This is a genomic window from Nocardia jinanensis, from assembly GCF_014645735.1.
GTDB lineage: Bacteria > Actinomycetota > Actinomycetes > Mycobacteriales > Mycobacteriaceae > Nocardia > Nocardia jinanensis.
Map to the genome: position 1 here is coordinate 57,672 of NZ_BMMH01000018.1, position 43,228 is coordinate 100,899.

The window sequence follows — 43,228 nt, forward strand, 5'->3', positions numbered from 1 at the left end:
GGCAACCATGATGGCCGGTCTGAGCCATCAGATGCGCGGTATCGCCGAGGTGCAGAAGAAGCGCTCCTTGCTCACGGCCACCGCCCTGGTCTGCGATAAGCGGATCCAGGTGACCGTCAATGCCGATGGTCTGCTGATCGAGACCAAGTTCGCCGAGGACATCCTGGACCTCACCATGGACGAGATCGCGGAGAACATCACCCTGGCCGTTCAGGAGGCCGCGCGGGAAGTGAACGCCAAGGCGCGTGAACTGATGAATCCTCTTCTGGAGCATCGGGATTCGCTGCCCAAGCTCTCCGAGATGATCAACGGCGCGCCGGATCTCGGCGGCCTGATCCCGCAGCCGACGCCCGCGCCGACGGTGGCGCCGAGTTCCCCCGAATGGCCCGGCCACGCACCGGACGATCCGGACGACGTGGGGCCGCGGTCGGTGGTCGCGGACCGAGACTGACAGACAACGCCGGCCACGGGCTGATTCTCGATCCGACACGGGAACCGATTCGTCACGACCGCGCGTGATACGCGATACGGAAGGTAAATTTCCATGGCACTGCAACCGACGGCTCTGTTCGACCTGACCACACAGGCGAACGAGGGCCATCTGCAGTTCTCGCCGAAGGATGCGATCACCGCGGCACAGGCCGCCGCCGACCTGGTCGACGATATCCGCGGGATGGCGCAGTCCATCGTGGACCTGAAGATCGACATGCTGGATCCGGCGATCTTCGGCGCGCTCGGCTCCAGTAATCAGCTGGCGGGTGTCTATTCGGGGAAGGGCAGTCGCCTCTACGAGATCCTGAACGACCACGCCAAGATCCTGGAGGGCTTCAAAGAGCTCTTCGTGGCGGCCGGTAAGGCCTACACCGATGTCGACCAGTCGTCGGCGGATACGTTGAGCAATATCAAGATTCCCGAGGGCGCGGCGGAATACAAGCCGAGTACCTCCGGCGGGGAGGTCCCGACCGATTCGCTGCCCCCGATCCCGACCGGGATGAAGTACTACGCGGGTAACAAGGATCCGGGCGATATCGTCAGTATCGAGAACAAGGATGCTGTCGGCTGGCGAGAGATGTACGACCACGGCCAGTCCATCAATCCGCAGGCCGTGATGAACCACTCGGCGACCTGGGGATCGTATGCCGGCGATCTGAAGGCGAAGCTGAATTCGCTGGTGGACAAGATCATGCCACTGAGCAATTCGTGGAAAGGCGAGGGTTCCGCGGCGGCTCTGGATGCCATTCGTACCTACCGCAAGGATATTCAGCCGCTGGTCGACGCGCTCGAGCAGGTGCGCGACAGTCTCGCCTACACGGCGACTTGGCTGGCCTTCACCAAGGCGTTCATGCCCAATGATCCCAATCCGCCCAGCGGGTGCTGCGCCGGCAAGATCACCGGATGGTTCCGTGACTTCCTGCAGAAGTACTACCTCGATCCGCTGAAGGAGACGGTGTCGGTCATGCCCGTTCTGGACGGGCCTCTCGTCGCCCCGCCTGCCCCCGGTTCGGGGAGTGGTTCGGGTTCGGGGAGTGGCTCCGGTTCGGGCAGCGGCTCCGGTTCGGGGAGTGGTTCGGGTTCGGGCAGTGGTTCCGGCTCCGGCAGCGGCAGTGGTTCGGGTTCGGGGAGTGGTTCGGGTTCCGGCTCCGGGTCCGGTTCGGGTTCCGGCAGTGGTTCGGGTTCGGGGAGCGGGACCTATCAGGACGGCTACGAGGACGGCTACGCGCAGGGCTTCGCCGACGGGCAGGGCAGTGGTGGCTCCGGCGGTTCCGGTTCCGGTTCCGGCGGTGGATACGGCGGTAGTTCCGGCGGTGGTTCGGGCGGTAGTTCCGGCGGTGGATACGGCGGTAGTTCCGGCGGTGGTTCGGGCGGCAGTGAATCCGGTAACGGTTCCGGTTCCGGCTCGGGGACCGGTGGCGGCGGTCCGGACTTCGGTGGTACTGCCGGTTCCGGCGGTGGGCCGGGCTCGGAGCAGGGCAGTGGTTCCGGCTCGGGGTCGGGCGGCGGCTCGGGCAGCGGCGAAGGCCAGCAGCAGTACGATCAGGGCTACCAGACCGGCTACGAAGAGGGCCTCACCGCGGGCAAGGAACAGCTCGAGAGCATGGCGGGCAATTTGCCCGAAGGTCAGAGCTCCGGTTCCGGGGGTAGTGAGGGCGGCTCCGGCGGCGGGATTCCCAGCAACCAGAGCGGCGGCCAGAGCGGTGGCCAGAGCGGCGGTAAGGGCAGTAGCCAGAGCGGCGGTAAGGGCGGCGGTAAGGGCGGCAGCCAGTCCTCGCCGAGCAATACCCCCGAGACTCCCGATGTCCCCTCGCTGGAAGACTTGCTCAACGGCAACGACAGCGGCTCCACTCAGGGCACTCCCGAAACACCGTCCCTGGAAGATCTGCTGGCCGGCAACAACCCCGAGTCCTCGCTGGAGGACCTGCTCAACGGCAACGAGTCCGGATCGTCGCTGGAGGACCTGCTCAACGGCAACACCGACGGTTCCGGGTCGGGACTCGATTCGTTGCTGGAGGGTCTGTTCGGGGGCAAGATGCCCACGGTCGGCGAACTACTGGAGAACATCCCCGGTGTGGACGCCTCCAACGTTCCGGAGTCGTTCAAGGATCTGCCCCTGTCGAGCATGCTCAGCGATATGTTGGGCGGTGAGGGCGATTCGGCGCAGTCCGGCGACGACAGTCAGAACATCCCACTCGCCGGTGACCCGGACAGGCCGGCCGACGATACGTCGGGCGGAACCGGAGGTTCCTCGTCCCCACTGCAGGGCATCCTCGACAAGCTGGTGGGTTCACTCACCCAGGGCCTGCAGGCATTCACCCAGCTCGGCGGCATGTTCCCGGGGCTCGAGGAACTGCAGCGCATCACCGACCCGGCCCAGCTGGAACAGGGATTGCGGCAGATGCTCGAACCCGCCCTCGGCGGTGGCGCGGGTGGTGGCGTCGGGGCAGGTGGCGGTGGGGGCGTGGGCGGCCCCGAGATTCCGCCCCCCAATCAGCCGGTCGAGGCCCGCTCCCCCCAGTTGTTCCCGCGCGCCTCGCTGCCCGCGGTGGAGTCACAGCAGTTCTCGGCCCTCGGCCAGCAGCAGGGATCGTCGGGATACGGCAGCCCCGGCAGTTCTCCGATGATGGGCGGTGGTGCTCCGGGTTCGGCCGCGCAGGGTGGACAGAACAACGAGTACAAACCGTCGAAGTTCCTGACCTCACGGGCGAATCTGGATGAAGTGTTCGAGGACGGCCCCGACAAGGTCAAGCCGGTGATCGAACCATGAGTGAGAGCTGGGCACTGACCGATCTGGAGTTCAAGGTTCTCTGCGACGAGTACCGGCAGGGGGAGGTGCCGGACCCGTTCACCTTCACCAGCCGCACCCGGATGGCCGACGACTACGCCTTCGAGGTGTCGGAGACGCGCCGGGCGATGCGTACCCGGTTCGGTGGCGAACTGGGCGGGTTCGGCGGCGCGCTGGCCAAACCGGATATCGTCGTCACCCTCCAGGCCTGGGACGATCAGGATTTCGACAACCCGAAGGCGCGCACCCGGGCCTACGCCATCCGGCAACGGGCGCGCGGGTTCGTGGTCACCCAGCGTCCGGGCGAGACCATGGACCACAGCGGCGGGTTCGATATCGTCGGCTGCGATCCACGGGCGCTCGCCGATACGGTGCTCGGCCTGGTCCCCTTCGCGCGGGCCGGACGCCTGCCCGATATGCCGATTCCGGACCCGGCGGTCGTCACCGATCGCGGACACGGGCCGGGGTTGTCGTTCATCTCCGACAATGACGACGACTACAGTTCCGCCTACACCGCGACCTTCCTGAACACACCCGCCACCGGCACCGGCTATGTCCAGGTGACTCAGGGCCGTTCGAAGTTCGGTCCACGCGGCATCGTCGAAATGGGCCTGCTGTGGCGGGATCTGCCGGACGACGGCCGGTACGTGATCCCACTCGGGCAGCCGGAACCGTCGGCGACGGCGATGGGTACCAAGCGGATGATCGAATGGGTCGATGAGCAGGTCGCCGTGGTGGTGGCTCGGCTGGACCGCAATATGGAGACCGAGGAATGACCGCCGGTGACTGATCCGAGTGCCGGAATTCGCTGGGAGCTGACCGATCTGGAGTTCGTGCTGCTGGGCGGGGACAATCGGATCGGCGGGCTGCCCGCACCGTTCACCTTCACCAGCCGGACCCGTTATGCCGACGACTACGAGGCGGAGAAGGCCGCGGTTCGCGCCGAGCTGGCGCTGCGGGCCGGGCCGGAGCTCGACGCGTTCACCGCCACGCTGTCCCGCCCCGATCTCATGGTCGTCGCGCACGCGTGGGACACCCGGGCCCCGGCCGACCCGGGCCGCCGGACCCGTGTGCACGCCGTGCGGCGGGGTGCGCGCGGCTATGTGATCACGCAGCGGCCGGGGGAGACCCTGGCCCACGCGGGTGGTTTCGATATCGCCGACTGCGAGCCGGCCGAACTCGGGCGGACCGTGATCGGGCTGCTGCCCGACGCGGTCGCGGGACGCGACGCCGCGGCGGTGCGCGACGAGCTGGCGGACGCGGGCAACGAGCCCTACGCGGGTGATCACGTCGCGGTGGCCGTGGCGCCCGCCGCCGCGCTGACCGACTGCGGTTTCGTGAAGGTGATCCAGGGCCATCTCGGGTTCCGGGTTCGCGGAATCGTCGAGGTGGGGCTGGCCTGGCGCGATGTTCCCGGCGACGGCCGGTACGCGGTCACGGTGGGAGAACCGGTGGACACCGCGGTCGGGATGGACAGCGCGGCCCAGGCCGATTGGGTGGACGCGCAGATGACGCACATCATGACCAGGTTGTCGGCCTAGCGCGCCGGAAGGGCGCAACCGGGCAAAACCACCTCGCCGACGACCGCGACCCGCGCGGTATCGTCACCGATATTCATAACCGTTTCGACCAGAGGATGTGCTGTGACCGACTTCGAGACGATTCTGCTGGAGCGTAAGGACAGGGTCGGCCTCATCACGCTGAACCGGCCCAAGGCGCTCAACGCGCTCAATGCGCAGGTCCTCGATGATGTGATCGGCGCTCTCGACGCGCTCGAACGCGACGATGAGATCGGCGCGGTGGTGATCACCGGTTCGGACCGGGCCTTCGCTGCCGGGGCGGATATCAAGGAGATGCAGCCGAAGTCCTACATGGACATGTTCATGGACGATTATTTCGCCCGCTGGGAGCGGCTGGCCCAGTTCCGCAAGCCCACCATCGCCGCGGTCGCCGGATACGCACTGGGTGGCGGCTGTGAACTGGCCATGATCTGCGACATCCTGATCGCCGCGGATACCGCCAAGTTCGGTCAGCCGGAGATCAAGCTGGGTGTTATCCCCGGTATCGGCGGCTCGCAGCGGCTGACCCGGGCGGTCGGTAAGGCCAAGGCTATGGATCTGGTGCTCACCGGCCGCAATATGGATGCCGAGGAGGCCGAGCGCGCCGGTCTGGTCGCCCGGATCGTGCCCGCCGCCGAACTGCTGGACACCGCGCTCGAGGTCGGTGCCACCATCGCGTCGATGTCGCTGCCGGTGGCCATGATCGCCAAGGAAGCGGTGAACCGGTCCTTCGAGACCACCCTGGGCGAGGGGCTGCGCTTCGAGCGCCGGGTGTTCCACTCGTTGTTCGCGACCGCGGACCAGTCCGAGGGCATGGCGGCCTTCGTGGACAAGCGGCCCGCGGAGTTCACCAACCGCTGATTTCCTCCGCCCACTGCCCGGGCCGGGATCAAGGCTCGGGCGGGGCGTTCAGGATATCGGTGGGTACGTAGTTGTTCCGGACGGGCTGCGCGGATCCGTTCTGTGCCGTGAGCAGCCCGGCCACTGTCGCGCCGAGCCCGATCGTCACGGCCGCGGCCGCGTACACCTTGCGCCGCCCGACCGTCGGCGGGGCCAGTGGCACCACTTGGCCGCCCGCACGGATATGTGCGGTGCGGATACCGGCGGCGGGACGTTCGGCCGCGAACAGCAGCGCACCGCGTGCCGAGACGTACTCCGGTTCGGAATCACATACCAGCGGCAGGCCGAGCAGGTCGGTCAAGCGGGTGCGCAGGGCCGGATTGCGGGCGCAGCCGCCCAGCAGGGCCACCGCGGCCGGTGCCGCCTCCGTCTGCTCCGCGACCCGGTGCACCAGAGTGGCGGCCGAATGTACCGCGTCCGCGCAGAGCTCGGCCAGATCGCTGCGGGTGATGACCGCGCGTTCGGCGGTATCGGGATCGGCCGCCGTCACCACGCGGGCACTGCTGAGTGCTTCCCGGTACCGCCGGGCCGCCGCCTCGTCGGTGAAGACGCCGGCTCCGTCGAGCCAGTCGCACAGTAGTTCGTTGTAGCCGTCGCCGCCCAGACCCGGGCAGTGGGTTCCGGCCAGCACCGTATCGGTCCGGCAGTCGATCTGGGTGAGGGTCAGCCCGGAGGAGCCCAGGTCGAACAGGGATACGACCCCGGTTGCCGGCAGTTTCTCGGTGAATCTGAGGTATCGCAACTGGGCGAGCGGTTCGTCCACCAGAGTCACCCGGCCGGTACCGAGAGCATCGCCCACGACGTCGGCCTGCTCTCTGTTCTGGCAGGTCACCGCGGTTCCGGTGATGTACTCGTCGCGCCGGTGCGCGGCGTTGTGCATACGGCGGATCGCGATGAGGACCGGATCGGCCACCGAGGTGCGCGCCGGGCGCGGAATATGGCAGCGATCGATCGGCGGCAGGTGTGGTTGATCCGAATGGGTGAGTACCGCACGCGCACCTGAGGCGCCTACTGATACCCCGAGAACCAGCACCATAAACATATGGTGCGCCGCGGGTCGGTCGTTGCCAAGCTGAACCACCGATAAATTTGCTGAACGGGTGCCTGCGCGTGATGTGTTCGCCCACTGCCGCGGCCCTGTACGCCCGGTATGCCCCGATCCGGATGGCCCGGCCGGCTTCCGGTCAGGGTTCGGCCCAGCGGGCCGGTTCCTCGCCGGTATCGAAGTCTCCCGCGGTGTGCCGGAACTCGGCCAGCAACTGCAAGAGCGTCCGCAGCCGCTCGGGTGGCAGCTCCGGCCGGGCGAATACGCGTTCGTTCAGGTAGCCGGTCGCCTCGGCGACGAGAGTTCTTCCGGCATCGGTGATCTCGATGAGCGTGGCACGTCGGTCGTTGGGGTGCGGTACACGGTTCACCAGCCCCGCCGCCTCCAGCCGGTCCACCGAATTGGTGACACTGGTCGGATGCACCTGGAGCCGGGCGCTGGCCACCGCCATCGGCAGCGCGCCCGTGGCGCTGAAGTTCAGCAATTGCAGCAGTTCGTAGCGCGAGAAGGTCAGCCCGGTCGGCCGCAGGGCTTCGTCGACGCGCGCCATGACGATCTGCTGGGCGCGGACCAGCGAGGTCACCGCGGCCATCCCGTCGGCGACCGCGCCCCATCCGTGGCCGACCCATTGGCGGTGGGCCTCCTGGATCGGATCGACAGGCAGCGGGGGGCGAGACATGTATTCGATCATTGCACGACGCCCCACCCGCGAGCCGTGTCGCGGCCGCCCGCCGGTGGTGGGTGTCACCCGGTACACACCACCACGCCGCCGCCCGGCCGCTCGCTGTCACCGGTTGTGATCCCACTGAGCCCAACTATGGGCTGTGGGGCGACGGCGGGACATGATCATCGAGTCACGCGGGCGTGGCTGAGTGGTTCAGGCAACGGTCTGCAAAGCCGTTTACGCGGGTTCAATTCCCGCCGCTCGCTCTGTGGGCCCGCCGGGCCGGAGTCCTCGCGACTCCGGCCCGGCGGCGTCATTTCTGTCGCCGTGTATCAGGTCAGCCCCGAGAAGTCGCGCAGCGCGACATGATTGCGGTCGGCGAAAGTCCCCAGTGTGTATTCAGGAAGCAGGCCGAAGTATTCACCACGGGTCAGCGTGCTCCAGCGCCGCGATTCCGGCGTGCGAGTCTTGTAGAAATTGACCGCGTAGCCGCCCTCGTAGATCCGCAGCAGGCTGTATCCGCCGGGATATTCCTTGATCGCACCGACTTCCAGGAATTCGACCGCGCACGCGGTATCGGGCCGGGTCCGGCGGGTGCGGTGGGTGTGGCCGCTGTGCTGCAGGAAGACGCCCGGCGCACCCTCGTACAGCCGCTGCAGCCGCAGCGCGGCGTCGCGGTCCAGGACGAACCCCGGACCGGCGGTATTGGTCAGCCCGGCTTCCACTGTCACCGGATGGTGTCCGAAAACCACGGTGGGACGGTCCGGTTCGGACCGCAGCATTTCGGTGACCCGGTCGAATTGCGCGGCGTCGAGCACGCCACCGGCTCCGTCGAGCGCGCTGGTGTCCAGGCCGAGTACCCGCAGACCGCCGAGTTCGTGTTCGATAACCTGTTGCCGCGGCCCGAAAACCTCACTCCAGCAATCGCGGTGATCCGGCGCACCGGGTACGGCGGGGCAGTCCGCGTATTCCGCACCGGTGTGCGGTCGGTCGTGGTTACCGCGGACGGCGAGATAGTCCTGCCCCTCGGCGCCCCACCGATCCAGCCGGGCGCGGACAGCGCGCAGATCCGCGGGTTGCGCTTCCGCCGTCAGATCACCGGCGAGTAGCAGTAGTTCCGCACCACGATCGGGGCGGCGCAGATCGCCGAGCACGGCGTCGAACATGACCTCCGGATAGGGCGGCTGACCCGGTTCCTGACGAAACCCGGGCGGTAGGTCGCCGGCCACCAGGCCACTGACGGTTTCCCCGTAATGGACATCGTTGGCGAGCGCCAGGGTCCGCAGCAGCCGTCCCGGCGGCGGGACCAGGGTGGTGAACGATGCGGTGGTTTCCGGTGTGCCCGGCAGCCCAGTGGCGACAGAAGCCGCCGGTATCGCGCGCACCCCGGACGACCTGGCTTCGAACCGGTAGGGCCGGCCCGGTTCGAGGCCGTCGATCTGGGCGTAGTGGAAGGGGGTGGCGCCGCTGGAGGCCCACACCGGGCGTAGCGGGCTCCTGCTGTCGGCCGGGCCGAGCAGGACCTCACCGTGGGTGTCCACCGGGACCGCGCTGCCGGGGTCCCGGCTGGTCCAGGTGAGCACTGCGGAGGTATCGGTGACCGTGACGACTTCCAGGTCGGTCGCCCGCACCGGGCCGGGCGACGCCGTCGCCCGGCCCGCACCGGAGAATCCGGCGGCGGGTAGCAGTGCCGCGAGGCCGAGCGCGCCGAGTACGGTGCGCCGCGTCGGCCCGCAGCAGCTCATCGTCGCTCGCCTTCGCTCACTTCGCTTCGCCACCCGACGAGCAGACCCGCCATTCGCCGTCCTCTTTCACCAGGTTCTCTTCGGAGCTGTCGTCCATCTGCTCGTCTTCGCCGCCGCCGGGTGCCGACAGGCTGAATTTGCCCTTGATCTCCGCCTCGGCGCGGTCGCCGGTTACGACGATATTGTCGACCGAATCGATCTCGACCTTGAATCCGAGCTTCTCGGCCTCGGATTTCTCCGCATCCGACATCGCGTCGAATTCGTCGCGATCGGCTTTACAGGCGAGATGGGTGGCGGCCGCGAAACCGTCGTCGCTGAGCGTGCCGTAGAACTCGCGCAGCGAGGCCTCGATCTGCTGCTCGTCGGAGGACAGCGGTGTGCGTCCCTGCAGGGTCAGCACCACCACGGCGGCGATGGCGGCGACGACCACGAGTACGGCTACTACCGCGCCCACGATGAGGCCGGTCCGCCGCTTGCCGGGCGGGCGGCCTGTCGGCTGGGGGTGGCCGGGCGGGGTGCCGTCGGGCGGCTGCGGGCCGGTCGGGGGCGGGCCTGCCGGTGGCTGAGTCAAAACGTTCTCCGTTCCCGGGGGATTTTCCCGAACACTACGACACGCCCCGCGTGGAGGTCCGATTCGGCGGGGCGCCTGTCCCATTGCCGGTAGTGGCCGAGTGCTCCGCGCGCGCAACAGCGTCGGCGCTCATACACTCCTTCCGGCGGGACCCGGAGAATACGTGGAGGTATGTGTCATGGTCGGTCGTGGTGTCCACCTGTGCGGCAGTGTGCCGCTCTCCGACGCCGCGGCGGTCTTCGCGCAGGTAGCCACCCGTTTGGGTGGGCACATCACCCGGATCCCCGATGGTGAGACCGGAGATCGCGACAACGGGGTGGTGTGGCAGCTGCCCAGATTGCGGGCACATCCCAGCCTGGTCACCGTGCCGCCACCGAGCCCGGAATACGGGCCGAGCCAACGAGTGCGGCCGGCTCCCGGGATCGAGCCGGGGGCCATCGATTTCGGTTCGCTGGGTTACGCGCAGGCGGCGCGACAATCGTGGCGGGTGTTCGAACAACTCCGCGAGCAGGGCCTGATCCGGCCGGGGGTTCGGTTCCAGGTCGGTCTGCCGACTCCGATCGCGGTGGTCGGCGCGTTCGTCGCCGGCCCGCAGGCGGAACTGGAAACCCGCTACGAGGCCGCGATCCTGGCCGAACTGGATCAGATCACCTCGGCGATTCCGCACGAGGATCTGGCGATCCAATGGGACGCCGCCGTCGAATTCGCTCTGTTCGAGGGTGTTTTCCCGTGCTGGTTCGGCGACGACTATCCCGCCCGGCTGGGTGGTGTGATCGAGCGGTTGTCCCGCCTCGGTGATTCGGTTCCCGCTGGGGTGGAGCTGGGTTACCACCTCTGCTACGGCGATTTCGGTCATCAGCATTTCGTCGAACCGGCCGATACCTCGAAACTGGTCGATGTGGCCTCCGGTGTGGCCGTCGCGCTGACCCGCCCGCTGAACTGGGTCCATCTGCCCGTCCCCAAGGGGCGCACGGACGCCGCGTATTTCGCCCCGCTCACCGGCCTCGCGACTGTCCCGGAGACCGATCTCTACCTGGGTCTCGTGCACGTCTCCGACGGGTTCGAAGGCGCCCGTCGGAGAATCAAGGCCGCGGCCGCGTTCGTGCCCGAGTTCGGTATCGCCACCGAATGCGGTTTCGGCCGCCGTCCGGCCGCCCAGATCCCGGACCTGCTGGACTTGCACGCGCGTTTGGCGAATTCATTGGATTGACGGTCGGCTCGTAGCCGGCCGTGGCCGCCCGGACAACCAGAAAGTTCGATCACTATGCCGGTACCACCGCCCGGCGCCGATACCGAGAAGTTCGCTGTCACCATCGCGCCGCCGCTCTCGTATCAGCATCGGGAAGCCTTCCGCGAGGTTGCCGAGACAGTGCATTACGCGCTGTGCCGCGCCGGCTTCGACAGCGTGCTCTCCGACGATATCGGGATACCGGGCCGCAGACATATCGTCTTCGGAAGCAATACGCTCCACTGGTGGGGCATACAGGTCCCCGACGACGCGGTTCTTTTCAATCTGGAGCAGGTCGCACCGGGATCGGAGTGGATCACCGACGAATTGCTGGCGCTCTTCCGCCGCCACACCGTATGGGACTACAGCCTTCGTAATATCGCCGCTCTTCGCGAGCTGGGTATCGAGGGCGTCCATCATGTGCCGATCGGCCATGTTCCCGAACTGGAGCGGATCCCACCCGCGCCGGAACGGGATATCGATGTCCTCGTGGTCGGATCGCTCAACGAGCACAGACTGGCGCCGATCGAGCGCCTGCGCCGGCTCGGGATCAATGCCCAGGCTCATGTCGGACTGTACGGTCCCGCGCGGGACGCGATGTACGCCCGCGCCGAGATCGTGCTGAATACGCACTACTACCCCGCCGGGGTCTTCGAAATCGTGCGTGTCTCCTATCTCCTGGCCAACGGTATTTTCGTCATCTCCGAAAACTGTGCCGATATCGACGAGTCGTCCGAGTTCGCCGCGGCAGTCGTCTTCGACGACTACGAGAATCTGGTCTCCACCTGCCTGCGCTACCTGTCCACCCCCACACAGCGTGCGGCACGGATCGAAGTGGGCCGTGAGATCATGCGGAGCCGATCGGCGACCGAGTACACAGCCGCCGCGGTGGCAGCGCTGCCTCCGTCCGGAGAACTCGGCATACCGATCCGCCCGGCCTCGTCACCCGGTTCTTCCGGGGTGGGACACAGCTTGTGACACGACAGCCCAGGGGCGCACACCCGTGGCAGGGAGTATCCCGCCGGTGACACGGTGTCGGGATCGATCAGGAATCGAGAAGCCCAGGTAGGGAAGCCGGGCTAGCGTCTAACCGGTCACGTGGCCGAGGGCTGCGCACCGATGAGGATCGCTATCCGGACGACCGACTGGAGGTAGACAGATGGCACGGAGTGAGGAGCAGGGAGATTCCGGCACACACGAGGGCGGGCCGCTGCGGCGGCTGTCCCTGTGGTTCCAGCGGAAGATGAACACCCGCACCACCGCCCGGATCCGCCGTAAGGGCGGCAGATACCTGGGTATGGACATGTTGATCCTGCACACCACCGGCCGCCGCAGCGGGCAGCCGCGCGAAACTCCGATCACCTGGTTCGCCGACGGCGCGGACACCTGGCTGGTGGTCGCGTCCGGCGGCGGCGACCGCGACCCGGACTGGTACACCAATCTGGTCGCGAACCCGGACGGCGCCGCGGTGGAACTGCACGGACACGCCGCCGTACCGGTGACGCCCCAGCTCCTGGACGGGGACGCTCGCGTCCAGGCTTGGCAGCGCATCACGGCCGCTCAGCCCCGCTACGACAAGTACCAGCGCAGATCCGATCGCGAATACCCGGTGGTCCGGCTGTCCCCGCGCTGACGAGTCGGCTCGGGATGTAAGGGTCTAGGCCCTTGCGAAGGCTCCCGATCGTTGGTGGCCGGGAGCACTTCGCGTTTCCACTACGGGATTGTGGCTGCAGCTCCCGGCGGTGCCCGAAAGGAGCCGACCAGTGCTTTTCTACCGCGCCCGGAACCCCTCGAACGATGGGCGGGAATTTTCCGTCTCGGGAAGGGGCCGGGTGGCGGTGGTGGTGTCATATCGGCTCTGGGCCCCACACATCAGGTGAGCCGAACGCGGACGGTCCGCATTCGCAGCAGACCGAGGCCGGTCCGGTGGTTTCACAGTTGTCTCGGCTGACCGAATGCGCCCCGATCGATCAGGACATCGGCGGTGACCAGGTCTGCGAGGACGGTGACCGCGTGCCAGTGCGTACCCGCCCGTGCATCCGCCACGAGATGCGGGACCACGACCACCTCGGCGTCGTGCTCCAGGAGATGCTGGACCCGCGATGATCACCGCGAGCTTCGACGTCGTATCGACGACCACCGTGCACACCACGTCGAGGTGGTACCGCCGCACCAGCCGCTCGATATCCCCGGGATCGGCATCGAACCGTCGCAGCACGAGCGCGCGCCGGCTACCACCGGGCACGGTCGAGCTCCTTGTAGCCCGCCGCCCGCAACCGCGCGACCACACAATCGAATTCGGCGCGCAGCCGGGCGAAATCGTCCCCGGACGGTTCCCGGGGCGGGCCCGGCAGGGCCCGGATCCCCGCCGCGACCCGCCGCAGGGTCTCGATATCGGTGCGGTATTCGTCGTGCAGAAGTCGCATGGTCCCGGCCATGGCCAGATTTGTCGGTGGGCGGCCGGAAGTGCGTCGCTCGTGCATGTTTCTCCCCGGTGAGTTGTGGTGGCAGGCACCCGGCGCCGGGGAGGGCGAGGAACGAGAATTCTCGACGGTGGTGGAAAGCCGTTCGACCCGGCGCCGGGGCCGGGACAGAGCCTCTCAACTCGAATGCGCTGTGTCTGTGTCCATTCCGGCCCGGACCGGTCCGAAGGAGCACAAGCGAATGCTCGGGATCGTCAGTACTCCAGGCGGACCGCATCGGCGAGCTCGCGCATTTCGGGCGTGAGTGTCCGGCGGTGCCGCACAATCGAGCCGAGGATGTCGCGGGCGTAGCGTTGCTGCGGCAGCCACTCCGGGGCGAGACCGCGTACATCTTGGAGGGTGGCCACCGCTTCGCCGTAATCGCGGAGCGCGACATGAGCATTCGCCACGTCCAGCCGGTGCCGCAGCCGTGGCGCGGCGGTCTGCGACGGTACGGCTGCCGCCGGTATGGCGTCCGCGATGGCGAGTACCCGGTCGGGCCGGCCGGTGATGACGGCGCATTCACCTGCTATCTGGGCGACGGTGACCGGTCCGTACGGCCGGTGTGGCGCCGGGTCGTAGGACATCTCCCGGCCGATCCGATCTGCTGCGGATTTCGCCAGCGAGAGAGCGTCCTCGGTGACTCCTGGACTGTTGTCGCGCACCCCGACATTCGCGACGTACAACCACAAACGGCCCCACAGCGCGAGCTGTATCGGTGTCGCCCGGGAGAACCGGGGCTCGATATCGTCGGCCCACCGCTGCGCGAGATCGGCCGCCGTCTGGAGCTGTCCCTGGCGGAGATGACTCCACACGAGGGCGTTCACGGGCGCGGCGGCGGTCCAGCGGTCGGGGGCTTCGTCGATGGCCCGGGCCAATGCGTCGGCGGCACTGTCGAACTGGCGATTCTGGACGAGCAGCCATCCGGTCACCACCGACTCTGTCGGCCCGGTCGCTACCGACAGGGCGACGGCGCTCGCGTGGCCACCGCAGCGAAGAGCATGGAGTACGAGCAATCCGGCATCGGCCGATACCCGAGGTTCCATTCGTCAACCTTAGGTTGACGATTCCGGTATCGTCAACTATTAGTTGACGATATTCGAACAGCGGCCGACACCCAGGAGCAGTAGTGGTCGATTACGAGAACGCGGCGCGACACCCCGGCGGGCCAGAGGCGAAACGGGCGGTGATCGTGGGCGCGGGTATAGCCGGGCTGGCGGCGGCGTTGCGGATGCACCGGGAAGGCTGGGATGTCGTCGTGCTCGAGCGGGCCCCCGCGCGGCGCAGCAGCGGCTACCTGCTGAACCTGCACGGGCCCGGATACGACGCCGCCGAGCGGCTCGGCCTGCTGCCCGCGCTCGTTCCACGGGATATCGGATTCTTCACGTCGGTTCTCGTGCACGCCGACGGCCGGGAGAAGTTCACCGTGCCCGCCGCCGTCGCGCAGGCGGCGGTGGGAAACCGGGCGCTGAGCCTCTTCCGTGGCGATCTGGAGTCCGCGCTGTACGACGTGGTGGCCGCTCACGCCGATATCCGGTTCGCCACCACAGTGCAGGCGGTGACCCAGCAAACCGATGCGGTCGAGGTCGCGCTGAGTGACGGCACGCACCTGCGGGCCGACCTGCTCATCGGCGCCGACGGCGTGCACTCCCGGATCCGCGAACTCGTTTTCGGCCCCGAAGCCGACTATCTGGTGGAACTGGATCACATGGTGGGCGCTTTCCCGCTCGATACCGTTCCCGCGCATGTTCCCGAAGGCGTCGGCACTACGTTCCTCGGACCCCGGCGCACAGCCGCGGTCATGAACCTGGGCCCGGGCCGATCCTCGGCGTTCTTCACCTACCGCAGCCCCGACTCGTCGGCCGAATCGGCACGCGGCGCCGCGCCCGCGCTCACCGCGGCGTTCGGTGACCTCGGCGGCGGTATCGCCGAGGCACTCCAGCAGCTCGCCGCCGATCCGGCCGACGCCTACTTCGATTCGGTCGGTCAGATCGTCATCGACCGGTGGAGTCACGGCCGGGTAGTACTCCTCGGCGACGCCGCGTGGTGTGTGACCGTATTCGCTGGCTACGGCGCGGCCCTCGCCCTCGACGGCGCGGACCGTCTCGGCGCCGCTGTAGCGGCCCACGGCGACGACCTCGCCGCCGCACTCGATACCTGGGAGCAATCGTTGCGCCCGGAGGTCCGTAAACGACAAGCCCTGGCCCGCAAGGGGATCAGCCGGTTCGCTCCGCCCACCCGTGCGCACGTCTGGGCCGGGGATCTCATGCTGCGCGCCATCCAGCTGCCCGGGTATCCGAGGTCTCGTCCAGCGATCGATCCAGCGCGCGAACAACTGATCGCCACCCGACAAGGAGAAAGGCCCCCGACCAGAACCCAGCTGGTCGGGGGCCTTCCTCGTACGTGCCCTCGGCAGGAATCGAACCTGCGGCCTTCTGCTCCGGAGGCAGACGCTCTATCCCCTGAGCTACGAGGGCGGGGATCCACCCGGCTCGACCGTCAGCCGGTCGATCGGGCGGTCCACAGCGTATCGCATCACCGCCGGTGCGGCCAAAACGAGTGGTGGCGGATCAGTTCAGCGGAAGCGGCCGGCCCCCGCGGGCGGTGAGCATATCGGTGATGAGCCGGGCTTCACCCTGTTGCGCGGCCAGCATCTGCCCGGCCAGGATGCTGATCTCACCGGTTCCGGCGTGTTCGGCGCCGTATTCGAGCATCGGCACCCCGCCCTCGTGGTGGCGGAGCATGAGCTGGAGGAACAGCACATCGAGAGCGGTGCCGCGCGCGTCGCGCAATCGCTGGATATCCTCGGTGCTCGCCATTCCGGGCATGGCGGCCATCGCGCCGGTCTCGTGCATACCGGAGTCGTGGTCGTGGCCGTCGCCGCCGTGCTGATCCGCACTCTGCGCATCGTGCATCCAGCCCATGTAGCCGTCCGTGCCGCGGGCGGGGGCGCCCCACATCTGCAACCAGCCCTGCATCCGGCCGATCTGGCTCTGCTGGGTGGTCAGGATGTCGTAGGCCAGGCGCTGGACCGCCGGATCGGTGGAACCGAGCAGCGCGATCCCGGACATCTCCACGGCCTGGGTGTGATGCGCCGACATATCCTGCGCGAATCCGATATCGACCGGGCCGGGGGCGCTGTCGCCGGAATCGTCCGGCGACAGCAGCACACCCGCTCCGAACCCGATCACGAGCAGCGCGATCGCGGCGATGATCAGCAGCGGAGTGCGCTGACCGCGTAATTGGGCGCGCAGACCGGATTCGGGGCGGGGTTCGGCCTCGGAGGTGTCCGCGTCCGGCATTACTGTCCGGCTCCGGGCGCCTGCTGGTCGGGCAGCGTGCCGGGCATCCCCGGAATCGCCGGGATACCACCCGGCAACCCTCCGGGCAGACCGCCGGGCGCGCCCGTACCGCCGAGCTCGCCCTGATCGGGCTGCAGGCCGGCGCCGTCCATCGGCACGGCGTCGGGACCCGGTTCACTCGGGTCGTAGGGCGGCGGGTTCTGGGTATCGAAGGCGACGGTCGCGCAGTCGGCGCCGACCTCGGGGTAGGCGAAGTTGTTCAGGCGCAACGCCGTGATGAACTGGCCGACCCGCTCGTCGTCGGCGCTGTTCACCGTGAGCTGATGGCCCCAGGACTGCAGCGAGACCGGCGCTTCCTGGTCGGGATGCGGCGACATGAGCATGTACTGCTCACCCTCGACCTTCTTCTTCAGCGTGTCGACACCGGACTGGTCGACCTTGTCCGGGTTGTAGGTGATCCACACGGCACCGTGCTCCAGCGAGTGCACCGCGTTCTCGTCGCGCAGCGCCTTGTCGTAGACGGTGCCCATGCAGTTGGCCCACGAGGCGTCGTGCGGGCCGCCGAACGGCGGGGTCTGGTCGTAGGCCACCCGCTGGGTCCCGTCGATATGCAGACCGGCCGGGTACTCCTTTTTGACCACGCCCTGGATCTGGTCGGAGGGATCCTGTTTCTGCTCCGACGGGGTGAATTTCTCCAGGGCTGCCTTCTCCTGATACTTGGGCACCAGGTTCACCGCCAGCGCCGCGACCAGTCCGACCAGCAGCACCACCGCGCCGATGGTGAGCCAGGGGATTCGCTGTGTGATCGGGGGTTTGCCCTTGTTCTTACCGCCGCTCGCGCGGGCACCCGCGACTTTGCCCGCCGCCTGCACGGCCTTCGCCGATTTGGCGCTCGTCCTGTTCGGCATACCGGTCCCAGCTTCTTTCCACGTTGTTGAACAGTGTCCAGTGGGTGCAGTCGGACGAGGCCCGTCCACAGTCCGCGCGCGGCCGAAGCATAGGCGGAGGTGCGCCTGGCTGCGGTGCCCACTCGCGGCGTGCACCCACTCGGACCATAGGATAGAGACTCGTGACTCCAGCCGACCTTGCAGATCTCCTTCACGCCACCGCGGCGAAGGTCCTCGCCGAACGTGGACTGGATGCCTCGGTGCTGCCCGGCACGGTCGATGTGGAGCGTCCGCGGAACCCGGAGCACGGTGACTACAGCACCAATGTAGCGATGAAGGTCGCGAAGAAGGCCGGCACCAATCCGCGGGATCTGGCGGGCTGGCTCGCCACGGCGTTGAGCGATACCGAGGCCGTCGCTTCCGCGGAGGTCGCCGGGCCGGGGTTCCTGAACATCCGGGTGGCCGCGTCCGCGCAGGGTGCGGTGCTCGATCAGGTACACGCGGCCGGAGCGGACTACGGTACCGGGGCCGCCCTCAGCGGGACCAAGATCAACCTGGAGTTCGTCTCCGCCAACCCGACCGGCCCGGTACATCTGGGCGGGACCCGCTGGGCGGCGGTCGGCGACGCCCTGGGCCGGATCCTCGCCGCGCAGGGCGCCGAGGTCACCCGCGAGTACTACTTCAACGATCACGGCGGGCAGATCACCCGGTTCGCCGAATCGCTGGTCGCGGCCGCCACCGGCGCGCCCACCCCGGAGAACGGGTACGCGGGCGCCTATATCGGTGAGATCGCCGACCGGATCGTCGCCGCCCATCCCGGTGCGGCCGAACTCGACCCCGAAAAGCGGCTGGAACTGTTCCGCGCCGAGGGCGTGGAACAGATGTTCGCGCACATCAAGAAGACGCTGCACGAATTCGGCACCGATTTCGATGTGTATTTCAACGAGAGTTCGCTGTTCGCCTCGGGCGCGGTGGAACGCGCGGTGGAAACCCTGAAGAATTCCGGTGACCTGTACTCCAAGGACGGCGCCTGGTGGATCGCCAGCTCCGAATACGGTGACGATCAGGATCGGGTCGTCATCAAGAGCGATGGAAATGCCGCCTATATCGCCGGGGATATCGCCTATCTGCAGGACAAGAGGGCGCGCGGTTTCGATCTGTGCATCTATATGCTCGGCGCCGACCATCACGGCTACATCGGCCGGTTGAAGGCCGCGGCCGCCGCGTTCGGTGACGATCCCGACAGCGTCGAGGTACTCATCGGTCAGATGGTGAACCTGCTGCGCGACGGGGTGGCGGTGCGGATGAGCAAACGCGCCGGCACCGTGGTCACACTCGACGATCTGGTCGAGGCCATCGGTGTCGATGCCGCCCGGTACTCGCTGGTGCGCAGTTCGGTGAACTCGAGCATCGATATCGATCTGGACCTGTGGGCCAAACAGGACAGCGTGAACCCGGTGTACTACGTGCAGTACGCCCACGCCCGCGCCGCGTCCATCGCGCGCAATGCCGCCGAATTCGAATACGACACGGTGACACCGGATTTCGCCCTCCTCGATTCGGAGTTCGAGGGTGCGCTCATCCGCACGGTCGGTGAGTTCCCCCGGGTGGTGGCGAGTGCGGCGACGCTGCGCGAACCGCACCGCATCGCCCGGTACCTGGAGGAACTCGCCGGTGCCTACCACCCGTTCCAGACCAACAAGGCCCTGCGCGTACTGCCGTTGGGTGACGAACCCGTCTCACCGGTCAACGCCGCCCGCCTGGTGCTGGTGAACGCCACCCGTCAGGTGCTGGCCAACGGCCTGGCTCTGCTCGGCGTCACCGCCCCGGAGCGCATGTGACCGCGTCCCGAAATCGCATCGACCGACTGTTCCGGCAGTGGACGAGGAAGGAAGAACGATGAGTGTCCATCCCGCCGGGCCCCGGCACGCCGAGATGCCGCATGCCCCGAGCCTGCCGGAACGCCCGGCCGACCCGCGGCAGTTGATCGACCTGCCCGCGCAGGTGTGGCCGCGCAACGCCACCCGCGGCGCCGACGATGTGGTCCGATTGGCGGGGGTGCCGGTCACCGAACTCGCCGCACAGTTCGGCACACCGCTGTTCGTGGTGGACGAGGACGATTTCCGGTCCCGCTGCCGCGATATGGTGCGCGCGTTCGGATCGGATTCGCGAGTCCACTACGCCTCCAAGGCTTTCCTGTGCGGGGAGATCGCGCGCTGGATCCGTGACGAAGGGCTCTCGCTGGACGTGTGCTCCGGCGGTGAACTGGCCGTGGCACTGCACGCGGGCTTCCCCGCCGGACGTATCGCCCTGCACGGCAACAACAAATCGGTGGCCGAGCTGGAAGCCGCGGTCGCGGCCGGAGTGGGCCATGTGGTGGTCGATTCGCTGATCGAGATCGAGCGGCTCGAAGCCGTCGCCGGAGCGGCCGGGGTGGTGCAGGACGTCCTGGTCCGCGTCACCGTCGGCGTGGAGGCGCACACCCACGAATACATCTCCACCGCGCACGAGGATCAGAAATTCGGTTTCTCCATTTCCGGCGGCGACGCCATGGAAGCGCTGGCCCGGGTATTCGAGGCCGATAATCTGCGGCTGGTGGGATTGCACAGCCATATCGGATCGCAGATTTTCGAAATCGACGGTTTCGAAATCGCCGCGCACCGGATGCTGGGGCTGCTGCGCGAGGCCGTCGACAAATTCGGTGTCGAACGCACCGCGCAGATATCGCTGCTCGATCTCGGCGGCGGTCTCGGTATCTCCTACCTACCCTCCGACGATCCGCCGCCGCTGGACCTGTTCGCCGAGAAACTCCGTGTACTGGTCGCGCGCGAGGCCGAACTCGCCGGGTTGCCCGTCCCACGGATCGCGGTCGAACCGGGCCGTGCCATCGCCGGCCCCGGCACCGTGACCTTGTACGAGGTCGGCACGGTCAAGGATGTCTCGCTCGACGGCGGCCTGCGCCGGCGCTACGTGAGTGTGGACGGCGGGATGAGCGACAATATCCGGCCCGCGCTCTACCAGGCCGATTACCACTGCCAGCTGGTCTCGCGGGGATCGGAGGCCGCGCCGGTGGTCGCTCGCGTGGTCGGAAAGCACTGTGAGAGCGGCGATATCATCATCCGCGACACGTGGATTCCGGCCGATGCCGGCCCCGGCGATCTGATCGCGGTGGCCGGAACCGGTGCCTACTGCTATTCCATGTCGAGCCGGTACAACATGCTGACCCGCCCCGCTGTCGTCGCTGTGAGCGACGGCGCGGCCCGGCTGATCCTGCGCCGGGAAACGGTCGAGGACCTGCTCGGCCTGGAGGTCTGATGGACGCGACGAAAGGGGAGAGCATGTCAGAGGGGGCCGAGGTGGTACCGGGTCGATGGGGTCCGGACCGTCCGATCGGTATCGCGGTACTGGGGATGGGCAATGTCGGCCGCGAGGTCGTCCGGATCCTGCGGGATCACGCCGACGACCTACAGTCGCGGGTAGGCGCGCCGCTGACCCTGCGCGGGGTCGCGGTGCGCAGCCTCGATCGCGACCGCGGTGTACCCGCCGAACTGCTCACCACCGACGCCGAAGCCCTGGTGGCCCGGCCCGATGTCGACCTGGTGGTCGAGGTGATCGGCGGTATCGATCCGGCGCGGAAACTGATCCTGGCCGCGCTGAACGCCGGGAAATCGGTGGTCACCGCCAATAAGGCGCTGCTGGCCGATTACACCGGTGAACTGGCTGCCGCCGCGGAACGCAGCCGCGCCGATCTGTATTTCGAGGCCGCTGTCGCCGGTGCCATCCCCGTGGTGCGGCCGCTGATCCAATCCCTGTCCGGTGACCGGGTCAACCGGGTGGTCGGCATCGTCAACGGCACCACCAACTTCATCCTCTCGGCGATGGACGAGACGGGCGCCGATTACGGCGACACCCTCGCCGAAGCCACCCGCCTCGGATACGCCGAAGCCGATCCGACCGCCGATGTCGAGGGCTACGACGCCGCCGCGAAGGCCGCCATCCTGGCCTCGCTGGCCTTCCACACCCGGGTGACCGCCGCGAACGTGTACCGCCAGGGGATCGCCGCGATCACCTCCGAGGATCTGGAAACGGCGTCCGCGCTGGACTGCACCGTCAAACTGCTGGCCATCTGCGAGCGGGTACCCGCGGGGCCGGGGGGCCCGACCCCGGAAGAAGGCGGTAAGGAACGGGTATCGGTGCGCGTCTATCCGGCGCTGATCCCGCGCAAGCATCCGCTGGCGGCGGTGACCGGAGCGTTCAACGCGGTGGTCGTGGAGGCCGAGAACGCCGGCCGGCTCATGTTCTACGGGCAAGGCGCCGGTGGTGCGCCGACCGCGTCGGCCGTCCTCGGTGACCTGGTCATGGCCGCGCGCAACAAATTCTTCGGTGGCCGCGCGCCCGGGGAATCGGTCTATGCTGAGCTTCCGATCGCGCCGATCGGCGATACACCCACCCGCTATCACGTGAACCTCAAGGTCGAGGACCGTCCCGGTGTGCTGGCGAAGGTGGCGGGCGAATTCTCCCACCACGGGGTGAGCATTTCGACGGTCCGGCAGGAAGGTCACGACGATAAGGCGCGACTGGTGGTCGTGACCCACCTCGCGGCCGAGGCGGCCCTCGCGGAGACCGTCGCCGCACTGTCGGATATGGAATCCGTCACATCTGTCACCAGCGTCCTGAGATTGGAAGGCACCGAGGAATGACGACAGCATCGCGCAGCGATTCCGTGCGGGGCGGCGGCCGGACGACGGGCGGAGCCACCACCGGCATCGCCCCGCAGGCCGGAGTGCACTCCCGCTGGCCCGGGCTCATCGCGGCCTACCGCGATCGGCTCGCGGGTGCCGCCGATTGGGAACCGGTCACCCTGTTCGAAGGCGGGACTCCGCTGGTCCCCGCGCCGTACCTGTCGCGGCTCACCGGCTGTGAGGTGTATCTCAAGGTCGAGGGCGCCAACCCGACGGGTTCGTTCAAGGACCGCGGTATGACCATGGCCATGACCGATGCCAAGTACCGGGGTCAGCAGGCGGTGCTGTGCGCCTCCACCGGTAATACCTCGGCTTCGGCCGCCGCCTACGCGACCCGCGCGGGTATGACCTGCGCGGTGCTGATCCCGCAGGGCAAGATCGCCATGGGCAAACTCGCTCAGGCCGTCATGCTCGGCGCCAAGGTCATCCAGGTCGAGGGCAATTTCGACGACTGTCTGGAACTGGCCCGCAAGGTCACCTCGGACTTCCCGTCCATCGGACTGGTGAACTCGGTGAACCCGGCCCGGATCGAGGGACAGAAGACCGCGTCCTTCGAGATCTGCGATGTGCTCGGCCGGGCGCCCGATGTGCACGCGCTGCCGGTGGGTAACGCCGGCAACATCACCGCCTACTGGCGCGGTTACCGCGAATACCGGGCCGACGGTGTGACCGACTCGCTGCCACGGATGCTGGGTGTACAGGCCGCCGGCGCGGCACCGCTGGTCAACGGCGCCCCGGTCAGCCATCCGGAGACCATCGCGACCGCCATCCGGATCGGTGCGCCCGCCTCCTGGAACGGCGCTGTGGCGGCCAAGGAGGAGTCCGGCGGCGCGTTCCGCGCGGCGACCGACGAGGAGATCCTGCACGCGTACCGTCTGGTCGCGGCGGAAGAGGGCGTTTTCGTGGAGCCCGCGTCCGCGGCGAGTGTCGCCGGTGTTCTGGCCGCCCACACGGAGGGCTGGCTCGAAGCCGGGCAGACGGTGGTCTGCACGGTCACCGGAAACGGTCTCAAGGACCCCGACACCGCCCTCCTCGGCATGCCCGAGGTGCAGGCCATCCAGGTCGACCCGGTGGCCGTGGCCGCCCGACTCGAGCTGGCCTGACGGTGGAAACCCGCGAGAGCCGGCTCATGTCCCCGACCCTGCCCGCCGGTCTCACCGTTTCGGTCCGGGTACCCGCGTCCACCGCGAATCTGGGTCCCGGTTTCGATTCCCTGGGAATGGCGCTGGGTATCTACGACGAGATCGAGGTGCGCAGCACCGAATCCGGGCTGAACATCGAGGTGGAGGGTGAAGGCGCCGACGAGGTGCCCTGGGGGCCACAGCATCTGGTGGTCCGCGCGATCGAACGCGGGCTGGAAGCGGCCGGGATCTGGGCCGACGGCCTGGACGTGGTGTGCCGGAACGCGATTCCGCACTCCCGCGGGCTGGGGTCCTCCGCCTCGGCCGCGGTCGGCGGTCTCGCCGCCGGCTGCGCGCTGGCCGCGCAATTCGACCCGGCCTCGACCGTCGACTCCGACCGACTGGTGCAACTCGCGGCCGAATTCGAAGGGCATCCGGACAACGCGGCCGCCAGCGTGCTCGGCGGAATCGTCGTGTCCTGGACCGAAACCGGTCCCGGCCCGGATACCGATATCGCCGCGCCGCAGCGCCTCTACCGGGCTGTCCGGCTCGACCCGCATCCCACGCTGCGTCCGGTGGTTCTCATCCCGGAGGAGAGATCCTCCACGGCACAGACCCGCGGCCTGCTGCCCGATCTGGTTCCGCACCGCGACGCCGCGTTCAATGTGAGCCGGGCCGCGCTGTCGGTGGTCGCGCTGACCCAGCGCCCCGACCTGTTGCTCCCGGCCACCGCGGACCGACTGCACCAGACGCAGCGCGCCCCCGCGCTGCCGCTCACCACCGCCTGGATCGAGCGTTTGCGGGCCCACGGGATCGCGGCCACGGTCTCCGGCGCCGGGCCCACTGTGCTAGCGCTCGTGACCAGCGTTTTTCCGGAAGAACTCCGGAAGTTGGCCGCCGCGGACGGCCTCCGGGTCGTCGAACCGGGGCTCTCCGAGGGCGTCCAGATCAGCTGACGGGCGCGTCCGCCTTGCCGTCCTTCGTACTTGCCCGCTATCCTGGGCAAGTCCGTACATCGCGCGCATCAGACGCCGGTGCTTCATCAGGGCAATCGCTCCAGCAGGCTCCAGGCTCGAGCCCTCATGCCATGGGGGTGCCGCGCAGCCTCGCAACTGGAATGATCTCTTCCACCTTTTTCAGCGGTGGCGAAGCACCCGGTCCCGGAGGGGCAGGCGATACGGCTACAAATCCGAGTCCGGCAGCGAGATCGGACTTCGGAACGAAACCCTCGACACAGCACACGGCCATCGAGGGAAGGAAAGGATCTCCGTGACAGATACGGACCTGCTCGCGACACCCGGGGTGGAATCCGACTCCGAACCCTCGGGCAACCGCGAAAGTGACTCCGGACAGATTTCTTCGAAGATGAGCGAAAATACCGACATCGGATCGGGGCTGACTGGAATGTTGTTGCCGCAGTTGCGCGCACTGGCAGGGGAACTCGGAATTCGGGGCACCTCCGGTATGCGTAAGGGTGATCTCATCGCTGCCATCAAGGAAAACCAGGCCGGCAGACCCGCCGCCGCGGAGCGCAGCACCCGCGCGAAGGCTGTCAAAGAACGTAAAACCGCAGACCAGCCTACCGAGGCCGGGACCGCGGCGCCTGCCGTCGAGGCCGCGCCCGCCGCCGCGTCGGCTCCGGCGGTCGACGTGCCCGCCGCTGATACCGCCGCGAAAAAGGATTCGGCGGCCGCGGACAAGGGCAAGGCCAACCAGGCCGCTACCAATGGCACGGCCACTGCCAACGGCACCGCAGGCAGCGCCGCGGACACCGAATCCGGCGCCAGGACCGAGGGCAGAGCCGATAACAAGTCGTCCGAGGGGTCCGAGGATTCGGGCCGGGATTCCGGCCAGCGTGGCCGGGGCCGCCAGCGCCGTGGCCGGGATCAGCAGCCCAAGAACGGCGAGCCCGCCGGTGAGGACGCCAAGCAGGACGGTGCCAAGCAGGACGGTGCCAAGCAGGACGGTGCCAAGCAGGACGGCGCCAAGCAGGACGGCGAACAGGGCGAACGTCGCCGCGATCGCAACCAGTCCGGCCAGCAGGGCCAGGGTGGCGATCAGCGCGGCTCCGGTGGCAACCGGGACCGCGGTGGCGACCGGGGTGGCGACGACGAAGAAGGCGGCCGTGGCCGCCGCGGCCGTCGGTTCCGCGAACGCCGCCGGGGTCGCGAACGCGAGGGTGGCGGTGCCGAGGCGCGTGAGCCCGAGATCCGCGAAGACGATGTGCTCCAGCCGGTCGCGGGCATCCTCGACGTGCTGGACAACTACGCGTTCGTGCGCACCTCCGGCTACCTGGCCGGCCCGAACGACGTCTACGTCTCGATGAACCTCGTGCGCAAGAACGGCCTGCGCCGCGGTGACGCGATCACCGGTGCGGTCCGCGCTCCGCGCGATGGGGAGCAGAGCAATCAGCGGCAGAAATTCGATCCGCTGGTGCGGCTGGACACCGTCAACGGGGCCGAAATCGATTCGGCCAAGCGCCGCCCCGATTTCAACAAGCTGACCCCGCTGTACCCCAACCAGCGGCTGCGCCTGGAAACCCAGCAGAACAAGCTGACCACCCGGGTGATCGATCTGATCATGCCGATCGGTAAGGGGCAGCGCGCGCTGATCGTGTCCCCGCCGAAAGCCGGTAAGACCACGATCATGCAGGACATCGCCAACGCGATCGCGATCAACAACCCCGAGTGCTACCTCATGGTCGTACTGGTCGACGAGCGTCCCGAAGAGGTCACCGATATGCAGCGTTCGGTGAAGGGCGAGGTCATCGCCTCGACCTTCGACCGGCCGCCGTCCGATCACACCTCGGTCGCCGAACTGGCCATCGAACGGGCCAAGCGCCTGGTCGAAATGGGCAAGGACGTCGTGGTGCTGCTCGATTCGATCACCCGGCTCGGCCGCGCGTACAACAACTCCTCGCCGGCGTCCGGGCGCATCTTGTCCGGTGGTGTCGACTCCACCGCGCTGTACCCGCCCAAGCGGTTCCTCGGCGCGGCGCGCAATATCGAGAACGGTGGTTCGCTCACCATCATCGCCACCGCCATGGTGGAAACCGGTTCGACCGGTGACACGGTGATCTTCGAGGAGTTCAAGGGCACCGGTAACGCCGAGCTCAAACTCGACCGCAAGATCGCCGAACGGCGTGTGTTCCCCGCGGTGGACGTCAATCCGTCCGGTACCCGTAAGGACGAGCTGCTGCTCAACGCGGACGAGGCCGCGGTCCTGCACAAACTGCGCCGTGTCCTGTCCGGTCTGGACTCGCACCAGGCGATCGACCTGCTGATCGACCGCCTGCGCAAGAGTAAGAACAACCTCGAGTTCCTGATGCAGGTCTCCAAGACCGCACCGGGTGCGCTGGACGAATGAGTGAACGGGGTTCGCCGCCACGGCGAACCCCGGCTCCGCTCCGAGGGCCCGGTTACGGACTGTCTGCACAGCCCGTGACCGGGCCCTGTTCCGTTCGGCTGGTCCGGGCGTGTTCCCTTTCTCGCCCGCACCGGAGGCGCCGAAATAAACACAGCAGGAGGCGCGTTACAGCTGGCGCAGGTGGTTCTGGCATACTGGGCCGCCGTGCGTCTGCGATTCGCGCAGACAATCCCGCCTGAAGTCGGTTCCGGTTCACGTTCGACGTAAATGCCTCGAGCGACCCGGCGACCAATATCGAGAGGACACCCATGAAGGCAGGAATTCACCCGACCTACGTCGACACCACGGTGGTCTGCGGTTGCGGTAATACCTTCCAGACCCGCTCCACCAAGGAATCGGGACACATCACCGTCGAGGTCTGCTCGCAGTGCCACCCGTTCTACACCGGCAAGCAGAAGATCCTGGACACCGGTGGTCGTGTGGCGCGCTTCGAGGCCCGCTACGGCAAGCGTGCCAAGAAAGCCGACGCCAACTAGCTCTCCGCACAGCGCCCGGCCCTGCCTTTTCGCAGGTCGGGCGCTGTGTTTATTTGTGGCGCCTCCGGCGCCACGGGGTCGGGCCCTGTTAACCCCGGTTCTTCACTCCTTCGCTCAGTCGCTGCGCTCCTTCGCTACGTCGCTCCAGAACCGGGGCGGGCCCGACCACTGAGGTGGGCGATCCGGAGGAGGGGAAGGGTCCGGGAATCAGGGGTGCCCAGCTCGGAAGTCATGCTCAGGTGCTTCGGCCTTCGGGGGCCGATCGAGTACATATGCTCAGCACCTTCGGAATCAGTTGCTTGTAGGAGCTTCGTATGGCCGAGAAAACCGCACCGTCAGCGATCGACGATGTGCTGGCCGAATACGCCGGACTGGAAACGCAGCTATCGGACCCGTCCCTGCACAACGACCCGGATGCCGCACGACGGGTCGGGAAGCGGTTCGCCGAACTGGCTCCGGTGATGACCACCTACAAGAAACTCTCCGCCACCCGCGACGATCTCGAGGCTGCCCGGGAACTGGCTGCCGACGATGCGGCGTTCGCGGCCGAGGTCCCCGGACTCGAGGAACAACTCGAAGAACTCGAGAAGCAGCTCGCCGATCTGCTCGCCCCCCGCGACCCGCACGACGGCGACGATGTGGTGCTGGAAGTGAAATCCGGTGAAGGCGGCGAAGAATCGGCACTGTTCGCCGCCGACCTGGCCCGCATGTACGTCCGGTACGCGGAACGTCGTGGCTGGAAGGTCGAGATCCTCGACGCGGCCGTCTCCGACCTCGGCGGCTACAAAGAAGCGACGTTGTCCATCAAGAGCCGCGACGCCGCCCGCGACGGTGTGTGGTCGCGCTTCAAATTCGAAGGCGGAGTCCACCGGGTGCAGCGGGTGCCGGTCACCGAATCCCAGGGCCGGGTCCACACCTCGGCCGCCGGTGTCCTCATCTATCCCGAACCCGACGAGGTCGAGGCGGTGCAGATCGATGAAACCGATCTGCGCATCGACGTCTACCGCTCCTCGGGCAAAGGCGGCCAGGGCGTCAACACCACCGACTCCGCGGTCCGGATCACCCACCTCCCCTCGGGAATCGTCGTCACCTGCCAGAACGAACGCTCCCAACTCCAGAACAAGGCCCGCGCCATGCAGGTCCTGGCGGCGCGCCTGCAGGCCCTCGCCGAAGAACAGGCGGAACAGGAAGCAGCGGAAGGCCGGGCCGGTCAGATCCGGACGGTGGATCGCTCCGAACGCATCCGCACCTACAACTTCCCGGAGAACCGCATCGCCGACCACCGCATCGGCTACAAGGCGCACAACCTGGACGCAGTCCTGAACGGCGAAATGGACGCCCTGCTGGATGCCCTCGCCACCGCCGACCGCGCCGCCCGCATGGCCGAGTAATCCGCGGCGCCTTCGGCGCCGCGGGGCGGGGCCCTATCAACCCCGGTTCTTCACTCCTTCGCTCAGTCGCTGTGCTCCTTCGCTACGTCGCTCCAGAACCGGGGCGGGCCCGACCTTGAATGCGGACTATCGGGGGTAGATGGAAGGTGGGGTGGACGTGCGTTTCGATCGCCTGGGCGGGTTACCGATTCTGTAAGCGCCGACGGCCGCCGGGCTATCGGCGGTCGGCTGTACGCGCACGCGATCGGTCGCTGCGTTCCTTGGCCTTGTTGCTCGAGAACCCCGGCGATCTCCACGCACTCCGCTCGCCCCCCGGAGCGGTTCGGTATGCACAATGTGCGAGTGACCCGTGTTCAGCTCCGCCCCGTGCTCGCCGAGGCGATCGAAAACCTCCACGCGGCCGGTGTGCCCAGCCCCAGGGCGGACGCGGAGCATCTCGCCGCGTACGTAATGGGCGTGGAGCGTTCGCGTCTGCTACTCAGTCCACTGATCGGGCCGGAGCAATTGCAGGAGTATCGAGCCCTGGTGGCACGCCGTGCCCAGCGGATCCCTCTGCAGCATCTGACCGGGCGTTCTTTCATGGGCGAGATCGATCTCGAAGTCGGTCCCGGGGTTTTCGTTCCGCGCCCGGAGACCGAGCTCCTCTTCGCATGGGCGCTCGCGCACCTCGAGGCGGTACGGCACGACCACACACCGGTGGTGGTGGATCTGTGCACCGGTTCGGGTGCGCTGGCGCTCGCACTGGCGCACGCGCGTCCCGACGCCGATGTGCACGCGGTGGAACTGGACCCCGATGCGCTGGGCTGGACGCGCCGCAATGCTGAACAGCGCGCCGCGGCCGGTGACACCCCCATCGTCCTGCACCACGATGATGTCACCGACCCGTATCTGCTCACCGAACTCGACGGTTTCGTCGATCTCGTCGTCGCGAACCCGCCCTACATTCCGGACGGCGCCGAACTGTCCCCGGAGGTCGCCGACCACGATCCCCATCGCGCTCTCTTCGGCGGCCCCGACGGGCTGGAGGTGATCCGCCCACTTGTTCCACTCATCGGCCGGCTGCTGCGGCCGGGCGGGGGAGCGGCGATCGAGCACGATGACAGTAACGGCGGCGAACTCGCGGGTCTGCTCGCGGCCGACGGGCGGTTCACCCGAACAGTCGAACACTCCGACCTGGCCGGCAAACCGCGATTCGTCACGGCACTGCGCACGGACTGACGGCGCGATACGCCACACTGCGAGCTCCCTTTCGTCCGCCCCGCCGGAGGCGGGGCCATATCACAGCCCATACCATGGTCGGCGTGAGTACCGTCTACGACTGCGCCGATCCCGACTCGCGCGCCGCCGGCCTGGCCGCGGCGACCAGTGCTCTGAGATCGGGGCGGTTGGTCGTTGTGCCCACCGACACCGTCTACGGTCTGGCTGCCGACGCGTTCGATTCGGCCGCTGTGTCGTCGTTGCTGGCGGCGAAGGGGCGGGGGCGGGATATGCCCGTTCCGGTGCTGGTCGGTTCGTGGAACACGATCGATGGGCTGGTGTTCTCGGTGCGGCCGCAGGCCCGGGAACTGATCCGGGCTTTCTGGCCCGGTGGGTTGAGTATCGTTGTGCAGCAGGCGCCTTCGCTGTCCTGGGATCTCGGTGACGCGCGTGGCACGGTGATGTTGCGGATGCCGCTGCATCCGGTGGCGCTGGAACTGTTGCAGGAAATCGGGCCACTGGCGGTGTCCAGCGCGAATATTTCCGGCCGGCCCGCTGCCGAGAATGTGACCCAGGCGCGGGAACAGCTCGCGTCCCAGGTGGGTGTGTATCTGGACGGCGGCCCCGCCCAGCACGCCACTGCCTCCACCATTGTCGATCTCACCGCTGATCAGCCGCGGATTCTGCGGGTGGGTGCGGTGCCGATTGAGGCGGTCGCCGAAGTGCTGGGAGTCGTCCCCGAGGATCTGATCGGGTCCGTCGCGCGGTGAATGTACCGATTTCGATGAAGGTACGGGCAGTCTCCCCGATCGCGGAACGGTGGTCGGCGCGATGACCGGTTACGGTGCGGTTGTCCCGCTACGCGAGCTCCTCTTGGTGCTGTTGATCTCAGCGGTGGTGACCTTCTTGTCCACCGGCGGGATCCGCACGCTGGCGATCGGGTTCGGCGCGGTGGCCATTCCGCGTGATCGTGATGTGCATGTGAAACCGATTCCCCGGATGGGCGGGGTGGGGATGTATATCGGCGTGGTGGCGGCCGTATTGTTCGCCCATCAGTTGCCGGCGCTGCGTCGTGGGTTCGACTACCGGCCCGATATCGCCGCGGTGCTGGTCGCGGCGACCATCCTCGTCGGGGTGGGCATCGTGGACGATCGGTGGGGGCTGGACGCGCTCACCAAATTCGCAGGTCAAGTCACCGCCGCTGGAGTGATGGCGGTGATGGGGCTGGGCTGGTATCTGATCTACAACCCGTTCAACAACAGCACCGTCGTGCTCGACGGGTTGCAGGGCGGTCTGGTCACGGTCGCGGTCGCGGTCACGCTGATCAACGCCATGAACTTCGTGGACGGCCTGGACGGGCTGGCCGCCGGGCTGGGTCTGATCGCCTCGTTCGCGGTGTTCGCTTTCGCGGTGGGCCTGCTCACCGAGCAGGGCGGTTCGGTGGACAGCTATCCGCCGGCCCTGCTGGCCGCGGCCATGGCCGGGGCCTGTCTCGGGTTCCTGCCGCACAATTTCTCGCCGGCGCGGATCTTCATGGGCGATTCGGGGTCCATGCTGATCGGGCTGGTACTGGCGGCCGTATCGACCAGTGCCTCCGGCCGGATCCCCCTGCAGGGCTACGGTCCGCGCGATATCGTCGGCCTGCTCTCGCCGTTGCTGCTGGTCGGCGCGGTGATGTTCATCCCGGTACTGGATCTGCTGCTGGCGATCGTGCGCCGGGTGCGGGCGGGAGTCAGTTTCTCCACTCCCGACAAGATGCATCTGCACCACCGGCTGTTGCAGATCGGGCATTCGCAGCGCCGGGTCGTGCTGGTGATCTATCTGTGGGTCGGCATCCTCGCCTTCGGCGCGGTCGGGACCTCGGTGATGGATCGCCGGGTGGTGGTGCTGATGATGGCGGCCGGTTTGCTGTTCGCCCTGGTCGTGACCGCTGTTCCGGGTCTGTGGCGGCGGCAGGCACGGCGGGACGCGGCGGGCTCGGGTTCCGAGTCCGGGTAGAGTGCGGCCCGTGTCCACGAGTCCTGCCGGCCCAAGTTCCTCCGACAGTGCCGATGCCCCGCTGCGCGCGGCATTGCGGTACGGACTGATCGGCCTGGTCGTCCTGACGGTGCTGTCGGTGGTGCTCGCCACCGCCCTGGCCGGTGTGGCCGGTCTGTGGGGTGCGCTGCTGGGGGCCGCGATCGGCGGCGGGTTCATCCTGACCACGGCTGTCGTGGTGCTGCTCGGCGCGAAACTGCCACCCACCACAGCGGGCATGGTCATGCTGGCGAGCTGGGTCGGGAAGCTGCTGGTCGCGCTGATAGTCGTCGCGATTCTGCAGCAATTCGATTTCTACGACCGGATGGCACTGTTCCTGACTGTCGTCGGCGCCCTGGTCATCGTGCTGGGGGCGGAAACTTACGGTGTATTGAGACAGAAAGTGCCCTATGTGACCGTCCCTGAGCAGGGCCGGCAAGCGGATCCCGACCAGGACTGACCAGGGACTACGACAATTTGTCGTAGATAACATCGCCCCCGCTACACGTTGTCGTAGTTCTCTTGGTAAAGTGTTGGTAAGCAAGCGACTAAGCCAGGGGCGCCGACCAGGCCCGACCAGCTATCGCTATGCTACTGCGGTGCCGCGCTCGTAACAGGGTTCGGTTCTGCATGTCGACGATGTCGCCGACACACGTACAGACGCCAGCGCGGATCGCCGCTACAGCTGCTGACGACCTCGAGCCGACCTCAGTCGACCCACATTGATCGTCAATGTCCGATCGAACCGCGGGACCGAAAACATCCCGCGGCCCGAACACGGGAGAGAACGCTGAGCGTCACCACCTTGGCCGCGGAGTTCCACGCGCCGTCGCTAACCGACTTCTTCCCTCCAGCGGTGCTGTTCGAGGGGACCCCCTTCGAACTCGATCGGCTGATGCTGGTCCGGCTCGTGATGACCGCTGTCCTGGTCGCTTTCCTGTTCCTGGCGTTCCGGACTCCGCGCATCGTGCCGAAACGGCTACAGAACATCGGCGAAATGGGTCTGGTCTTCGTCAAGGAGCAGATCTGTGACGAGATCCTGGGCAAGGAAAGCGGTCGCAAGTTCTTTCCGCTGATCGCGACGATCTTCTTCACCGTCCTGTTCCTGAACTTCTCGGGTGTGATCCCCGGTCTGAACATCTCGTCGAACGCGCGTATCGGCATGCCGCTGGTACTGGCAGTGATCGCGTATATCGCGTTCAACTATGTGGGCATCAAGAAGTACGGCTTCTTCACCTATATGCGCAGCAGCATCGTCGTTCCGAATGTTCCGCCGGCCATGCACGTCCTGCTCATTCCGATCGAGTTCATCTCGACCTTCGTGCTGCGCCCCTTCACGCTGACCGTCCGTCTCATGGCCAATATGCTCGCCGGTCACATCATGTTGGTGCTGTTCTTCAGCGCGACCCAGTTCTTCCTCTTCGACGCGGACAACTGGATGAAGGTGTTCTCGCCCTTCTCGCTGCTGGGCGGACTTGCATTCACCCTCTTCGAACTGCTGGTCATTTTCCTGCAGGCCTATGTGTTCGCGTTGCTGACCGCCGTGTACATCAGCCTTGCCCAGCACGCCGACGAACACTGACCGACCGGAACAACCGATAAGGACCTGCTGCACCACGCCGTCCGGCGGGTGAGCAACAGAAAGGGAATGGAAGACTCATGAGCCTCTCGTACCTGGCCCAGGAAGCTGCCACCAACGAATCCACGCTGAAGGGCCTCGGCGCTGTCGGCTACGGCCTGGCCGCGATCGGCCCCGGCATCGGCGTCGGTATCGTCGTCGGTAAGGCGATCGAGGGCATTGCCCGCCAGCCCGAGCTCTCCGGCACCATCCGGACCAACATGTTCCTGGGCATCGCGTTCACCGAAGCCCTGGCGCTGATCGGTCTCGTCGCCGGCTTCATCTTCTGATTCCGATGAACGAGTTCATTCTGCTCGCAGCGGAAGAGGGAGAGGATGTGAATCCTCTCATCCCCGCGACGTACGACATCGTCTGGTCGGCGGTCTGCGTGGCGATTATCGCCTTCGTGGTCTACAAATACGCCGTTCCGCGCCTGATGAAGGTGCTGGACGAGCGCGCCGGCAAGATCGAGGGTGGCATCGAACGGGCCGAGGCCGCACAGGCCGAAGCCCAGGAGACGTTGCAGCAGTACCAGAAGCAGCTGGCCGACGCCCGTCTGGAATCCGCGAAGATCCGCGAAGACGCCCGCAACCAGGGCCAAGCGATCCTCGCCCAGATGAAGGCCGACGCGCAGGCCGAGAGCGACCGTATCGTCGCGGCCGGGCACACCCAGCTGGAAGCCCAGCGCCAGCAGATCCTCACCGAGCTGCGTGCCGATGTCGGCCGCACCGCCGTGGACCTGGCCGAGAAGATCATCGGGCAGTCGGTATCGGACGAGGCCAAACAGGCCGCGACGATCGAGCGATTCCTCGACGAGATCGACCGTTCGGACGCCGGTATCGGGGTCGGAAGGTAACGACGGAGGAGTGAGAACCATGTACGCAGCGAGCCGTGAGGCCAGCTCCCGGTCCAAGGAGGCGCTTCGGGCCGCGCTGACCGGCAGCAACGGTGTTGCGGCCACGACGGGGTCCGAACTGTTCGCCGTTGTCGACGTACTGGACGACCAGCGTCCGCTGCGGGTGGCGCTCGCGGACGTGTCGGTGCCCGGTTCGGCCCGTGCCGAACTGAGCGAGCGGGTCTTCGGGAGCCGGGTCAGCGCTGCCACTCAGGCGGTGCTGACCACTGCGGTGGCCCAGGATTGGTCGCGTCCCCGGGATCTGGTCGACACCCTGGTGCTGCTGGGTCAGCTGGCATACCTGGAATCGGCCTCCGAACAGGACCGGCTGACCGCGGTCGAGGACGAGCTGTTCCGCTTCGGCCGGATCATCGCCGACAACCCGGCGCTGGATCAGGCACTGGCCGACCGCGCCACGTCGGCTACGGCCAAACGGGAGCTGCTCGACCGGCTGCTGTCCGGCAAGTCCGAGACCATCACCCAGGCTCTCGCCGAACAGGTGGTGACCAGGCAGCGTTCCGGGATCGGTGTGGCCTTCGACGAACTGTCCGATCTGGCCGCGGCCCGGCGCCAGCAGATCGTCGCGCATGTGCGGTCGGCGATCGCGTTGACCGACTCCCAGCGTGAGCGGCTGGCCGGCGCCCTGGGCCGTATCTACAACAAGGCTGTCACGGTGCATGTCGAGGTCGATCCCGAACTGTTGAGCGGGCTCGTCGTGCGCATCGGCGACGATGTGATCGACGGCAGCGCGATCGGCCGGCTGGACCGGCTGCGCCGCTCGCTGACCTAGCGGTCCGGCGCCGGGTATGCCCGGCGCGAGCCGCTCCACACCCCCGACATTCCACGACCAGAGACCGAGAGCAGGAAGAACATGGCGGAGCTGACGATCTCCTCCGACGAGATCCGTAGCGCGATCGAAAGCTACACCCAGAGCTACACCCCGGAAACCTCCATCGAGGAAGTCGGTGTCGTCACCGACACCAGTGACGGCATCGCGCACGTCAGCGGCCTGCCTTCGGCCATGGCCAACGAGCTGCTCGAATTCCCGGGCGGTGTGCTCGGCGTCGCGCTGAACCTCGAGGACCGTGAAATCGGCGCCGTCGTGCTCGGTGAGTACGCCGACCTCGAAGAGGGCCAGCAGGTGCGTCGCACCGGCGATGTGCTCTCGGTCCCGGTCGGCGACAAGTTCCTGGGCCGCGTGGTGAACCCGCTCGGCCAGCCGATCGACGGTCTGGGCGATATCGAGGCCGACGACCGTCGCGTCCTCGAGCTGCAGGCCGCCACTGTGCTGGAGCGCCAGCCGGTCGAGGAGCCGCTGGCCACCGGTATCACGGCCATCGACGCCCTGACCGCCATCGGCCGCGGTCAGCGTCAGCTGATCATCGGCGACCGCAAGACGGGTAAGACCGCGGTCTGCATCGACGCCATCCTGAACCAGAAGGCCAACTGGGAGTCCGGCGACCCGGCCAAGCAGGTGCGCTGCATCTACGTGGCGATCGGTCAGAAGGGTTCCACCATCGCGGGCGTCAAATCGGCCCTCGAGGAGCACGGCGCGCTGGAGTACACCACGATCGTCGCCGCCCCGGCCTCCGATTCCGCCGGCTTCAAGTGGCTGGCCCCCTACACCGGTTCGGCCATCGGTCAGCACTGGATGTACCAGGGCAAGCATGTCCTGATCGTGTTCGACGATCTGACCAAGCAGGCCGAGGCCTACCGCGCCATCTCGCTGCTGCTGCGCCGCCCGCCGGGCCGCGAGGCCTACCCGGGTGACGTCTTCTACCTGCACTCGCGTCTGCTGGAACGTTGCGCCAAGCTCTCCGATGCGATGGGCGGCGGTTCGATGACCGGCCTGCCGATCATCGAGACCAAGGCCAACGACATCTCGGCCTTCATCCCGACCAACGTCATCTCCATCACCGACGGTCAGGTCTTCCTGGAGTCCGATCTGTTCAACAAGGGTGTCCGCCCGGCGATCAACGTCGGTACCTCGGTCTCCCGTGTCGGTGGCGCCGCCCAGACCAAGGGTATGAAGAAGGTCGCAGGTTCCCTGCGTCTGGAAATGGCGCAGTACCGCGAGCTGGAAGCCTTCTCCGCCTTCGCCTCCGACCTGGACTCCGCATCGCTGGCCCAGCTCGAGCGTGGTGCCCGCTGGGTGGAACTGCTCAAGCAGGACCAGTACTCGCCGATCGCGGTCGAGGACCAGATCGTCTCGATCTACCTGGTCGACGGCGGCTACTACGACTCGGTGCCGGTGGGTGATATCCGCAAGTTCAACGTCGAACTGCTCGAGGATCTGCACAGCAATGCCGCCGATGCCTTCAAGAGCATCGAGGGTGGCAAGGTGCTCACCGGCGACGCCGCCGAGCAGATCAAGACCGCGACCGACAACTTCAAGCAGGGCTTCCTGGCCTCCGACGGCAGCCGCGTGGTCAACGAGCCCGGCGCCGACGAGCTCGGGCACGAAGAGGTCGAGTCGCTGTCGGTCACCCGCAAGCACGTCGAGAAGTAGACCGGGCGAACCATGCGCTGTTTTCCTGTAACGCCGCGAACGAAGGGAGTGTGAACCGCCGATGGCTACCTTGCGCGAGCTGCGCTCCCGTATTCGTGGTATCAACTCGATCAAGAAGATCACCAAGGCCCAGGAGCTGATCGCGACCTCGCGTATCTCCAAGGCCCAGGCCCGGGTGGCGGCTGCCAAGCCGTACTCCGAGGAGATCACCAAGGTGGTCGCGGAGTTGGCGAGTGCGTCGAAGAGTCTGTCGCACCCGCTGCTCACCGAACGTCCGAACCCGAAGCGTTCCGCTGTTCTGGTGATCACCAGTGACAGCGGCCAGTGCGGTGGTTACAACTCCAATGTGCTCAAACGGGCCGAGGAGCTGATGACCACCTTGCGCGAAGAGGGCAAGGAACCGGTGCTCTACGTCATGGGCAACAAGGGCCTGACGTACTACACCTTCCGTGACCGCCGGCCGGTCGCCTCGTGGACCGGGTTCTCCCAGCAGCCGACCTACCCGGATGCCTCGGCGGCCTGCAACCACCTGGTCGACAGCTTCATGGCCGGGTCCGCGAGCGAGGTTCCGGCACCGGACGGTACCGGTTCGATCGCGGGCGTGGATGAACTCCATATCGTCTACACCCGGTTCGTGAGCATGCTGTCGCAGACGCCGGAGGTGCGCCGGATGGCGCCGATCCAGATCTCCTTCGTCGACGAGAACTTCGACCTGGGTGAGGATATGCTCACCGATTCGCCCACGGCCGAAGTGAGCGCGCAGTACGAATTCGAGCCCGACGCCGATGTACTCCTGGCGGCTCTGCTGCCCAAGTACATCAATACGCGGATCTACGCGTCGTTGCTCGACGCAGCGGCATCCGAGCATGCGGCTCGGCGCACCGCAATGAAGGCGGCCACCGACAACGCCAACGAACTGGCGAGTTCCCTGTCCCGGCAGGCCAACTCGTTGCGGCAGGCCAACATCACGCAGGAAATCAGCGAAATCGTCGGCGGCGTGAACGCCCTGGCGGCCAGCTCGGAACGCGACTGAGACGCAGGAAGAGAAACCAGAAATGACCGCAGCTGTTACTCGAGAAGACTCGAGCCGGACCGGCGCCGCCACAGGCCGCGTGGTCCGCGTCATCGGCCCCGTCGTGGATATCGAATTCCCCCGGGGCTCCATTCCGGCGCTGTTCAACGCGCTGAGCGCCGATATCGCCCTGAAATCGGTGGCCAAAACCCTCACCCTCGAGGTCGCCCAGCATCTCGGTGACAACATCGTGCGCACCATCTCGATGCAGCCCACCGACGGCCTGGTCCGCGGCGCCGAGGTCCGTGACTCCGGTAAGCCGATCTCGGTGCCGGTCGGCGATGTCGTCAAGGGTCACGTGTTCAACGCCCTCGGTGACTGCCTCGACACTCCCGGCCTCGGCCGGGACGGCGAGCAGTGGGGCATCCACCGCAAGCCGCCGAGCTTCGATCAGCTCGAGGGCAAGACCGAACTGCTGGAAACCGGCATCAAGGTCATCGACCTGCTGACCCCGTACGTAAAGGGCGGCAAGATCGGTCTGTTCGGTGGTGCCGGTGTCGGCAAGACCGTGCTGATCCAGGAGATGATCACCCGTATCGCGCGGGAGTTCTCCGGTACCTCGGTGTTCGCCGGTGTCGGTGAGCGCACCCGTGAGGGCACCGACCTGCACCTGGAAATGGAAGAGATGGGCGTCCTGCAGGACACCGCCCTCGTCTTCGGCCAGATGGACGAGCCGCCGGGCACTCGTATGCGCGTGGCCCTGTCCGCGCTGACCATGGCGGAGTACTTCCGCGATGTGCAGCATCAGGACGTGCTGCTGTTCATCGACAACATCTTCCGGTTCACCCAGGCCGGTTCCGAGGTCTCGACCCTGCTGGGTCGGATGCCCTCGGCCGTCGGTTACCAGCCGACCCTGGCCGACGAGATGGGTGAACTGCAGGAGCGCATCACCTCCACCCGCGGCCGGTCGATCACGTCGCTGCAGGCGATCTACGTGCCCGCCGACGACTACACCGACCCGGCTCCGGCGACCACCTTCGCCCACCTGGACGCGACCACCGAGCTCTCCCGCCCGATTTCGCAGAAGGGCATCTACCCCGCCGTCGACCCGCTGACCTCGACCTCTCGTATCCTCGAGGCCTCGATCGTCGGCGACCGGCACTTCGCGGTGGCCAACGAGGTGAAGCGGATCCTGCAGAAGTACAAGGAACTGCAGGACATCATCGCCATCCTCGGTATGGACGAGCTCTCCGAAGAGGACAAGGTCCTCGTCGGTCGCGCCCGTCGGCTGGAGAAGTTCCTCGGCCAGAACTTCATCGTGGCCGAGAAGTTCACCGGCCAGGTGGGTTCGGTCGTGCCGCTGGAGCAGACCATCGACGACTTCGACCGCGTGTGCAAGGGCGAATTCGACCACTTCCCGGAGCAGGCGTTCAACAGCTGCGGTGGTCTCGACGATGTCGAGGCGGCCGCGAAGAAGATCGCCGGAAAGTAGCCCTCCATGGCGGATATGTCAGTTGATCTCGTCGCTGTCGAGCGGCGGCTCTGGTCGGGCCGGGCGAGTTTCGTCAGCGCCCAGACCACCGAGGGTCAGATCGGCATCATGCCCGGTCACGAGCCTCTTCTCGGCCAGCTGGTCGAGGGTGGCACGGTGACCATCGTCGATACCGACGGCACCCGGATCGTGGCCGCGGTGCACGGTGGGTTCTTCTCGGTCACCGCCGATACGGTGCGCGTATTGGCGGAGTCCGCCGAGTTCTCCACGGAGGTCGATATCGCGGCCGCGCGTCAGGTGCTGTCCGACGGCTCGGCTTCCGCGGAGGCGCAGCTCGCCGCACAGGGCCGGGTCCGCGCGGTGGAACAGGCCGAATCGGCGTCCTGATCTCCCCTCGGGGAACAACAGAATCATCTCGGCTCCGGCCGGCGGCGAATTTTCGTCGCCGGCCGGAGCCGTTTCGCCGGTGCGCCGGTCACGCCGGCATTGCCGCCGGATGCCGCCGGGATCGATGACATCGCAATATCCGAGACATCCCCGTGCCATTTGTAAACTGGTTCGTGGTTGAATGGCGGCGGGTGCATCTGCCGGTCCGATCCGGCGGTCGCCTCGGATGAGCGAAGGGATGTGCAGCATTGCAGACCGGGATGGTGTTACTGATCATTCTGGTGCTCGTGCTGGTCGCATTGGCTCTGGTTTCCAGTTATCGCCTGGTCATGTTGCGGCGCGGCGGCACCGCGGCCATCCTGCGCGTACTCCCGGCTCGCGGCGGCGAACGCTGGCGTCACGGTGTCATCCGCTACGACGAGGATCATCTCGTCTTCTACAAGCTGTCCAGCCTCAAGATCGGCGCCGATTCGGTGATCCACCGGCGCGGTATCGAGATCGGCGAACGGCGCGGTCCGCAGGGTGACGAGTTCGACATCATGACCGACGGGATCGCGGTCATCGGCGTGTCCGATCGCAACGGTGACTACGAGCTGGCCCTCGACCGGGCGGCGCTCACCGCGTTCCTGTCCTGGGTCGAGTCGCGGCCCTCGGAGCGGGCCCGCCGGCTGCGCGGCCACTGAGACCGCGTGTCCTGCTCCCGCGCCGGGAACGCTCTCGGCGCAATTGCGCATCCGCCGCAACCACGTCGCGGACGGTACGAGCGTTTAGGGTGGGTGCTGTGAGCGTGCACCTGACGCGGATCTACACCCGCACCGGCGATGACGGGACCACCGGTCTCAGCGACTTCTCCCGGGTGCCGAAAACCGATCCGCGATTGGTCGCCTACGCGGACTGCGACGAGGCCAACGCCGCCCTCGGGGTCGCGATCGCTCTCGGCGGCCCGGATCCGGAATTGACAGCAGTCCTGCGTGGAGTCCAGAACGACCTGTTCGACGCGGGCGCGGATCTCTCGACCCCGGTGGTGGAGAACCCGAAGTATCCGCCGCTGCGGATCACGGCGGGCTATATCGAACGCCTGGAACAGTGGTGCGACCGGTTCAATGCCGAACTGGCACCATTGAATTCGTTCATCCTGCCCGGCGGGACCCCGCTCGCCGCGCTACTGCACACCGCGCGCACGATCGTTCGGCGCGCCGAACGGTCGGCGTGGGCGGCTGTGGAGACCTATCCCGAGGACACCAGCGTTCTGCCTGCCAAGTACCTCAACCGGCTGTCGGACCTGCTGTTCATTCTCAGCCGGTACACCAATCCGGACGGCGATGTGCTCTGGCAGCCCGGTGGTGGCCGGGCGGATGGGGCCGCTGCGCCGGCTTCGGACGAAACCGGCGCCGGTTCTCCGTCCGAAAGCTGACGAATTCTGTCCCGACGGTGGAAACTGCTCCTGGCGATCGGGTCGAGGAGCCGCCGCGCTCGGCGGCTCGGCGTTGTCTCGACCGGCGGCGTGATGCGATCGCGGGCGCTCTATCCTTGCACTCACTGGTGCGCCGAATACTCGGAGAGGCGGCATGGAACGGTTTTTGGTAACTGGCGGCAATCGGCTGGTCGGTGAGGTCTCGGTCGGAGGCGCCAAGAACAGCGTCCTGAAATTGATGGCCGCTGCTCTGCTCACCGAAGGCATGACCACCATCACGAACTGCCCGGATATTCTCGACGTCCCGTTGATGGGGGAGGTGCTGCGCGGTCTCGGTTGTGACGTCACGATCACCGGGGATGTGGTGACCATCGATACCCCCGCCGAACCCAAGTACCACGCGGACTTCCCGGCGGTGACCCAGTTCCGCGCGTCGGTCTGTGTCCTCGGCCCGCTGATGGCCCGATGCAAACGTGCGGTGGTAGCGCTGCCGGGCGGCGACGCGATCGGCTCCCGGCCGCTCGATATGCACCAGGCCGGGCTACGGCTGCTCGGCGCGACGAGCGAGATCGAGCACGGATGCGTGGTCGCCCGGGCCGACGAGCTGCAGGGTGCGCGGATCCGCCTGGACTTCCCGTCGGTCGGCGCCACCGAGAACATCCTCATGGCCGCGGTCCTGGCGCAGGGGGAGACAGTGATCGACAACGCGGCCCGTGAACCGGACATCGTCGACCTGTGCACCATGCTCACCCAGATGGGTGCCCGTATCCACGGCGCGGGTACCTCGGTACTCACCATCCACGGCGTGAAACGGCTGTCGCCGATCACACACCGGGTGATCGGCGACCGCATCGTCGCGGCCACCTGGGGTATCGCCGCCGCCATGACGATGGGTGATGTGCGGGTGACCGGGGTGAATCCTCAGCATCTGGCCCTGGTCCTGGACAAACTGCGCTCGGCCGGCGCGCGGATCTCGTTCGAACCCGAGGGTTTCCGGGTGGTGCAGGCCGATCGCCCCCGCGCGGTGAACTTCTCCACCCTGCCGTTCCCCGGTTTCCCGACGGATCTGCAGCCGATGGCGATCGGCCTCGCGGCGATCGCGGACGGGACCTCGATGATCACCGAGAACGTCTTCGAAGCGCGCTTCCGTTTTGTGGAGGAGATGATCCGGCTCGGCGCCGACGCGCGGACCGACGGTCATCACGCGGTAGTACGCGGTATCCCCCGATTGTCCAGCGCTCCGGTCTGGTCTTCGGATATCCGGGCCGGCGCCGGTCTGGTGCTGGCGGGCCTGGTCGCCGACGGGGTCACCGAAGTGCACGACGTTTTCCATATCGACCGCGGGTATCCGAACTTCGTGGAGAAACTCCAGGCGCTCGGAGCCGGCGTGGAACGGGTGGGAGTGGGAACTTGACCGTTTCCAGCGGCCCGGTCCGGAAACGGTATCGGAAGCAGTCGCTGAAAAGTCGCCTTGACCAGGCGATTTGACATTGAATTAGATGCAACGTAACTTTATCCAAGTCAGAGCGACACGGACACCGACCCGGGGCCCGGAGCAAGGCGGAAACGCCGAGCCGGAGGGACCAGGGATAACGAGGTAGGACGAGGAGCGCCTGGCGATCACACTGGCTCGACCGGGACGCCGATTTGCAATCGGGAAAACGGATGAGCTAAGCTTCAGAAGTTGCCTCACAAGATCGAATGGCTTAAAGGTCATGAGATAGTGGGTGCGTGTGTTCTTTGAGAACTCAATAGTGTGTTGATGAATGTCAGTGCCAAATATTTAATTTGGTTTCGGTTCTTCATACCCCCGTGTGGAGGATCGAACATTTAAGTCAGCTAAATTCCAGCTGGCGATTTGTTTTGCTAGGTTTTCGGACTCTAGTTTG

At 67.0% G+C, this 43,228-nt stretch carries 40 protein-coding genes, 2 tRNA genes and 1 pseudogene (1 of these 43 running past the window's edge); 34 read left to right on the forward strand and 9 right to left on the reverse strand.

Going from position 1 to position 43,228, the window contains the following annotated elements; all coding sequences use genetic code 11:
- From IEY68_RS28790 to IEY68_RS28810, 5 genes are all read left to right on the forward strand, one after another.
- On the forward strand, positions 1–451 hold the 3' portion of the coding sequence (locus IEY68_RS28790) for a YbaB/EbfC family nucleoid-associated protein (RefSeq protein ID WP_058854902.1). It extends 29 nt beyond the left edge of the window; the window shows 451 of its 480 coding nt (coding positions 30–480); its start codon lies off the left edge, out of view; its stop codon occupies positions 449–451.
- A gap of 93 nt (positions 452–544) precedes the next feature.
- Complete coding sequence (locus IEY68_RS28795) at positions 545–3,262, forward strand: WXG100 family type VII secretion target (RefSeq protein WP_058854901.1); 2,718 nt, start codon at positions 545–547, stop codon at positions 3,260–3,262.
- Positions 3,259–4,056 (forward strand): ESX secretion-associated protein EspG, encoded by a 798-nt coding sequence (locus IEY68_RS28800; RefSeq protein ID WP_058854900.1) that lies wholly within the window; start codon positions 3,259–3,261, stop codon positions 4,054–4,056. Before IEY68_RS28795 ends, IEY68_RS28800 begins: the two co-directional genes overlap by 4 nt.
- Before the next feature lie 6 nt (positions 4,057–4,062).
- The gene (locus IEY68_RS28805; RefSeq protein ID WP_058854899.1) at positions 4,063–4,821 is read left to right on the forward strand and encodes an ESX secretion-associated protein EspG; all 759 of its coding nucleotides are present in this window, start codon (positions 4,063–4,065) and stop codon (positions 4,819–4,821) included.
- 102 nt (positions 4,822–4,923) lie between these two features.
- Positions 4,924–5,700: an enoyl-CoA hydratase gene (locus IEY68_RS28810; RefSeq protein WP_058854898.1), complete on the forward strand. Its 777-nt coding sequence runs from the start codon at positions 4,924–4,926 to the stop codon at positions 5,698–5,700.
- A gap of 28 nt (positions 5,701–5,728) precedes the next feature.
- Here the strand turns inward: IEY68_RS28810 and IEY68_RS28815 are convergent, their stop codons facing one another.
- Entirely contained in the window at positions 5,729–6,775 is a 1,047-nt protein-coding gene (locus IEY68_RS28815) for an Hsp70 family protein (RefSeq protein ID WP_058854897.1), read from the reverse strand.
- Between the two features lie 148 nt (positions 6,776–6,923).
- Complete coding sequence (locus tag IEY68_RS28820) at positions 6,924–7,463, reverse strand: MarR family winged helix-turn-helix transcriptional regulator (RefSeq protein WP_058854914.1); 540 nt, start codon at positions 7,461–7,463, stop codon at positions 6,924–6,926.
- A 179-nt stretch (positions 7,464–7,642) separates the two neighbouring features.
- Between IEY68_RS28820 and IEY68_RS28825 the strand changes: the two genes are divergently transcribed.
- Positions 7,643–7,714, forward strand: a tRNA-Cys gene (locus tag IEY68_RS28825).
- A 66-nt stretch (positions 7,715–7,780) separates the two neighbouring features.
- Here IEY68_RS28825 and IEY68_RS28830 read toward each other — a convergent pair.
- Positions 7,781–9,193: a metallophosphoesterase gene (locus IEY68_RS28830; RefSeq protein WP_063000224.1), complete on the reverse strand. Its 1,413-nt coding sequence runs from the start codon at positions 9,191–9,193 to the stop codon at positions 7,781–7,783.
- 16 nt (positions 9,194–9,209) lie between these two features.
- Positions 9,210–9,764, reverse strand: a complete 555-nt coding sequence (locus tag IEY68_RS28835) for an Rv0361 family membrane protein (protein WP_082681348.1) — start codon at positions 9,762–9,764, stop codon at positions 9,210–9,212.
- Positions 9,765–9,942: 178 nt separating this feature from the next.
- Between IEY68_RS28835 and IEY68_RS28840 the strand changes: the two genes are divergently transcribed.
- The 4 genes from IEY68_RS28840 to IEY68_RS28855 all read left to right on the forward strand — a co-directional run bounded on the left by IEY68_RS28840 (position 9,943) and on the right by IEY68_RS28855 (position 13,098).
- Positions 9,943–10,974 (forward strand): hypothetical protein, encoded by a 1,032-nt coding sequence (locus IEY68_RS28840; protein ID WP_058854913.1) that lies wholly within the window; start codon positions 9,943–9,945, stop codon positions 10,972–10,974.
- Positions 10,975–11,028: 54 nt separating this feature from the next.
- Positions 11,029–11,970, forward strand: a complete 942-nt coding sequence (locus IEY68_RS28845; protein ID WP_058854895.1) for a CgeB family protein — start codon at positions 11,029–11,031, stop codon at positions 11,968–11,970.
- Between the two features lie 265 nt (positions 11,971–12,235).
- Entirely contained in the window at positions 12,236–12,625 is a 390-nt protein-coding gene (locus tag IEY68_RS28850; RefSeq protein ID WP_082681351.1) for a nitroreductase family deazaflavin-dependent oxidoreductase, read from the forward strand.
- A gap of 293 nt (positions 12,626–12,918) precedes the next feature.
- Positions 12,919–13,098, forward strand: a complete 180-nt coding sequence (locus IEY68_RS28855) for a hypothetical protein (protein WP_156426179.1) — start codon at positions 12,919–12,921, stop codon at positions 13,096–13,098.
- 125 nt (positions 13,099–13,223) lie between these two features.
- Here the strand turns inward: IEY68_RS28855 and IEY68_RS28860 are convergent, their stop codons facing one another.
- A complete protein-coding gene (locus IEY68_RS28860; protein WP_156426178.1) occupies positions 13,224–13,475 on the reverse strand; it encodes a hypothetical protein in 252 nt (83 codons plus the stop codon).
- 194 nt (positions 13,476–13,669) lie between these two features.
- Positions 13,670–14,500: a transcriptional regulator gene (locus IEY68_RS28865; protein WP_189094542.1), complete on the reverse strand. Its 831-nt coding sequence runs from the start codon at positions 14,498–14,500 to the stop codon at positions 13,670–13,672.
- Positions 14,501–14,646: 146 nt separating this feature from the next.
- Here IEY68_RS28865 and IEY68_RS37205 point away from each other — a divergent pair.
- Positions 14,647–15,573, forward strand: a pseudogene (locus tag IEY68_RS37205) (FAD-dependent monooxygenase); the annotation flags it as partial.
- A 285-nt stretch (positions 15,574–15,858) separates the two neighbouring features.
- On the opposite strand, the gene IEY68_RS28875 reads toward IEY68_RS37205, so the two are convergent.
- From IEY68_RS28875 to IEY68_RS28885, 3 genes are all read right to left on the reverse strand, one after another.
- Positions 15,859–15,931 (reverse strand) — tRNA-Arg (locus IEY68_RS28875).
- Between the two features lie 93 nt (positions 15,932–16,024).
- Positions 16,025–16,756: a DUF305 domain-containing protein gene (locus tag IEY68_RS28880; RefSeq protein WP_082681347.1), complete on the reverse strand. Its 732-nt coding sequence runs from the start codon at positions 16,754–16,756 to the stop codon at positions 16,025–16,027.
- A complete protein-coding gene (locus tag IEY68_RS28885; protein WP_058854891.1) occupies positions 16,756–17,664 on the reverse strand; it encodes a thioredoxin-like domain-containing protein in 909 nt (302 codons plus the stop codon). The genes IEY68_RS28880 and IEY68_RS28885 overlap by 1 nt, the downstream gene beginning before the upstream one ends.
- A gap of 161 nt (positions 17,665–17,825) precedes the next feature.
- Between IEY68_RS28885 and argS the strand changes: the two genes are divergently transcribed.
- From argS to murA, 23 genes are all read left to right on the forward strand, one after another.
- Positions 17,826–19,484 (forward strand): arginine--tRNA ligase, encoded by a 1,659-nt coding sequence (argS, locus tag IEY68_RS28890; RefSeq protein ID WP_058854890.1) that lies wholly within the window; start codon positions 17,826–17,828, stop codon positions 19,482–19,484.
- Positions 19,485–19,542: 58 nt separating this feature from the next.
- Entirely contained in the window at positions 19,543–20,958 is a 1,416-nt protein-coding gene (gene lysA, locus IEY68_RS28895; protein WP_058854889.1) for a diaminopimelate decarboxylase, read from the forward strand.
- Between the two features lie 23 nt (positions 20,959–20,981).
- Positions 20,982–22,343 carry a homoserine dehydrogenase gene (locus IEY68_RS28900; protein WP_058854911.1) on the forward strand — a complete coding sequence of 454 codons (1,362 nt, stop codon included), beginning with the start codon at positions 20,982–20,984 and terminating at the stop codon, positions 22,341–22,343.
- A gap of 83 nt (positions 22,344–22,426) precedes the next feature.
- The gene (gene thrC, locus IEY68_RS28905) at positions 22,427–23,488 is read left to right on the forward strand and encodes a threonine synthase (protein ID WP_058854910.1); all 1,062 of its coding nucleotides are present in this window, start codon (positions 22,427–22,429) and stop codon (positions 23,486–23,488) included.
- A gap of 26 nt (positions 23,489–23,514) precedes the next feature.
- Positions 23,515–24,462, forward strand: a complete 948-nt coding sequence (thrB, locus tag IEY68_RS28910) for a homoserine kinase (RefSeq protein ID WP_058854909.1) — start codon at positions 23,515–23,517, stop codon at positions 24,460–24,462.
- Between the two features lie 313 nt (positions 24,463–24,775).
- Positions 24,776–26,872: a transcription termination factor Rho gene (gene rho, locus IEY68_RS28915; protein WP_058854888.1), complete on the forward strand. Its 2,097-nt coding sequence runs from the start codon at positions 24,776–24,778 to the stop codon at positions 26,870–26,872.
- A gap of 308 nt (positions 26,873–27,180) precedes the next feature.
- Positions 27,181–27,408, forward strand: coding sequence for a 50S ribosomal protein L31 (gene rpmE, locus IEY68_RS28920; protein WP_058854887.1), 228 nt, complete (start codon positions 27,181–27,183; stop codon positions 27,406–27,408).
- A 314-nt stretch (positions 27,409–27,722) separates the two neighbouring features.
- Entirely contained in the window at positions 27,723–28,799 is a 1,077-nt protein-coding gene (gene prfA, locus IEY68_RS28925) for a peptide chain release factor 1 (protein WP_058854886.1), read from the forward strand.
- 342 nt (positions 28,800–29,141) lie between these two features.
- Positions 29,142–30,017, forward strand: a complete 876-nt coding sequence (gene prmC, locus IEY68_RS28930) for a peptide chain release factor N(5)-glutamine methyltransferase (RefSeq protein WP_058854908.1) — start codon at positions 29,142–29,144, stop codon at positions 30,015–30,017.
- A gap of 83 nt (positions 30,018–30,100) precedes the next feature.
- Entirely contained in the window at positions 30,101–30,766 is a 666-nt protein-coding gene (locus IEY68_RS28935) for an L-threonylcarbamoyladenylate synthase (RefSeq protein ID WP_058854907.1), read from the forward strand.
- Between the two features lie 61 nt (positions 30,767–30,827).
- Entirely contained in the window at positions 30,828–31,994 is a 1,167-nt protein-coding gene (locus IEY68_RS28940) for an MraY family glycosyltransferase (RefSeq protein WP_058854906.1), read from the forward strand.
- Between the two features lie 10 nt (positions 31,995–32,004).
- Complete coding sequence (locus IEY68_RS28945; protein WP_058854905.1) at positions 32,005–32,472, forward strand: Cg1360 family ATP-synthase-associated protein; 468 nt, start codon at positions 32,005–32,007, stop codon at positions 32,470–32,472.
- A gap of 345 nt (positions 32,473–32,817) precedes the next feature.
- Positions 32,818–33,594, forward strand: coding sequence for a F0F1 ATP synthase subunit A (gene atpB / locus IEY68_RS28950; protein WP_082681346.1), 777 nt, complete (start codon positions 32,818–32,820; stop codon positions 33,592–33,594).
- 77 nt (positions 33,595–33,671) lie between these two features.
- Positions 33,672–33,920 carry an ATP synthase F0 subunit C gene (locus tag IEY68_RS28955; RefSeq protein WP_030522398.1) on the forward strand — a complete coding sequence of 83 codons (249 nt, stop codon included), beginning with the start codon at positions 33,672–33,674 and terminating at the stop codon, positions 33,918–33,920.
- A 5-nt stretch (positions 33,921–33,925) separates the two neighbouring features.
- Positions 33,926–34,486: a F0F1 ATP synthase subunit B gene (locus IEY68_RS28960; protein ID WP_058854884.1), complete on the forward strand. Its 561-nt coding sequence runs from the start codon at positions 33,926–33,928 to the stop codon at positions 34,484–34,486.
- A 19-nt stretch (positions 34,487–34,505) separates the two neighbouring features.
- Positions 34,506–35,315, forward strand: a complete 810-nt coding sequence (locus tag IEY68_RS28965; protein WP_063000222.1) for a F0F1 ATP synthase subunit delta — start codon at positions 34,506–34,508, stop codon at positions 35,313–35,315.
- 81 nt (positions 35,316–35,396) lie between these two features.
- Complete coding sequence (atpA, locus tag IEY68_RS28970) at positions 35,397–37,034, forward strand: F0F1 ATP synthase subunit alpha (protein WP_058854883.1); 1,638 nt, start codon at positions 35,397–35,399, stop codon at positions 37,032–37,034.
- 61 nt (positions 37,035–37,095) lie between these two features.
- Positions 37,096–38,067, forward strand: a complete 972-nt coding sequence (locus IEY68_RS28975; protein ID WP_063000220.1) for a F0F1 ATP synthase subunit gamma — start codon at positions 37,096–37,098, stop codon at positions 38,065–38,067.
- Between the two features lie 22 nt (positions 38,068–38,089).
- Positions 38,090–39,538, forward strand: coding sequence for a F0F1 ATP synthase subunit beta (gene atpD, locus IEY68_RS28980; RefSeq protein WP_058854882.1), 1,449 nt, complete (start codon positions 38,090–38,092; stop codon positions 39,536–39,538).
- 6 nt (positions 39,539–39,544) lie between these two features.
- The gene (locus tag IEY68_RS28985) at positions 39,545–39,925 is read left to right on the forward strand and encodes a F0F1 ATP synthase subunit epsilon (protein ID WP_058854881.1); all 381 of its coding nucleotides are present in this window, start codon (positions 39,545–39,547) and stop codon (positions 39,923–39,925) included.
- Positions 39,926–40,185: 260 nt separating this feature from the next.
- On the forward strand, positions 40,186–40,608 hold the full coding sequence (locus IEY68_RS28990) for a DUF2550 domain-containing protein (protein WP_058854880.1): 423 nt from the start codon (positions 40,186–40,188) through the stop codon (positions 40,606–40,608).
- Between the two features lie 98 nt (positions 40,609–40,706).
- A complete protein-coding gene (locus IEY68_RS28995) occupies positions 40,707–41,339 on the forward strand; it encodes a cob(I)yrinic acid a,c-diamide adenosyltransferase (protein WP_058854879.1) in 633 nt (210 codons plus the stop codon).
- 154 nt (positions 41,340–41,493) lie between these two features.
- Positions 41,494–42,753: a UDP-N-acetylglucosamine 1-carboxyvinyltransferase gene (murA, locus tag IEY68_RS29000; RefSeq protein ID WP_058854878.1), complete on the forward strand. Its 1,260-nt coding sequence runs from the start codon at positions 41,494–41,496 to the stop codon at positions 42,751–42,753.
- The last annotated feature ends 475 nt before the right edge of the window (positions 42,754–43,228 follow it).

Coding starts and splice junctions, on each gene's coding strand:
- IEY68_RS28885 (WP_058854891.1), bottom strand. CDS start 17,664: ATGCCGAACAGGACGAGCGCCAAATCGGCGAAGGCCGTGCAGGCGGCG.
- murA (WP_058854878.1), top strand. CDS start 41,494: ATGGAACGGTTTTTGGTAACTGGCGGCAATCGGCTGGTCGGTGAGGTC.
- IEY68_RS28990 (WP_058854880.1), top strand. CDS start 40,186: ATGGTGTTACTGATCATTCTGGTGCTCGTGCTGGTCGCATTGGCTCTG.
- IEY68_RS28840 (WP_058854913.1), top strand. CDS start 9,943: ATGGTCGGTCGTGGTGTCCACCTGTGCGGCAGTGTGCCGCTCTCCGAC.
- lysA (WP_058854889.1), top strand. CDS start 19,543: ATGAGTGTCCATCCCGCCGGGCCCCGGCACGCCGAGATGCCGCATGCC.
- prfA (WP_058854886.1), top strand. CDS start 27,723: ATGGCCGAGAAAACCGCACCGTCAGCGATCGACGATGTGCTGGCCGAA.
- rpmE (WP_058854887.1), top strand. CDS start 27,181: ATGAAGGCAGGAATTCACCCGACCTACGTCGACACCACGGTGGTCTGC.
- IEY68_RS28955 (WP_030522398.1), top strand. CDS start 33,672: ATGAGCCTCTCGTACCTGGCCCAGGAAGCTGCCACCAACGAATCCACG.
- IEY68_RS28850 (WP_082681351.1), top strand. CDS start 12,236: ATGAACACCCGCACCACCGCCCGGATCCGCCGTAAGGGCGGCAGATAC.
- IEY68_RS28815 (WP_058854897.1), bottom strand. CDS start 6,775: ATGGTGCTGGTTCTCGGGGTATCAGTAGGCGCCTCAGGTGCGCGTGCG.
- atpD (WP_058854882.1), top strand. CDS start 38,090: ATGACCGCAGCTGTTACTCGAGAAGACTCGAGCCGGACCGGCGCCGCC.
- IEY68_RS28940 (WP_058854906.1), top strand. CDS start 30,828: ATGACCGGTTACGGTGCGGTTGTCCCGCTACGCGAGCTCCTCTTGGTG.
- IEY68_RS28860 (WP_156426178.1), bottom strand. CDS start 13,475: ATGCACGAGCGACGCACTTCCGGCCGCCCACCGACAAATCTGGCCATG.
- IEY68_RS28800 (WP_058854900.1), top strand. CDS start 3,259: ATGAGTGAGAGCTGGGCACTGACCGATCTGGAGTTCAAGGTTCTCTGC.
- IEY68_RS28900 (WP_058854911.1), top strand. CDS start 20,982: ATGTCAGAGGGGGCCGAGGTGGTACCGGGTCGATGGGGTCCGGACCGT.
- atpA (WP_058854883.1), top strand. CDS start 35,397: ATGGCGGAGCTGACGATCTCCTCCGACGAGATCCGTAGCGCGATCGAA.
- IEY68_RS28985 (WP_058854881.1), top strand. CDS start 39,545: ATGGCGGATATGTCAGTTGATCTCGTCGCTGTCGAGCGGCGGCTCTGG.
- IEY68_RS28865 (WP_189094542.1), bottom strand. CDS start 14,500: ATGGAACCTCGGGTATCGGCCGATGCCGGATTGCTCGTACTCCATGCT.
- IEY68_RS28830 (WP_063000224.1), bottom strand. CDS start 9,193: ATGAGCTGCTGCGGGCCGACGCGGCGCACCGTACTCGGCGCGCTCGGC.
- IEY68_RS28880 (WP_082681347.1), bottom strand. CDS start 16,756: ATGCCGGACGCGGACACCTCCGAGGCCGAACCCCGCCCCGAATCCGGT.
- IEY68_RS28820 (WP_058854914.1), bottom strand. CDS start 7,463: ATGTCTCGCCCCCCGCTGCCTGTCGATCCGATCCAGGAGGCCCACCGC.
- IEY68_RS28845 (WP_058854895.1), top strand. CDS start 11,029: ATGCCGGTACCACCGCCCGGCGCCGATACCGAGAAGTTCGCTGTCACC.
- IEY68_RS28795 (WP_058854901.1), top strand. CDS start 545: ATGGCACTGCAACCGACGGCTCTGTTCGACCTGACCACACAGGCGAAC.
- IEY68_RS28975 (WP_063000220.1), top strand. CDS start 37,096: ATGGCTACCTTGCGCGAGCTGCGCTCCCGTATTCGTGGTATCAACTCG.
- IEY68_RS28965 (WP_063000222.1), top strand. CDS start 34,506: ATGTACGCAGCGAGCCGTGAGGCCAGCTCCCGGTCCAAGGAGGCGCTT.
- IEY68_RS28960 (WP_058854884.1), top strand. CDS start 33,926: ATGAACGAGTTCATTCTGCTCGCAGCGGAAGAGGGAGAGGATGTGAAT.
- thrB (WP_058854909.1), top strand. CDS start 23,515: ATGTCCCCGACCCTGCCCGCCGGTCTCACCGTTTCGGTCCGGGTACCC.